Genomic DNA, 57,671 nt, shown 5'->3' with positions numbered 1-57,671 from the left:
TCTCCACCGTCTCGATGACCAGCCCGAGCTCGCGCAGATCGTCCTTGTCCCGCTCGAACATCCGGTTGAAGGAGTCGTCGCTGCCCGCTTCGAGATAGGCCTCGATGGACTCCCGAAGCTCGCGCTTGCTGAGCGGCCGCCGCGTCCCGAGCAGACACAGCGCCAGGTTCATCAGCCGCTCGGCCTTGGCAATGGCCATCGACACCCTTCCCTATGGTGCTTCTGCCGGATGACCGTACCGCTCCGGAGTGTCACGGCAAAAGCCGAGGGTCCATGCCCGAACAGGCATGGACCCCAGCTGATCACGTCCGATCAGACGGCGACCAGGTCGCAGACGAAGATCAGGGTCTCACCGGGGGCGATACGGCCGCCACCGGCACCGCGGTCACCGTACGCGAGGTGCGCCGGGATGGTCAGCTGGCGGCGGCCACCGACCTTCATGCCCTGCACGCCCTGGTCCCAGCCGGCGATGACCTGGCCGACGCCGAGCTGGAACTGCAGCGGCGTGCCACGGTTCCAGGACGCGTCGAACTCCTCGCCGGTGGAGAAGGCCACGCCCACGTAGTGGACGGAGACGGTGTCGCCCGCCTTGGCCTGAGGCCCGTCGCCCTCCCAGATGTCCTTGATCTCGAGGTCCGCCGGGGGCTCGCCGCCCGGGAAGTCGATCTCGGGCTTCTCGATGCTCACGTCTCTCGCTCCTGCTGGTGTACGACAAGGCAACTCGGACAGTCTTGCATCCCACCGGCGAACACGCCTCGTCGGCCGCCGGTCAAGACCGGTCACGGCGGCCCCGACCCGGCTCACATCTTGGCCAGGATGTCCACCGAGAAGACCAGCGTGGAGTCCTTCTTGATGCCGCTGCCGCTCGGCGGGTTGTCCCCGTACCCCAGGTCCGGCGGGATGACGATGAGGACGCGGCTGCCGACCTTCTTGCCGGTCAGGCCCTGCGCCCAGCCCTTGACGACCTGCTGGAGCGAGAACGAGGTCAGCGCCTTCCGGCCGTACGTCGAGTCGAACTCCTTGCCGCCGTCCCAGAACACGCCCCGGTACTGCACGAGCACACTGTCCTCGGCGCCGACCTCCGCACCGTCGCCCTCGAGAACGTAGTTCGCCACGAGCTTCGTCGGCGGGTCGGCCTTGGGGATCTCGATGGAGGGCGCCTTGCCGTCCGTGTTCGTACCGACCTTCGGCACGTCCACGTTGTCCTGCGCGACCTGGGTGCCCTTGGCGGAGCTCTTCGCGTTGAACGTGGCCTGGATGTCGACGACGAAGACCAGCGTGTCGGTGCCCTTGATGCCCGCCTGCGAGTTGCCCTGCTCGCCGTAGCCCCAGGTGGGCGGCACGGACATCTGGACACGGCTGCCGGCCTTCTTGCCGGTCAGCCCATAGCGCCAGCCGTCGATGATGCCGCCCGGCGCGAGCTGGATGACCAGCGGCGTCTTGCGGTCGTAGGAGTTGTCGAACACCTTTGCGGTGTTCCAGATCTGGCCGAGGTAGTTGGCCTGGATGTAGTCGTTCTCCGCGACGGTCTGGCCACCGCCCGCGATGACCGTCTTCACCGCAAGGTTCTTGGACGGCTCACCGCTGCCCTTGGCCACCGTCGGCTTCTCGTCGAACTTCGTCCCCGCGGTGATGGCCGGCAGCGGACCGTCCACGATCTTCGGCGGCGGCGCAGCGGACGTCGCGGGAGCCGACGGCGACGCGGTGTCGGTGGCCTCGGCCGAGTCGGCCCCGCCGTCGTCGTCGCCGCATCCGGCGAGCGTGACCAGTCCAGCGGGGACCGCGATGAGAAGTGAGCGTCGGCGCACGGTGGGGGCCTCGTAATCGGTCGATCTTGTTGATGGCGTGCGCGCAACTCTACGGCGTGAGAAGGGCGCCGTACGGAAAACGTACGGCGCCCGTGTTGCGTTCCGGCGATCAGGCCGAAACCCAATGGCTCACATACCGGCGATGAGCTTCTCCACCCGGTCGTCCACCGAGCGGAACGGATCCTTGCACAACACCGTGCGCTGAGCCTGGTCGTTGAGCTTGAGATGGACCCAGTCGACGGTGAAGTCCCGGCGCTGCTCCTGCGCCCGCCGGATGAAGTCGCCGCGCAGCCGGGCCCGAGTGGTCTGCGGCGGAACCGACTTACCCTCGAAGATCTTCAAGTCGTTGCAGATCCGCGCCGCTTGGCCCTTCTTCTCCAGCAGGTAGTACAGACCACGACGCCGGTGGATGTCGTGGTAGGCGAGGTCTATCTGCGCGACCCGCGGGTGCGACATGGTCATGTTGTGCTTGGCCCGGTACCGCTCCAGAAGCTTGTACTTCATGACCCAGTCGATCTCGGTGTCGATCCGGTCCAGATCCTCGGCCTCGATCGCGTCCAGCGTACGGCCCCACAGCTCCAGCACCCGCTCCACGGTGCCGGTACGGATGCCGCGCCGCTCGCAGAAGTCCACGGCCTTCTCGTAGTACTCGCGCTGCACCTCCAGCGCAGAGGCCTCCCGACCGCTGGCCAGACGCACCTTGCGCCGTCCGGTGATGTCATGACTGACCTCGCGGATCGCCCGGATCGGGTTCTCCAGAGTCAGGTCGCGCATCACCGTGCCCGCCTCGATCATGCGCAGCACCAGGTCGGTGGCGCCGACCTTGAGCAGCATGGTCGTCTCGGACATGTTCGAGTCACCGACGATGACATGCAGCCGCCGGTAGCGCTCCGCGTCCGCGTGCGGCTCGTCACGCGTGTTGATGATGGGCCGGGAACGGGTCGTCGCCGACGAGACGCCCTCCCAGATGTGCTCGGCACGCTGACTGACGCAGTACACGGCACCCCGCGGAGTCTGCAGCACCTTGCCCGCGCCGCACAGCAACTGCCTCGTGACCAGGAACGGAATCAGGATGTCCGCGAGCCGCGAGAACTCCCCGTGCCGGGCCACCAGATAGTTCTCATGGCATCCGTAGGAGTTGCCGGCCGAGTCCGTGTTGTTCTTGAACAGGTAGACGTCGCCCGCGATTCCCTCCTCGTGCAGGCGTCGTTCGGCGTCCACCAGGAGTCCTTCGAGAATGCGTTCGCCGGCCTTGTCGTGGGTGACCAGTTCGATCACGTTGTCACATTCGGGTGTCGCGTATTCCGGATGCGAGCCCACGTCGAGATAGAGGCGGGCACCGTTCCGCAGAAAGACATTGCTGCTGCGGCCCCATGACACGACACGGCGGAAGAGGTACCGCGCCACCTCGTCAGGAGACAGACGGCGCTGTCCCCTGAACGTGCACGTGACGCCGTACTCGTTCTCCAGCCCGAAAATGCGGCGGTCCATGACTGAACATTACGCCCGATCCCCTGAACTGAAACGGGGTTCGGCAGCACGATTTGGATCATTTTCCGACGCGGCCGCAACGACCGCCGCCCTGGCAGGAGCTGCGAGTACCCGCCCCGTGGCCAGCAGAACCAGCAAAGACACGGCCCCCGCGGCACCCGGCACGGCAAAGCCCCACAGCGCCCCGCCCCACTCGACCACCGGCCCCGCCAGCCCGGTTCCCACCGACGCACCCACCGTGAACGTCGTCACAAGCCAGGAAAACGCCTCCGTGACGGTGCCGCTCGGCGCATGCCGGTCGACGATGACGAACGCGCAGGCGATGGCAGGCGCGAGGAACACACCGGCGAGCGCCGTCAGCGCCGTCATGGCGACCGGACCCGGCATCAGCATCAGCGGCAGATAACACATCGCCAGAAGGCCGACCAGCAGCCTCAGTCGCCGCTCCGGAGCACCCACCCACCGGCGCGCCCCGTACACGGCACCGCCGACCAGCGCACCGAGCCCCAGGGCCGCCATCAGCCAGCCGTACACCGCATCCCCGCCATGGTCGTCCGCATACGACACGGCGGCAACCGTGATGGAACCGAGCGCCACGCCGACGAAAAGGAACGCAGCCAGCAGCACCAGCAGCCCCGGTGAACGCAGCGCACCGAGCCAGTGCGCCTCCCGCGGCGCCGAGCGCCACGCGCGCGAGGGCGGCGACACGACCACGGAGAGTGCACCGAGCACCCCGACGACGTTCAGCACAAGCAGCGCGGCCTGCGCCGACCACAGCGCCGTGCACAGAGTCACCAGCAGCGGGCCGACCGTGAACATCACTTCCTGCGCCACCGCGTCCATGGCGTACGCGGTGTGCACCTGGTCCTCCCTGCGCAGCACAGAGGACCACAGCGCGCGCAGACCGCCCTCCAGGGGCGGGGTGAACAGCCCGGCGCCCGCAACGGCGACGTAGGAGAGCGGCAGCACCTCGGTGCCGCTGAAGGCGAACACGGCCATCGCGAGGGCGGACGCGAGCGCCGCGGGCAGCTGGACGCGCGGCTGCCCGTACAGGTCCACCAGCCGGCCGAGCAGAGGCTGACCCACCGCGTTGGCGACGCCGTAGACCGCCGCCAGCGCCCCGGCAAGGCTGTACGAGCCGCCCTCGGCACGGATGAACAGCACGATCGCGATCGCGGCGGTGGCATTGGGCAGCCGCCCCACCAGCGTGCCGACCAGCAGCCGGGCGGCATGCCTCGCCCTGAGGATCTCCAGGTATCCCGTGGCCATGTCCCCGCCCTTCCGACCCAGGTTTTACGTATAACTTCGTCCGTCATACGTACCATGAGCGCTGTCCACACGTCCAGGCCGAACCCGGACCAAGCCCCGACGAAGGAGCACCCACAGGTGGCACGAGCCGGCACCCGCCCCACCAGCCGGGACGTCGCCCAAGCCGCCGGCGTCTCCCAAGCCGCCGTCTCCCTCGTCCTCGGCGACAAATGGCGCGGCCGCGTCTCGGAAGCAACCGCACAACGCGTACGCGAAGCCGCACGCGAACTCGGCTACCGGCCCAACCTCGCCGCCCGCAACCTACGCCTCGGCCACACCCGCACCGTCCTGCTCGTCGTCCCCGCCCTCACCACCGAATTCTTCGCCGGCGTCTACACCGGCGCCGCCCGCGTCGCCGCCGAACACGGCTTCGGCGTCGTCCTCTACCCCTCCCCCGAAGGCATCGGCCCCGCCAGAGACCCCTTCGCATCCGCACAGGCCGCCCTCGACGGCGTCATCGCCTCCTCCATGGCCGCAGACGCCCTCACCGCCATCCGCGGCGACCAGCTACCCCTCGTCATGCTCGACAGCGACCCCGAAGGCAGCCTCGGCGCGGCAACCGTCAACCTCGACATCACCGACGGCATCCGCCAGGTCACCGAGCACCTGCTCGGCCTCGGCCACCGCACCTTCCTGCACCTCGCGGCCGACGTCCCCTCCTGGACCTTCGAGGTGCGCGCCCGGGAACTAGCCGCCCGCATCGCCGCCGTTCCGGGCACGACCGTGCACACGGCCCGCGCCCCCATCTCCATCCAGGGCGCCCTGACCGCCGCCGAGACCGCCCTCAGGCGCCACCCCGCCACCGCGGTCATCTGCGACGACGACAAACTGGCCGCCGGCGCCTACAAAGCGATCCGACGCCTCGGCCTGCGCATCCCCGACGACATCTCCGTCACCGGCCTCGACGACCTCGCCCTGGCCACCGCCATCGACCCCGAACTGACGACCGTACGCCTGGACGCCGAACTGTTCGGCGAGCGAGGCATGCAGGCCCTGCTGGCGGTCCTGGAGGGCCGCGAGCCCACCGAGGGAGACATTCCCGTCCAGTTGGTCGTACGGGGCTCCACGGCGCCACCACCGGCCCACTGAGACGCATATGGGCCCCGGCCGACACCGGCCGGGGCCCACACAAGTGGACTGCGCGTCACTCGTCCTCGGACTCCTCGGCATCCGCCGCCGACGCCGCGCCGTCCGCCTCCAGCAACCGGGCGAGCTGCCGACCGGTGATCCGCCGGAACTTCCGCTTCTGCGGACGCGTACGGTCCAGCACCGCCACCTCCAGACGCTCGGCGGGAATCTCCCGCTGGGTGCCGTTGGTGTCACGGGACAGGGCCTGCACGGCCAGCTTGAGCGCCTCGGCCAACGTCATGCCGTCCTGATGACGCTGATCCAGATAGCTGCTGATCTGCTCGGCATTGCCGCCGACCGCAACCGAACCGTGCTCGTCCACGATCGAACCGTCGTGCGGCAGCCGGTAGATCTGGTCACCCTCGGGCGTCTCACCGACCTCCGCGACAACCAGCTCCACCTCATACGGCTTCTCGGCCGCACTGGAGAAGATCGTGCCCAGCGTCTGCGCATACACGTTGGCCAGACCCCGAGCCGTCACATCGTCACGGTCGTAGGTGTAACCCCGCAGGTCGGCGTAGCGCACACCGCCGATCCGCAGGTTCTCGTACTCGTTGTACTTGCCGGCCGCGGCAAAGCCGATCCGGTCGTAGATCTCGCTGAACTTGTGCAACGCGCGGGACGGATTCTCGCCGACGAACACAATGCCGTCGGAGTACTGCAGCACGACCAGGCTGCGGCCCCGGGCGATGCCCTTACGGGCGTACTCCGCCCGGTCGGCCATGGCCTGCTGAGGTGACACATAGAACGGCGTCGACACCGGTTATCCGTCCCTTTCTGTGGAAGTCACTGACATCACCCTGGACAAGATCCGCCTACGGCTACAGCAGCGCGGCCCGCGGGCCGTCGGGCAGCTCCAGCCGCCGCTCCAGCACCGAACGGGCGATCTGAGAAGCCTCGTCCTCGGTGAGCCGACGGAAACCGTCCTCGGTGATCACGGTGACAATCGGGTAGATCCGGCGGGCGACATCGGGACCACCGGTCGCCGAGTCGTCGTCTGCCGCGTCGTACAGGGCCTGCACCACCAGGGTCGTGGCCTCGTCCTCGGTCAGATCGTCACGGAAGAGCTTCTTCATGGCACCGCGCGCAAAGATCGAGCCGGAGCCGGTGGCCGCGAAGCCCGTCTCCTCGGAGCGGCCGCCCGTCACGTCGTAGGAGAAGATCCGCCCCTTCTCCCGGTCGAGGTCATAACCGGCGAAGAGCGGCACCACGGCCAGTCCCTGCATGGCCATGCCCAGGTTGGACCGAATCATCGTCGACAGCCGGTTCGCCTTACCCTCCAGCGACAGCTGAGCGCCCTCGACCTTCTCGAAGTGCTCCAGCTCCAACTGGAACAGCTTGACCATCTCGACGGCGATACCGGCGGTGCCGGCGATACCGACCGCCGAGTACTCGTCCGCCGGGAACACCTTCTCGATGTCCCGCTGCGCGATCACGTTGCCCATGGTGGCCCGACGGTCACCGGCGAGGACCACGCCACCGGGGAACGCCACGGCCACGATCGTGGTGCCGTGCGGCGCCTCGATCACACCCTTGGTGGGCGGCAGTTGCCGGTTGCCGGGCAGCAGCTCCGGCTGGTGCTCGGACAGGAAGTCCATGAACGAGGAGGACCCAGGCGTCAGGAAGGCAGCTGGTAGACGCCCGGTGCTACGAGTGTTGGCTTCCACGCGATTCCTTCCACGTATGCGGCAGCCCGCCTTATGGCGTCGGGCCGATCCTTGAACTGCCCCAGTGCAGCGTTGCAGCTGAAGCACAGTACGCCACGGACCCTACCCGTCTCATGGCAGTGATCCACATGCTCGGGTACGGCCGCCAAACATATGCAGCAGACGCCCCCTTGGGAGGCGACCAACTCGTCGCGCTCGGCCTCAGTGATTCCGTACTGCCGCTTCAGATGGTCCTGCCGCCCCCGGATGGCCCGGCACGCTTTGCACCGTGTCGACAGACCATCGGATGCGGTGGCGTTGCGATGCCACTCGCTGTGCGGCTTGACCTCACCGCACGTCCGGCAGAGCTTGTGCCCGGCCGGAACGTCCACCTTCACCCATACCGGCTTACCCATGGCTTCCCGGCGGCGCCGGGAGCGCGCGGCGCTGTACTCCGCCACGCACTCCCGGCACCGCACCTGAAGGCCATCGCGCCGGTTCTTGTCCCGTGCAAATGCCTCAGGAGGCAAGTCCCGCTTGCAGCCCGTGCATTGCTTCGCGTTCGGATCCCCAGCCACCCTCATCCCCCGCAACCTTCGATTCGAAGGTAAAAGCGGCCCGAATCCCTTTACTGACCACCTTTTTGCACGAATGAGCGCACGAAATCCTCGGCGTTCTCCTCGAGTACGTCATCGATCTCGTCGAGGACGGAGTCCACGTCGTCGCTCAGCTTCTCCTGCCGCTCCTTGAGGTCCTCAGAAGCCTGCGCCTCCGCAGCCTGCTCCTCGACCTCCTCGGTAGAGCGCGTGGCCTTCTGCTGTCCGCCGCCGGTGTCCTTGGTTGCCATATCCCTCACCCCGCTCGGTTCGCCCGACATGGTCGGCAGGTCGGCTTTCCTGCCGATCGGTCATGATCAGACCCTACAAGCCGGGTCTGACAATGTCCCCGCAGTTCCTACAACGTACGGGGACCACCTCGATGATTCCCTGGGGCCGGGATTTCCACCCTGTGTGCCCGGCCCCGTCCGAGAACCTGCTCACCCGCCGGACAGGACCCTGACCAGGTCTTCCGCGGTGCGGCAGCGGTCCAGGAGCTCCTTGACGTGATTACGCGTTCCGCGAAGCGGTTCCAGGGTTGGGACGCGCTGGAGCGAGTCCCTTCCCGGCAGGTCGAAGATCACCGAGTCCCAGGAGGCCGCGGCGACGTCGTCGGCGTACTGCTCCAGGCAGCGGCCGCGGAAGTATGCGCGGGTGTCCTCCGGGGGTTTGACCATCGCCCGCTCGACGCCTGCGTCGTCCAGGAGGCGCTTCATGCGGCCGCGGGCGACGAGGCGGTTGTAGAGGCCCTTCTCGGGGCGTACGTCGGCGTACTGGAGGTCGACGAGGTGCAGCCGGGCGGCGTCCCAGTCGAGGTTGTCGCGGCGTCGGTAGCCCTCCATGAGTTCTCGCTTGGCGACCCAGTCGAGTTCGCCGGCGAGGCTCATGGGGTCGCGTTCCAGGCGGTTGAGGGTGTCTTCCCAGCGGGTCAGGATGTCCTTGGTCTGGTCGTCGGCGTCGGCTCCGAAGCGCTCTTCCACGTATTTGCGGGACAGCTCGTAGTACTCCATCTGCAGTTGGACCGCGGTGAGTGTGCGACCGCTGCGGAGCGTGACCAGGCGCTTCAGTGACGGGTCGTGCGAGACCTGGTGGAGGGTGCGGACCGGCTGGTCCACCGCCAGGTCCACGGCGATGAAGCCGTCCTCGATCATGGACAGGACCAGCGACGTCGTGCCGAGCTTGAGGTAGGTGGAGATCTCGGAGAGGTTCGCATCGCCGATGATCACGTGCAGGCGGCGGTATTTCTCCGCGTCGGCGTGGGGCTCGTCACGTGTGTTGATGATGGGACGTTTGAGGGTGGTTTCCAGGCCCACCTCGACTTCGAAGTAGTCCGCGCGCTGGCTGAGCTGGAAGCCGTGTTCGTGGCCGTCCTGGCCGATGCCGACGCGGCCTGCTCCGGCGAAGACCTGGCGGGAGACGAAGAAGGGCGTGAGGTGGCGCACGATGTCCGAGAAGGGGGTTTCCCGCTTCATCAGGTAGTTCTCGTGTGTGCCGTAGGAGGCGCCCTTGTTGTCGGTGTTGTTCTTGTAGAGGTGGATGGGCTGGGCGCCGGGCAGCTGTGCTGCGCGTTCGGCGGCTTCGGCCATGATTCGTTCGCCGGCCTTGTCCCAGAGGACGGCGTCGCGGGGGTTGGTGACCTCGGGGGCGCTGTATTCGGGGTGGGCATGGTCGACGTAGAGCCGGGCGCCGTTGGTGAGGATGACGTTGGCCAGGCCGATGTCCTCGTCGGTGAGCTGGCTGGCGTCGGCGGCCTCGCGGGCGAGGTCGAAGCCTCGGGCGTCCCGCAGGGGGTTCTCCTCCTCGAAGTCCCAGCGGGCCCGGCGGGCCCGGTGCATCGCCGCCGCGTAGGCGTTGACGATCTGGGATGAGGTGAGCATGGCATTGGCGTTGGGGTGGCCGGGGACGGAGATCCCGTACTCCGTCTCGATGCCCATTACTCGCCGTACGGTCATGCGGCCCTCCTTGCCCGGCGGCTCCCTCGGTCGTGGGCGCCGCTCAGATACCGCTGGCGCTGGGTTGCGTGTGCGGTGCCCGTCCCCGCACTGCGCGACTCGGCGGTACCGACGAGCCTAGAACGCCTCCGCGCTGGTGGGGAGATCATTTGCGTCATTAGCCTTGCTCCAGCCGTGGCCCGGAAAGCAGTCGGCTGCGGATACCCGGAGAGGGCACCCGCAGCCGCCCTGTCTTTTACAGGTACTGTCCGGTGTTTGCCACCGTGTCGATGGAGCGTCCGGTGTCTGCGCCCTGCTTTCCGGTGATGAGGGTACGGATGTAGACGATCCGTTCGCCCTTCTTCCCGGAGATGCGGGCCCAGTCGTCCGGGTTGGTGGTGTTGGGCAGGTCCTCGTTCTCCTTGAACTCGTCCACGCAGGCCTGGAGGAGGTGGGAGACGCGGAGGCCCTTCTGGTTGTGTTCGAGGAAGTCCTTGATCGCCATTTTCTTGGCGCGGCCCACGATGTTTTCGATCATGGCGCCGGAATTGAAGTCCTTGAAGTAGAGGACTTCCTTGTCGCCGTTGGCGTAGGTGACTTCCAGGAAGCGGTTTTCCTCGGTTTCGGCGTACATGTGTTCCACGGCCGTCTGGATCATGGCCTGGACGCATGCGTCCTTGTCGCCACCGTGTTCCCCGAGATCCTCGGAGTGAAGCGGGAGGCGCTCGGTGAGGTACTTGCCGAAGATGTCCTTGGCCGCTTCGGCGTCCGGGCGCTCGATCTTGATCTTCACGTCGAGTCGGCCGGGGCGCAGGATGGCCGGGTCGATCATGTCCTCGCGGTTGGAGGCGCCGATCACGACCACGTTCTGCAGGCCTTCGACGCCGTCGATCTCGGCGAGCAGCTGCGGGACGATGGTGTTCTCCACGTCGGAGCTGACGCCGGAGCCGCGGGTGCGGAAGAGGGATTCCATCTCGTCGAAGAAGACGATCACGGGGGTGCCTTCGCTGGCCTTTTCACGGGCGCGCTGGAAGACGAGGCGGATCTGCCGTTCGGTCTCTCCGACGTACTTGTTCAGGAGCTCGGGGCCCTTGATGTTGAGGAAGAAGCTCTTGCCGGCGGCCTGGCCGGTGACTTCGGCGACCTTTTTGGCCAGTGAGTTGGCGACGGCCTTGGCGATGAGTGTCTTGCCGCATCCGGGGGGTCCGTAGAGCAGGACGCCCTTGGGTGGGCGCAGTTCGTGCTCCTTGAACAGGTCGGGGTAGAGGTACGGGAGCTCGACCGCGTCGCGGATGGCTTCGATCTGGTTGCCGAGGCCACCGATCTGGTCGTAGCCGATGTCGGGGACTTCTTCGAGGACGAGTTCTTCGACCTCGCTCTTGGGGACGACCTCGTAGACGTAGCCGGAGCGGGGTTCGAGCAGCAGGGCGTCGCCGGCGCGGATGGTGACGTCCAGCAGCGGCTCGGCGAGCCGTACCACCCGTTCCTCGTCGGTGTGCCCGAGCACCAGGGCGCGTTCGCCGTCCTCGAGGATCTCCTTGAGGGTGACGATGTCCCCGACGCGCTCGAACTCCATGGCGTCGACCACGTTGAGCGCTTCGTTGAGCATTACTTCCTGGCCGCGCCGCAGGTCGTCGAGTTCGACGCTGGGGCTGACGTTCACGCGGAGTTTGCGGCCGCCGGTGAAGATGTCGGCGGTGCCGTCCTCGTTCGCCTGCAGGAAGACTCCGAAGCCGGCCGGTGGCTGTGCGAGCCGGTCGACTTCTTCCTTGAGGGCCACGATCTGGTCGCGGGCCTCACGGAGCGTGTTGGCGAGTCGCTCGTTCTGTGCGGACACGCCAGCCAGGTTGGTCTGCAGCTCGACGATCCGCTCTTCGAGAATTCTCGTGTGTCGCGGAGAGTCGGCGAGCTTGCGTCGCAGGACGGCGATCTCCTGCTCAAGGTAGGCAATCTGCCCGGCCGGGTCTTCGGACCCGCGTCCCGGGCGGATGCCGCGGTTCATGTCGTCGTCGTGGGCTGCCACGGTCCTCACCTCCTCCAAGGGGAGCTGGACGCTTCCAGACCCTACCTGGGTGGGTGTCGATTGAAACCCCTAGATCACAAAGACGGTCGGGGTGTGTCCGATCTTCACCCTTGCGCTCTCCCTCACGCCAGGGGAATACCCAGGGAACGCGAGGAGAAAGCGGGCGCAGGTAGTGTCGAACCGTTCAACACCCGTCAGAGCTGGCCGGATTCCCGTACGGCTCGACACAGAAACGGCAGGAGAGGTGACCGTGCAGCAGGAGGCCGGAGTCGACGGCGAGGCGCTGGAGGTCTGGATCGACCAGGATCTGTGCACCGGTGACGGCATCTGCGCCCAGTACGCGCCCGAGGTGTTCGAGCTGGACATCGATGGTCTGGCCTATGTGAAGGGCGCGGATGACCAGTTGTTGCAGGCGGTGGGGGCCACAACGCCCGTACCGCTGCCGCTTCTCACGGATGTGATCGACTCGGTGAAGGAGTGTCCGGGTGAGTGCATCCATGTACGTCGAGTTTCGGACAGCGCGGAGGTGTACGGGCCGGACGCAGAGTGACCAAATCCGTACGGTGGGTTACGACTGTAGGATTTCTCACACGCGTCGGTTGCGGGCGTCAGACGCTTCGGGCGTCGGCGGGTGACGAGCGGACGAACGCACCGTTCTTCCACTGCCACTTAGCGTTCTCCTTCGTGTCCGGACAACATGTCGGTACGTCGGAGGAGGAGTAGCCGAGCAGGGTCGCCAGCACCGCTCCGTCGCGAACGGCGAAGTCACTGACGGTGAACCGGTCCTTGGGGTCGACGAGGGTCGCCACGATGCGGGGCTGTGACGCACCGTCGCCCTGGGTGAGCACGTACACGCCGTCGGGCGGTGTGCTGATGCCGGCGTCGCAGTGCACCACGGCGACCGTCTCGGGCCGGCCGTCGCCGTCGAGGTCACCGGAGGCCTTCTGTTCCACCACGGCCTGTACGGGGCCGCATTCGAGGGGGAAGTCGACGCCCTCGGGGGCGGGTGGTGCGGCGACGGGTGCGGACCGGGTTCCCTGGGACGGCGTCTGGGCGGCGGTCGCGGAGTCCGGCTGCAGGAGCGAGGAGAGGGCCACGACACCGGCGACAGCGGTGGCGGTGGCAAGCCAGTGGATCGGGCGGGTGTGGGTGTGTGCCAGTTCCGGGACGGCGGATTGCTGCACTAGGAGTGTCTCCTGTGAGGGCTGTGCCGGTGGGGGTGGCCAGCATGGTGCCACACGTCACAGTGCGGGGGAACGGCGGGGGTCGGCCCTTGTGCCGGTGGTGTCTTGGCGAGGCAGCCCTTCGGTGCGGGGTCAACGGGAAAGCGCCGTGGCCGAGTTCCCGGCGGGTTGCGGGAACTCGGCCACGGCGCGGTGACGTTGTGTGCGGCAGGGGGCTGCCTCAGCGGCCGATGCCTCCGTCGGCGTTGGGGCCGGAGTAGTCCTCGCCGTAGGCGCCCTTGGCGGGCCGGCGGCGGCGCATGGGCGGTTCGACGCCGTCGGCGAGGCGGCGGGCGGTGAGCAGGAAGCCGGTGTGGCCGATCATCCGGTGGTCGGGGCGGACGGCCAGGCCCTCGATGTGCCAGTTGCGGATCATCGTCTCCCAGGAGGTCGGCTCGTTGAAGCAGCCGATTTCGCGGATGGACTCGACGGTCCGGGCGAGCTGGGTGGTGGTGGCGACGTAGCAGCACAGGATGCCGCCCGGGACGAGCGCCTTGGAGACGGCTTCGAGGCACTCCCAGGGGGCGAGCATGTCGAGGATGACGCGGTCGACGTCGGTGTCGCTGAGGTTGTCCTGGAGGTCGCCGACGGTGAGCTGCCAGGCGGGGTGCGGGCCGCCGAAGTAGCGTTCCACGTTCGCCTGCGCGATCTCGGCGAAGTCGGCGCGGCGCTCGTAGCTGTGCAGCATGCCCTGGTCGCCGATGGCGCGCAGCAGGAAGCTGCTGAGCGAGCCGGAGCCGACGCCGGCCTCGACGACGCGTGCGCCGGGGAAGATGTCGGCGAAGGCGAGGATCTGACCTGCGTCCTTGGGGTAGACGACGGCTGCCCCGCGGGGCATGGACAGGACGTAGTCGGGGAGCAGGGGGCGCAGCGCGAGGTAGGCGACGTTCCCGGTGGTGCGGACAACGCTGCCCTCGGGGGCGCCGATCAGTTCGTCGTGCGGGAAGGAACCCTTGTGGGTGTGGAAGTTCTTCCCGGCTTCGAGCGTGAACGTGTAGTGGCGGCCCTTGGGGTCGGTCAGCTGTACCTGGTCCCCGACCTTGAAGGGCCCGCGCCTGCGGGCGGCACCGGTCGGTTCGGACATGTGACCAGCCTACCGGCGTTTCTGGTGGGCGCCGACCACGGGCCGCCGGGTGCTACGAGGGCCTGGCCATGGCTTTGACGAAGGCGCGCTCGACGTCGGCGGCGGACAGGACGCCGTAGATTTCGCCGGTCTCCTCGACGACCAGGTACTCGGTGGCGGGGGTGGCGCGCAGTACCTCCAGGAGGTCTTCGCCGGCCAACTCGGCGGAGACGCGCATGCCGTCGGTGAGCTCCTGGGCGAGGCCGCTGACGGCGACCCAGGGGCGGCGGTGTTCGGGTACGCCGACGATGGCGGCTTCGCGGACGAGTGAGACGGGGTTGCCGTCGGCGTCGACGACGACGAGTGCGCGGGCGCCGGCGGCGTTGGCGCGGCGCAGGGCCTCCGAGAGGGGTGTGTCGGATTCCACGGGCACGGCGCGGCGGGTGAGGGTGCGGGCGCGTAGTTCGGGGAGGTGTTCGCGCAGGCGGGCGACGCGCAGGCTGTTTCCGGCGCCGGTCCAGATGATGGCGGCGAGGATCGCGGCGAGCAGGGCGTCCATGACGGTGTCCATGCCGACGTTGTCGACGGCTTCGGTGCCGAGGGCGCCGGACTGGGTGAGCAGCGGGAGGCCGATCAGGACGGCGACGGCGAGGGCGCGGCCGACCCAAGCGGCGGCGATGGTGCCGCTCATGGGCTTGCCGGTGATTTTCCAGACGACGGCGCGGAGCATGCGGCCGCCGTCGAGGGGCAGGCCGGGCAGGAGGTTGAAGGCGGCGACGATCAGGTTGGAGATCATCAGGCCGGCCAGCAGGACGCCGGGGACCGTGCCGGGCTCGACGGGCTGCAGGGCGAGGTAGAAGAGGCCGGCGAGGACGAGGGAGAGCAGGGGGCCGACGAAGGCGAGCACGAATTCCCGGCCGGGGGTCTCGGCTTCCTTCTCGATCTCGGAGACGCCGCCGAAGAACTGGAGCTGGATGCGGCGGACCGGGAGCTTGAAGCGGAGGGCGGCGACGGTGTGGGCGAGTTCGTGTACGAGCACGGAGGCGTAGAAGGCGACCGCGAAGAAGAGGGAGACCAGATAGCGGGCCGCGCCGAGCTCGGGCAGTACACGCTCCAGTTGCCCGCCGAACACCCAGGTGATCAGGGCGGCGACCAGGAACCAGCTCGGGGCGACGTACACGGGCACACCGAACGGCCGCCCCATCAGCAGCCCGCCTCTGGGCTCCGGACGCTGCGGGGCGGGGCCCTTCTCGGGGCCGGTGCCGGTGTGGGCGAGGTGGCGGTGGGCTGGGGCGGGGTGAGAGGTGGGTGCCGGGTGGTCGTCGGCGGGGCGGGCCGAGTCGGGTTCGGCGTCGGCCGGGTCGGTTTCCGCGCGCTCCGCCGGGGGCGTCTGGGCCTCGGGCGGTTCGGTGGGCGCGTCGGTTGTCCGCCGGGTCGCGTCGGGGCGTGTGGGGTCGGTGGTCGGGGCCGTACGGTCCGTTTGCTGTTCGGCCGTTTCGTCGGTGCCCGACCGCGGCTGCCCGCTCCCGCCGCTCTCGTCCACGGTGTCCCCTCGTTTTGAAGCGTCTCCCGCGCCTGCCGGGCGGAAGGGTCTCGGGTCGATGGTATGCGGCCGTCGGGATGCGTTCCGCCCCGGCACCCCCTCTGTTTCCCTTGCCGTGGCAGGGGTTGCGGCCGCGGGGTGCGTCACTGTCAGTGGTGGGCCGTATGGTCTGTGGGTATGGACACCAGCACCGAGGGCGCGGCGCAGGCCCACAGCGGCGGTACGGCCGGGACCCGGACGGATCCGTCGGTCGTGGCCGAGCCTACGACGGCGACGGCAGTGACGGCAGCGACGGCCACGGCTGTCGCCGCCGAGCCCGTCGTCATACCGCCGACCTCGCTCTCGCCCTCGCGTGCCGGCGACTTCATGCAGTGTCCCCTGCTGTATCGGTTCCGGGTGATCGACCGGCTGCCGGAGAAGCCCAGCGAGGCGGCGACCAGAGGCACCTTGGTGCATGCGGTCCTGGAGCGGCTCTTCGACGCCCCGGCACAGGAGCGCACCGCGCCCCGGGCCAAGTCGCTGATCTCCGGCCAGTGGCAGCGGTTGCGCCAGACCAGGCCGGAGGTCGAGGAGCTGTTCGCCGACGACCCGGACGGGGAGCGGCTGGCGCGCTGGCTGGGTGAGGCGGAGCAGCTGGTGGAGCGCTGGTTCACGCTGGAGGATCCGAGCAGGCTGGAGCCGGCCGAGCGTGAGCTGTTCGTGGAGGCGGAGCTGGAGTCGGGGCTGCGGCTGCGCGGGATCATCGACCGGGTGGATGTGGCGCCGACCGGTGAGGTGCGGATCGTCGACTACAAGACGGGCAAGGCGCCCCGGCCCGAGTACGCCGAGGGTGCGCTGTTCCAGATGAAGTTCTACGCCCTGGTGGTCTGGCGGCTGAAGAAGGTTGTCCCGCGGCGGCTGCAGCTCGTCTATCTCGGCAGCGGTGACGTTCTGACGTACGATCCGGTCCTCGCCGACCTGGAGCGGGTGGAGCGCAAGCTGCTGGCGCTGTGGGAGGCGATCCGGCGGGCCACCGAGACGGGCGACTGGCGGCCGCGGCCGACGAAGCTGTGCGGCTGGTGCGATCACCAGGCGGTGTGCCCGGAGTTCGGCGGCACTCCCCCGCCGTATCCGCTGCCTGTGAGGGGGGTCGGGTCGGGGGATTCGGAGCAGGGCAGAATGGGGCCGGACTAGCGAAGGAGACTTACGTGGCCATCCGTGTCCTACTGGTCGACGACCAGCCGCTGCTGCGTACGGGCTTCCGGATGATTCTGGAGGCCGAGCAGGACATCGCGGTCGTCGGCGAGGCCGGAGACGGCCTCCAGGCACTCGACCAGGTGCGGGCTCTGCAGCCCGATGTGGTTCTGATGGACATCCGCATGCCGCGGATGGACGGCGTGGAGGCGACCCGGCAGATCACCGGCCCGGGGCGGGACGGCCCGGCGAAGGTGCTGGTGCTGACCACGTTCGACCTCGACGAGTATGTGGTGGAGGCCCTCAAGGCGGGCGCCAGCGGTTTCCTGTTGAAGGACGCTCCCGCCAACGAACTGGTGCAGGCGATCCGGGTCGTGGCGGCGGGCGAGGCGATGCTCGCGCCGAGCATCACACGGCGGCTCCTCGACAAGTACGCCACGCATCTGCCGTCCGGCGACGAGCCCGTCCCCGACACGCTGAACACCCTCACCGAGCGCGAGGTGGAGGTTCTGAAGCTGGTGGCGCGCGGCCTGTCGAACGCGGAGATCGCCGCCGACCTGTTCGTCAGTGAGACCACGGTCAAGACGCATGTGGGCCATGTGCTGACCAAGCTGGGGCTGCGGGACCGGGTGCAGGCCGCGGTGTACGCGTACGAGAGCGGTCTGGTGCGCCCCGGCGCGCAGTGACCCCACCTGCGGCCGTACGACGCCGAGGGCGCCCCCTTCCGAGGAAGCGGGCGCCCTGTCGCGTGTCGGCTGCTCAGCCCTTGCTGATCTCCCAGAACCGGAACACGGTCGAGGCGTCGAGGCAGTACTCCAGGCCGTAGACGGTCTCGCGGACCACCGCGTACTGCTTGGCCTGCCAGACCGGCAGGACGGGGAGTTCCTCGGCGACGATGTCCTGCAGCTCCCCGAACTCCTCGTCGGTTCCCGCGCGGTCGCTCTCGGCGGCGGTGCTGGGGATGAGGGTGCCGGTGATCTCGCTGTTGGTGTAGTTGTTGCCCAGGACGTTGCCCTCGCCGAAGAACGGGGCGGTGAAGTTGTCGGCGTCCGGGTAGTCGGGCACCCAGCCCTTGACGTACACGCCGTACTTGCCGTCGGCGATGTCCTTCTCGTACCGGTCGAAGGCGACGGACTGCACGTCGGCGGCGAACAGGCCGCTGGCGTTGAGCTGTGCCGCGATCGCCGCCAACTCCTGGTCGGTGGCGGGGCCGTAGCGGGAGGGGGTCGACCAGAGGGTGAGCTTGACCTTGCCGGTGATGCCTTCGGCGCGCAGCGCGGCCGCGGCCTTCGCCTTGGAGGGGCGGGCGCCGTAGGTGTCGAAGAAGGCCGTGTTGTGGCCCGCGATACCGGCCGGGACGATCGAGTACAGCGGGGTCGCGGTGCCCTGGTAGACGTCCTCGATGAGGGCCTCGCGGTCGATCAGGTGGGCGATGGCCTTGCGGACCCCGGGCTGTCCGGCTACGGGGTCGTCCATGTTGAAGACCAGGTGCTGGACCTCGGCGCTGCTGCCCTCGACGACCTTGACCCCGGCGTCGTCGTCGGCGTTCTCGATGTCGGCGATGTCGCCGGCGCTCAGGCCTCGGTAGGCGATGTCGATCTCGTTGTCGAGGAGCGCCTCCTTCAGGGCGCTCTGGTCGCCGTGGAAGAACTTCAGGGTGACGCCGTTGTTCTGGACCTCGGCGGTGCCCTTGTAGTTCTCGTTGACCGAGAACACGGCCTCGTCGTCGCTGAACGAGTCGAGCTCGTACGGGCCGGAGCCGACCGCCTCGCCGTCCTTGCGCAGCCCGTTCGCGTCGTACTGCCGGTGGTTGACGATGGAGCCGGCACCGGAGGCGATCTTGCTGGGGAAGGTGGCGTCGGCGACCTTCAGGTTGAACACGACGGTCTTCTCGTCCGGCGTCTGGACCGAGTCGAGCATGGGGAACATGACGGCCGGACCGGCCTCGTCGTTGATCTTCAGCATGCGGTCGAAGGAGAACTTGACGTCCTTCGAGGTGAGGGGGTCACCGTTGCTGAACTTCAGACCGTCCTTCAGCGTGCACTTGTAGACCTTGGTCGAGGTGTCCGTGAAGGTGCACCCGCGGGCCGCCTCCGGCTGCGGTTCGGTGCCGCCCTTGGGGAAGCTCAGCAGGGACTGGAAGACATTGTTGAACAACAGCCACGAGCCGGGGTCGTAGCCGGACGCGGGGTCCGTGGAGAGGACGTCGTCGGACATCCCCATGACCACGTTGGAGCCGCTCTCCCCGGAGTCGCCGGTCTCGGATCCGCATCCGGTCAGCAGACCGGAGGCCAGCCCGGCCACGATCGGCAGAACCGGCCACTGGTTGCGCATGTTCACTGCGTGTGCCTTACGTCGTTCTCGAAGGTCCCGGGCCGCCGTCCAGGACCCGGGCACGGAAAGGGGGTGGGTCAGCCGCTCACACCGCGGCCGAGCTCCCACAGCTGGAGGGTCGAGGAGGAGTTGAGAGCGTACGCGACGCCCGTGATGTCGTCGCGCGCGGCCACGTACTGCTTGCCCTGCCACAGCGGCAGCATGGGTACGTCCTCGGCCACGATGTCCTGGATCCGGTTGAGGCTGTCGGCGGCACCCAGCCGGTCGGCCGCACGACGGGACTCCGGGATCAGGGAGTTGCGGATCTCGCTGTTGGCGTACGGCGACTTGAGGAAGTTGTCCTTGTCGAGGAACGGGGCGACGAAGCTGTCGGCGTCGGGGAAGTCGGGGAACCAGCCCATGCCGAACACGTCGTACTCGCCGTTGCGTTCGGCGGGTACGAAGGTGTCCCAGGGGGCGCCCTCGATGCTGACGTCGAACAGGCCGCTGTCGTTGAGCTGCTGCTGCAGCTGCTCGAACTCCTTCTTCGTGGCGGCGCCGTAGTGGTCGGTCGTGTAGTGCAGCGTCAGCTCGACCGGGGTGGTGATGTCGGCGGCGGTCAGCAGGGCCTTGGCCTTGGTGACGCTCGGGTCGCCGTACTTGTTGAAGAAGGCGTTGGAATGGCCGGTGATGGACGCCGGGACCAGTGAGTACAGCGGCTCGGCCTGGGAGCCGTAGACCTTGGAGATCAGTTCGCTGCGGTTCACGATCTGGGCCATGGCCTGCCGTACGGCCTTGTCCTTCACCGTCGGGGCGTCGGTGTTGAAGGCCAGGTAGCGGATCTCCAGGCCGGGCATCTCCACGAGGTCGACGTCGCCGTCGGAGGCGGCGGAGAGCTTGTCGATCTGCTCGGGCGTCATGGTGCGCGTCATCATGTCGATGTCGCCCTTGTCGAGGGCGTCGCCCATGGCGTCGGCGTCCTTGTAGGAGACCATGTCGACCTCCTCGTTGTTCACCTTCAACGCCCCCTTGTAGTGGGGGTTCTTGATGAACACGGCCCGGACGAGCTCGTCGTTCTTCTCCTCGGCCTCAAGGGTGTACGGGCCGGAGCCGTCGATCTGGAAGCCCTCGCGCAGCTTGTTCTTCTCGTAGTTGTCGGGGTTCACGATGCCCGCGACCGGAGTCGACAGCTTGTACGGGAAGGTGGCGTCCGCGGTCTTGAGGTGGAAGATGACTTCGTTGTCGCCCTGCGTCTCGACGGTGTCGACGGTGGACAGCAGCGCGAAGACGCCACTGTCGGCCTTGATGGCGCGGGCCCGGTCGATGGAGAACTTCACGTCGGCCGCGGTGATGGGGTCGCCGTTGGAGAACTTCAGGTCGGCACGCAGCTTGCAGGCGTAGCGCTCGTTGCCGGTGTCGGTGAAGCCGCAGCTCTGGGCGGCCTCGGGGACGGGTTCGCCGTCGCCGCGCGGCTGAACCATCAGCGTCTGCACGGTCTGCCGCAGCACGTTCCAGGTGCCGACGTCGTAGGCGTACGCCGGGTCGAGGGGCGCGGGGGCGTCCTTGGTGGCGATGAACCGGTCCGTGGTGCCGACGACGATCGCGTCGCCGCCGTCGCTCCCGCTGTCCGACCCGCCACAGGCGGCGAGCGCGGGCGCAAGCAGGCCGACCACAGCCGGCAGCACCAAAGTCTTGCGGTTCATGCTCGAGTTTCTCCAGAGCTGTCAAGTCCGTGTATCCGGCATGCAGGGGTGGCGCAGCGGATCACGGGAGCGGGGGCGAGGTTCTCGCGACGAGATTAATGCGCACCCGCTCCGGGGTTCGCAGCGACGGGAGTTGAGCGCCCATCACGCTGCGAAACCGGGCGCGGACACACTGAAAACCCGACAGCGGAAGGATTAGTGCAGCGTTCCATGAATCGGGACACAAAGGCGGGGTGACCGCCCTGTATTGGGGCCGTGAGGCACACGGGCAGGCCCCTGTCGACCCCTCAAGAAGTGACGAACATCACACTTTCGCACAAGGTTCAACAGGACCGGAATTCAGCCATCCGGGAGTTCGAATTCTTTCGCAAGTGCACCCGGTGAATTGCCGTTCTGTCGAAGCGGTACGGTGGGTGAACGCCTAGCGCATTTCCGTCATCAGGCCACGCAGAAATGCCAGGTCCACCTGTTCGAGAGAGTCCACCACGGTACGCCGGGCAGCCGGGGCGATCGGAGCCACCGACGGTACGGCCACCACCGGGCAACCCGCGGCCTCGGCGGCCGCCACACCGGTCGCGGTGTCCTCGACGACCGCGCATCGGGCCGGTTCCGCGCCGAGTCCCGCGGCGGCGAGCAGATACGGGTCGGGGTGCGGCTTGGTTCGCGCCACCTCGTCCCCGGCCACGGTCAGGGCGAAGTACTGAGGACCGATCGAGCCCAGCACCCGGTCGATGATGCGCCGGTGCGAGGCCGAGACCAGCGCCGTCGGGATCTCGTGCGCGGCCAGTTCGGCCAGCAGCCGGGCGGCACCCGGCATCATCGGCAGTGCACGGTCGATACGGTCCTCGAACCCCTGGTTGAGCAGGACGGTGAGCTCGGCGAGGGTGATGTCGGCGCCGGTGGCCTCGATCAGGAACCCCGCGCTGCGGGTCATGGGACCACCGACCACGACATGGCGCCAGGAATCGTCGAGGGCGTGACCGAGGCCTGCGAAGACCTCGACCTCGACGTCCCACCAGAAGCCCTCGGTGTCCACCAGAGTGCCGTCCATGTCGAGGAGCACGGCCTGCAGGGCAGAGCCCTCCGCCGTACGGGTGCCGAGTGCGGGGACCGTCGTCGTCATCCGGTGGTACCTCCTGAGGGACTAGCAGGCCGGTTCCCTGATGGGAACCGGCCTGCTGTGGACCGACCAGTGTACGACGTATCCGATCAGCGTGCGTTGAAGTACTTCGCCTCGGGGTGGTGGATCACGATGGCGTCCGTGGACTGCTCGGGGTGCAGTTGGAACTCCTCGGACAGCCGGACCCCGATCCGCTCCGGCTCGAGCAGGTCGGCGATCTTCGCCCGGTCCTCCAAATCCGGGCAGGCACCGTAGCCGAGGGAGAAACGCGCTCCCCGGTACTTCAGCGCGAACATGTCCTCCATGTCGGCCGGGTCCTCCCCGGCGAAGCCCAGCTCGGCCCGCACGCGCGCGTGCCAGTACTCGGCGAGGGCCTCGGCCAACTGCACGGACAGACCGTGGAGTTCGAGGTAGTCGCGGTAGGAGTCGGACTCGAACAGCCGGGCCGTCTCCTCCCCGATCCGCGAGCCCACCGTGACGACCTGGAGCCCGACCACATCCGTCTCGCCGGCCTCTTCCGGGCGGAAGAAGTCGGCCAGGCACAGCCGGCGGCCGCGGCGCTGGCGCGGGAAGGTGAACCGGGTGCGCTCGTTGCCCGCATCGTCCAGGATGATCAGGTCGTCGTCCTTGGACACGCACGGGAAGTAGCCGTACACCACGGCCGCCTCGAGCAGGTTCTCGGTCTGGAGCCGGTCCAGCAGACCGCGCAGCCGGGGCCGGCCCTCGCTCTCGACGAGTTCCTCGTAGGAGGGGCCCTCGCCGGTGCGGGCCTGCTTCAGCCCCCACTGGCCCTTGAACAGGGCACCCTCGTCCAGCCAGGACGCGTACTCCTTGAGCTGGATGCCCTTGACGACGCGGGTGCCCCAGAACGGCGGCGTCGGGACGGGGTTGTCGGTGGCGACGTCGGAGCGGACGTGCCCCTCCTCCGGACGCTCCTCGACGACAGCGGTGGCGGTGGCCCGCACGCGGCGCTGCCTGAGCTCCGGCAGCTTCGCGCCGGGCACGCCCCGCTTGACGCCGATCAGGGCGTCCATCAGGCGCAGGCCCTCGAAGGCGTCCCGGGCGTAGCGGACCTCGCCCTCGTAGATCTCGTGCAGGTCCTGCTCGACGTAGGCGCGGGTGAGGGCGGCGCCGCCGAGGATGACCGGGTAGTCGGCGGCCAGGCCCCGGGCGTTGAGCTCCTCCAGGTTCTCCTTCATGATCACCGTGGACTTCACCAGCAGCCCGGACATGCCGATGACATCGGCCCTGTGTTCCTGGGCGGCGTCCAGGATCGCCGAGACCGGCTGCTTGATGCCCAGGTTGACCACGTTGTAGCCGTTGTTGGACAGGATGATGTCAACCAGGTTCTTGCCGATGTCGTGCACGTCGCCGCGCACGGTGGCCAGCACGATGGTGCCCTTGCCGTCCGCGTCGGTCTTCTCCATGTGCGGCTCGAGATGGGCGACGGCGGCCTTCATCACCTCGGCGGACTGCAGCACGAACGGCAGCTGCATCTGCCCGGACCCGAACAGCTCACCGACCACCTTCATGCCGTCCAGCAGGGTGTCGTTGACGATGTCCAGGGCGGGCCGGTCCTGCAGGGCCTCGGCGAGGTCTGCCTCCAGGCCGTTGCGCTCGCCGTCGATGATGCGCCGCTTGAGGCGCTCCTCCAGCGGCAGCGCGGCCAGTTCCTCCGCCTTGCCCGCCTTCAGCGACTTGGCGGTGGCGCCCTCGAACAGCGCCATCAGCTTCTGCAGCGGGTCGTAGCCGTCACGGCGGCGGTCGTAGATCAGGTCGAGGGCGGTGGTGACCTGCTCGTCGTCGAAGCGGGCGATCGGCAGGATCTTCGACGCGTGCACGATCGCCGAGTCCAGGCCCGCCTTGACGCACTCGTCGAGGAAGACGGAGTTGAGCAGGATCCGGGCGGCCGGGTTCAGGCCGAAGGAGATGTTCGACAGGCCGAGCGTGGTCTGCACGTCGGGGTGACGGCGCTTCAGCTCGCGGATCGCCTCGATGGTGGCGATGCCGTCGCCCCGGGACTCCTCCTGCCCGGTGCAGATCGTGAAGGTCAGACAGTCGATGAGGATGTCCGACTCGTGGATGCCCCAGTTGCCGGTCAGATCGGCGATCAGACGCTCGGCGATCTCGACCTTCTTCTCCGCCGTACGGGCCTGGCCCTCCTCGTCGATGGTCAGGGCGATCAGCGCGGCGCCGTGCTCCTGGGCCAGCTCCGTGACCTTCGCGAACCGCGACTCGGGCCCGTCACCGTCCTCGTAGTTGACCGAGTTGATGACCGCCCGGCCGCCCAGCTTCTCCAGGCCCGCCCGGATCACGTCGACCTCGGTGGAGTCCAGCACGATCGGCAGCGTCGAGGCGGTCGCGAACCGGCCGGCCAGTTCCTCCATGTCGGCGACGCCGTCCCGGCCGACGTAGTCCACGCACAGGTCGAGCATGTGCGCGCCCTCGCGGATCTGCTCCCGGGCCATCTCCACACAGTCGTCCCAGCGGCCCTCCAGCATCGCCTCACGGAACTTCTTGGACCCGTTGGCGTTCGTCCGCTCACCGATCGCCAGATACGAGGTGTCCTGACGGAACGGCACCGACTGGTACAGGGACGCGGCGCCCGGCTCCGGACGCGGACTGCGCTCGCTCGGCGTGGTGTCCCGGACCCGCTCCACGACCTGCCGCAGATGCTCCGGCGTCGTACCGCAGCAGCCGCCCACCAACGACAGCCCGTAGTCCCGGACGAAGTTCTCCTGCGCATCGGCAAGTTCCGGCGCGGTGAGCGGGTAGTGGGCGCCCTCGGCCGTCAGCACGGGCAGGCCGGCGTTCGGCATGCAGGACAGCGGGATGCGGGAGTGGCGGGCCAGGAAGCGCAGGTGCTCGCTCATCTCGGCCGGGCCGGTCGCGCAGTTCAGGCCGATCATGTCGATGCCGAGCGGCTCCAGGGCGGTGAGCGCCGCGCCGATCTCGGAGCCGAGCAGCATGGTGCCGGTGGTCTCGACGGTGACCGAGACGATCAGCGGTACGTCGTAGCCGGCCGTCCGCATCGCCCGGCGGGCGGCGACGACCGAGGCCTTGGTCTGGAGCAGGTCCTGCGTGGTCTCCACGAGCAGCGCGTCCGCGCCGCCCGCGAGGAGGCCCTCGGCGTTCTGCTGGTAGGCGTCGCGGATCGCGGCGAAGGTGGTGTGGCCGAGGGTGGGCAGCTTGGTGCCGGGGCCCATCGAGCCGAGCACCCAGCGCTGCTGCCCGGTGCGCTGCGCGAACTCGTCGGCGGTCTCACGGGCGATCCGGGCACCTGCCTCGGACAGCTCGTGGATGCGGTCGGCGATGTCGTACTCGCCGAGAGCGCTGAGGTTCGCGCCGAAGGTGTTGGTCTCCACACAGTCCACGCCCGCGTCGAAGTACTCGGCATGCACCGAGCGCACGATGTCCGGGCGGGTGACGTTCAGGACCTCGTTGCAGCCCTCGAGGTGCTGGAAGTCCTCGAGGGTGGGTTCCTGGGCCTGGAGCATGGTGCCCATCGCCCCGTCGGCCACCACCACTCGGGTGGCGAGCGCCTCGCGCAGGGCGGACACGCGGGTCCGGCTGTCGGTGGAAGGGGTCTGCGGCAACGAGGCCATGTATGGGCTCCCTGGAATGCGACGGCTGTCGGCTTTGCGCTTCCTGTCCGGAAGCCCGCGCGGGCTTCCGGACGAGGGCGCACGCCGCCAGGGTAGCCGGGACCCGGGGCCTATGGTCAGGGGCGTCCACGAGACGGACCACGATGGCGGCCGGGTCACCGCCGGTGGACGTGTGACGCAACAACTGCCGACCGACCGTTGGCGGCAGATCGGCATCGACAGGTAGTGTTCGGCATTGCCGAACACTGGACATAGTCGAACATCGGCGAACAGCGAGGCGGACGTCGTGGCTCGACGGTCGCACAGGGGACGGAGGCAGAACGGCGATGGCACGGAACATCCAGTCGCTCGAACGGGCGGCCGCGATGCTGCGCCTGCTCGCGGGCGGCGAGCGGCGGCTGGGTCTGTCCGACATCGCCTCGGCCCTCGGCCTCGCCAAGGGCACGGCCCACGGCATCCTGCGCACCCTCCAGCAGGAGGGCTTCGTCGAGCAGGACGACGCCTCCGGGCGCTACCAGCTGGGCGCCGAGCTGCTGCGCCTGGGCACCACGTACCTGGACGTGCACGAGCTGCGCGCGCGGGCCCTGGTGTGGACGGACGACCTGGCCCGCTCCAGCGGGGAGAGCGTCTATCTGGGGGTGCTGCACCAGCAGGGCGTGCTGATCGTGCACCACGTCTTCCGGCCCGACGACAGCCGGCAGGTGCTGGAGATCGGGGCCATGCAGCCGCTGCACTCCACTGCCCTGGGCAAGGTCCTGTCGGCGTACGACCCGGTCGCGCACAGCGAGGCACTGGAGAGCGACCGCAAGGCGTTCACCGACCGCACCGTGTGCGAGCTGGAGGGATTCGAGCACGTTCTCGACATCACGCGCGCGCGTGGCTATGCGGCGGATGTCGAGGAGACCTGGGAGGGCGTCGCCTCCGTCGCCGCACCCATCCACGACCGGCGGCGCATGCCGGTCGGCGCGGTCGGCATCACGGGCGCCGTGGAGCGGCTGCGCCCGGACGGTGAGCTGCGCCCCGAGCTGATCGCGGCGGTCCGGGACTGTGCCCGCGCGGTGTCGCGGGACCTGGGCGCCGGGCGGTTCTGACACATATCCGAGCAAACCGGGGCGCCAGTACGGCGTTCCGGCTTTCGACCTACCCTAAAAACGGACACATGGGGCTGATTCCAACATATCCGCCCCAGAGATCGACCAGCGCACAGCGATCAATAACGATCGCATTTTCGACAACAGAACTCTTGACGTGCGCGTAACGCCGAAGCAAGACTCCCGTCCATCGGTCGGCATTGTCGAACACCTACCGGCAATACGCGCTAGAGTGTGACAACGCCAAGGGCCGGTATCGCCCTCACTTCGAGGGCTCGCGGACCCCGGAAGGGACTCGGGGTTCGGCTTCCCCTGGACGAAGGACAAAGGAGTCGCGGGTGTCCAGCTCCGACATCTTCATCGGCGAGACCATCGGTACCGCCATACTCATCCTGCTCGGCGGTGGCGTCGTTGCCGCCGTCGTTCTCAAGGCCTCCAAGGCCCGCAACGCCGGCTGGCTCGCGATCACCTTCGGGTGGGGTTTCGCCGTGCTGACGGCCGTCTACGTCTCGGCGCCGCTGTCCGGCGCCCACCTCAACCCGGCGGTCACGCTCGGTATCGCGATCAAGGACAACGACTGGAGCAATCTCCCCGTCTACTGGGGCGGACAGCTGCTCGGCGCCATGATCGGCGCGACTCTGGTCTGGCTCGCCTACTACGGCCAGTTCCACGCGCACCTCACCGACAAGGAGATCGTCGGTGGTCCGGGCACGGAGACCACGGACGTCAAGGCCGTCGAGGCGCGGGAGAAGGGCGCAGGACCGGTCCTGGGCGTCTTCTCCACCGGCCCCGAGATCCGGAACGCGGTGATGAACCTCACGACGGAGATCATCGGCACGTTCGTGCTGGTCATCGCCGTCCTCACGCAAGGTCTCAACGACAACGGCAACGGCCTCGGCACCGTCGGCGGTCTGATGGTCGCCCTCGTCGTGGTCGGCATCGGCCTCTCCCTCGGCGGCCCGACCGGCTACGCCATCAACCCGGCCCGTGACCTCGGTCCGCGTATCGTGCACGCCCTTCTGCCCCTGCCCAACAAGGGCGGTTCCGACTGGTCCTACGCATGGGTCCCGGTGGTCGGTCCGCTGATCGGCGCCGCCATCGCGGCGGGCATCTACAACGTCGCTTTTGCTTAGAACCGGGTCCGTCCGCTCTCGCAGCCGCAAGCATGACGCCGTAAACCCGAGCCCAGCCCAAAGGACTTCCAGGAGCACACAGTGACCGACGCACACACCGCCGGCCCGTTCATCGCCGCCATCGACCAGGGGACCACCTCGTCCCGCTGCATCATCTTCGACCGTGACGGCCGGATCGTCTCCGTCGACCAGAAGGAGCACGAGCAGATCTTCCCGAAGCCGGGCTGGGTCGAGCACAACGCAACCGAGATCTGGACCAACGTCCAGGAGGTCGTCGTCGGCGCCGTCGAGAAGGCCGGCATCACCCGCGACGACATCAAGGCCATCGGCATCACCAACCAGCGCGAGACCACCGTGCTGTGGGACAAGAACACCGGTGAGCCCGTCCACAACGCCATCGTCTGGCAGGACACCCGCACCGACGCCCTGTGCCGGGAACTCGGCCGCAACGTCGGCCAGGACCGCTTCCGCCGCGAGACCGGCCTGCCGCTGGCCTCCTACTTCTCCGGCCCGAAGGCCCGCTGGCTGCTCGACAACGTCGAGGGCCTGCGCGAGCGCGCCGAAGCCGGGGACATCCTCTTCGGCACCATGGACACCTGGGTCATCTGGAACCTGACCGGCGGTGTCAACGGCGGCCATCACGTCACCGACGTCACCAACGCCTCCCGCACCCTTCTCATGAACCTGCACACCATGCAGTGGGACGAGAAGATCTGCGAGTCGATCGGCGTACCGCTGCAGATCCTCCCCGAGATCCGCTCCTCCGCCGAGGTCTACGGCGAGATCACCGGCGGCAAGCTGGGCGACCTGCTCGGCGGCATCCCGGTCGCCTCCGCGCTCGGCGACCAGCAGGCGGCCCTGTTCGGCCAGACCTGCTTCGCCGAGGGCGAGACCAAGTCGACGTACGGCACCGGCACCTTCATGGTGATGAACACCGGCGACAAGATCATCAACTCCTACAGCGGGCTGCTGACCACCGTCGGCTACCAGATCGGCGGCGAGCAGCCGGTCTACGCCCTGGAGGGCTCGATCGCCGTCACCGGTGCGCTGGTGCAGTGGATGCGCGACCAGATGGGCCTGATCTCCACCGCCGCCGAGATCGAGACGCTCGCGCTGTCGGTCGAGGACAACGGCGGCGCCTACTTCGTGCCGGCCTTCTCCGGTCTGTTCGCCCCGTACTGGCGCTCCGACGCCCGCGGTGTGATCGCCGGTCTGACCCGGTACGTCACCAAGGCGCACCTCGCGCGCGCCGTCCTGGAGGCCACCGCCTGGCAGACGCGGGAGATCGCCGACGCCATGACCAAGGACTCCGGCGTCGAGCTGACGGCCCTCAAGGTCGACGGCGGCATGACCTCCAACAACCTGCTGATGCAGACGCTCGCCGACTTCGTGGACGCCCCCGTGGTGCGCCCGATGGTCGCCGAGACCACCTGCCTCGGCGCCGCCTATGCCGCCGGTCTCGCCGTCGGCTTCTGGAACAGCACCGACGACCTGCGTGCCAACTGGCGCCGGGCCGCCGAGTGGACCCCCCGCATGGACGCGGAGATCCGCGACCGTGAGTACAAGAGCTGGCTCAAGGCCGTCGAACGGACCATGGGCTGGCTCGACGAGGACGAGAGCTGACGAGAGCTCGGAAGAGCTCCACCTAGCTGACGAGGAGCAACAACCCACCATGACCAGCCAGTCCACCCTGCAGTCCGTGCCTGCCCTGGGGACACGCCCGGCCTCCGGCTCCAACCCGAGCCGTGCCGAGACCCGGGAGCAGCTCTCCAAGGCGTCGTACGACCTTCTCGTGATCGGCGGCGGCATCCTGGGCATCTCCACCGCCTGGCATGCCGCGCAGTCCGGGCTCAGGGTGGCCCTGGTCGACGCCGGCGACTTCGCCGGTGCCACCTCCTCCGCCTCCTCCAAGCTGCTCCACGGCGGTCTGCGCTACCTGCAGACCGGCGCGGTGAAGCTGGTGGCGGAGAACCACTTCGAGCGCCGTGCGGTCTCCCGCCAGGTGGCCCCCCACCTGGCGAACCCGCTCACCTTCTACCTCCCCGTGTACAAGGGCGGCCCGCACGGCGCCGCGAAGCTGGGGGCCGGTGTCTTCGCCTACTCGATGCTGTCGGCCTTCGGCGACGGCGTCGGGCACCTGCTCTCCCCCGCCAAGGCCCAGGCCGACGTGCCCGAGTTGCGCACCGAGAACCTCAAGGCCGTGGCCGTGTACGGCGACGACCAGATGAACGACGCGCGGATGGCGCTGATGACGGTCCGCGCGGCCGTCGAGTCGGGCGCGGTCGTCCTCAACCACGCCGAGGTGACCGGACTGCGCTTCACCAACGGCCGGGTGACCGGCGCCGAGCTCAAGGACCGCCTGTCCGGTGACGAGTTCGGGGTGAGCGCCCGCCTTGTACTGAACGCGACCGGCCCGTGGGTCGACCACCTGCGCCGTATGGAGGACCCGAATGCCGCCCCGTCGATCCGCCTGTCGAAGGGCGCACATCTGGTCCTGAAGCGCACCTCCCCCTGGAAGGCCGCGCTCGCCACCCCGATCGACAAGTACCGCATCACCTTCGCCCTCCCCTGGGAGGACATGCTGCTGCTCGGCACGACCGACGAGGTGTACGAGGGCGACCCGGCCGATGTCTCGGTCAACGACAAGGACATAGCCCAGATCCTGGACGAGGCCGCGTTCTCCATCCGCGACCAGCAACTCGACCGTGACCTGATCACCTACGCCTTCGCGGGTCTGCGGGTGCTGCCGGGCGGCCCCGGCGACACCGCGAAGGCCAAGCGCGAGACGGTGGTCACCGAGGGCCGCGGCGGGATGCTGTCCGTGGCGGGCGGCAAGTGGACGACCTTCCGCCACATCGGTCGGACGATCATGAAGAAGCTGGAGGCGCTGCCGGGGCGCCCGCTGGGCGAGGACTTCGAGCCGATCTCCACGCTGCCGAAGAAGCTGCCGCTGCCGGGTGTCGCCAACCCCCGCGCGGTCGCTCACCGCCTGCTGGTCGACCACCCGGCGCCCGGCCCGCGCATGGCGGCCGACACCGCCAGGCATCTGGCCACGCACTACGGTTCACTGGCCTTCGACATCGCCCGGCTCGCCAACGAGAACCCGGAGCTGGCCGAGCGGGTCCACCCCGACGCCCCGGAGATCTGGGCGCAGGTCGTCTGGGCCCGCGACCACGAGTGGGCCGAGACGCAGGACGACGTGCTGCGCCGCCGTACGACGCTGACGATCCGCGGCCTGGCCACGGACGAAGTCCGTACGAAGGTCCAGGACCTGCTCGACAAGAAGTAACGCCCGCACAGCGAAGGGGGCGGCTCCACGCCGACGGAGCCGCCCCCTTTCCCCGTCGGTCGGCGGACGGCACCCCCATAATGTGCTGAGACATCGGAGGTCTGAGCTACAGGGAGGCCGGTCATGGCAGTGACTGACGAGGCGATCGAGAAGATCAAGGACATGATCGTCTCCGGTGCGCTGCGGCCCGGTGACCGGCTGCCCAAGGAGAGCGAACTCGCCGCCGGCCTGGGGCTGTCCCGCAACTCCCTGCGCGAGGCGGTACGCGCGCTGTCGCTGATCCGGATCCTGGACGTGCGGCAGGGCGACGGGACGTATGTGACGAGCCTGGATCCGCAACTGCTCCTGGAGGCCATGAGCTTCGTCGTCGACTTCCACCGCGACGACACGGTGCTGGAGTTCCTGGCCGTGCGCCGCATCCTGGAGCCGGCCGCCACGGCGATGGCGGCCGGCCGTATCGGCGAGCAGGAAGTCGACGCCCTGGCGGCCCAGTTGGACGCCCTGGGCGGCGATCCCTCGGTGGAGGAGCTCGTCGCCTGCGACCTGGAGTTCCACCGGAGCATCGTGCAGGCCTCCGGCAACTCGGTGCTGTGTTCCCTGCTCGAGGGCCTGTCCGGGCCGACCACCCGGGCCCGGATCTGGCGCGGCCTGACCCAGCAGGACGCGGTCAGCCGCACCCTGTACGAGCACCGTGCCATCCTCGCCGCCCTGCGCGACGGTGACGCGGAGGCGGCCCGCTCCTGGGCCACGGTGCACATCGCGAGCGTGGAGCAGTGGCTGCGCAGCACCCTGTGAGCCAGGCCTGTGGGCCGGTGACAGCTCGGATGAATCGTGGGGTGTTCCGGGATGGCGAACGGGGCAGTGATCCGTTCACTCCCCCGTGCAAGGGGGCTGCGGGCGCCCCCGCCGCACGCCGTAAGGTTGGGTCGTTAGGCGAGGGCACGTCGGAAGGAGGCACTGGGTGATCGAGCTCGAGGGGGTTCCCGAGCTGATCGACCCGGTCATGGTGGCCGCGTTCGAGGGCTGGAACGATGCCGGCGACGCCGCCTCCACCGCGGTCGCGCATCTCGAGAGGGAGTGGAAGGGCGAGGTCTTCGCGGCACTGGACGCGGAGGACTACTACGACTTCCAGGTGAACCGGCCCACGGTGTGGATGGACGCCGGCGTCCGCAAGATCACCTGGCCGACGACAAGGTTGTCGGTGGTCCGGGTCGGCGGCGACAAGCCGCGTGACCTGGTGCTGGTGCGCGGTATCGAACCGTCCATGCGCTGGCGCTCGTTCTGCAACGAGCTGCTCGGCTTCGCGCACGAGCTGGGCGTGGAGCTGGTGGTGATCCTGGGCGCCCTGCTCGGTGACACCCCGCACACCCGTCCGGTCCCGATCAGCGGGACCACGTCCGACGCGGACCTGGCCCGCCGGATGGACCTGGAGGAGACCAAGTACGAGGGCCCCACGGGCATCGTCGGCGTTCTCCAGGAGGCCTGCACGCATGCGGGCGTGCCGGCGGTGTCGCTGTGGGCGGCGGTGCCGCACTACGTGTCGCAGCCGCCCAACCCGAAGGCGACGCTGGCCCTCCTCAACCGCCTGGAGGACCTGATCGGCGTGCACATCCCGCTGGGCGAGCTGCCCGAGGACGCGCGGGCCTGGCAGGTGGGGGTGGACCAGCTGGCCGCCGAGGACAGCGAGGTCGCGGAGTACGTCCAGACGCTGGAGGAGGCGCGGGACACCGCCGAGCTGCCGGAGGCGTCGGGCGAGGCGATCGCCCGCGAGTTCGAGCGGTACCTGCGGCGCCGGGACGGCGGCACCCCGCCCGGCGGACACGCCACGGCGGACGGCGGGGACAGCCCGCCGTATCTGCGGGACAACCCGGGCGGCCGGACCCGGCCGCCGAAGCCGGGCAACGACGACGAGGATTCGCCCGAGGAGTGAGCGTCCGCAACGCAAGTGGGCCGCTTCCCCCGTGAGGAGGAAGCGGCCCACTGCGTTGACCGATGGTGCCGGCCGGCGTCTTACAGGGCCACGCCCAGCAACGCGTCCACCGCACGCGTCACCACACCGGGGGCGCCGGTGTCCGTGCCGCCCTGCTCGTGCTGCGCGGCGGCCCAGCGGTCGACCGCGGCGAGCGCGGACGGCGCGTCCAGGTCGTCGGCGAGGGCCTCGCGGATCTCCTCGACCAGCGCGTCGGCGCTCGGCCCGTCGGGGCGGGAGACAGCCGAGCGCCAGTGGTCGAGCCGCGCCTGGGCGTCCCGCAGCACCTGGTCGGTCCACTCCCAGTCGGCCCGGTAGTGGTGGGCGAGCAGCGCGAGCCGGATGGTGGCCGGGTCGACGCCGTCCCGGCGCAGCCGGGAGACGAAGACGAGGTTGCCCTTGGACTTGGACATCTTCTCGCCGTCGAGGGCGACCATGCCGGCGTGCACATACGCCTTGGCCATGGGGAACTCGCCGGTCAGCACCTGGGCGTGCGAGGCGCCCATCTCGTGGTGCGGGAAGGCGAGATCGGAACCGCCGCCCTGCACGTCGAAGCCCATCCCGAGGTGGTCGAGGGCGATCGCGACGCACTCGATGTGCCACCCGGGCCGGCCGCGGCCGAGCGAGCCGCCGTCCCAGCTGGGCTCGCCCTCACGGGCCGCCATCCACAGCATCGGGTCGACGGGGTTCTTCTTGCCCGGACGGTCCGGGTCGCCGCCCCGCTCGGCGGAGAGCAGCCGCATGGCGGCAGCGTCCAGGTTCGAGACCTTGCCGAAGTCGGGGTCGGACTCGACGGAGAAGTAGATGTCCCCCTCGAGTTCGTAGGCGGCGCCCATGTCCCGCAGTCGCTCCACCAGCGGCACGATGCCGGGTATCGCCTCGACCGCGCCTATGTAGTGCTGCGGCGGCAGCATCCGCAGGGCGGTCATGTCCTCGCGGAACAGCGCGGTCTCCCGCTCGGCGAGGGCGGCCCAGTCGAGGCCGTCGCGATCCGCCCGCTGCAGGAGCGGATCGTCGACGTCGGTGACGTTCTGGACGTAGTGCACCTGCCGCTTGGTGTCGAGCCACACGCGCTGAACGAGGTCGAACGCGTTGTAGGTCGCCGCGTGACCCATGTGGGTCGCGTCGTACGGCGTGATGCCGCAGACGTAGATACGGGCGACGGGACCGGGGGCGAGGGTGACGAGGCCACCGGTCGCTGTGTCGTGGATCCGGAGGTCGCGGCCCTTGCCGGGCAGGGCGGGGACCTCAGAAGCGGGCCAGGCATGCATGTCCTGAGCCTAACCGGACTGGAGTTCCGTATACGAACCGGACCAGGCCGGATGGCCGGTAAGGCACTCTTGCGCGGCCCCGGCCCCGTGTGCTGCCGAGCAAGCCCTACACGGGCGGCCACGGGATGGCCGGCCACTCCCCGTTCGGCTCGGGGTGCACTCCCGAAGCGAGGAGTACGTCCACCCGTGCGCGCGTGGCGTCGATTTCGGGGCCGGTGATCAGCGCGGCCAGCCGCTCGGCGAGCGCCCCGCCCGCCTTCAGCTCCCTGCGGAGCCGCTGGAGCACCTCGACGGCCTCCGCGGTGAGCGGCTCCCCCGCCCACCCCCACAGCAGCGTGCGCAGCTTGTTCTCGGCGTTGAAGGTGACCCCGTGGTCGATGCCGTAGAGCCGGCCGTCGCCGGACGGCAGCAGGTGCCCGCCCTTGCGGTCCGCGTTGTTGATCACGGCGTCGAGCACGGCGAGTCGCCGCAGCCGCTCGTCGTCCGCATGCACCAGCAGCGCGGTCTTCCCGTCCCCGACCTCGGCGAAGCCGATCGCCTTCCAGCCGGGCCCGGGCTCCTCGGCGTCGATGAGCGCGAGCAGCTCGCCGTCCGGCTGCGCCTCGATCCACAACTGGCACATGCCCTCGCCGTACGGCCCGTCGCGCAGCACGGTGGGCGGTACGAGCCCCCATCCGGTCGCCTCGGAGACCTCGTACGCGGCCACCTCGCGCTGAGCGAGGGTGCCGTCGGGGAAGTCCCACAGGGGCCGCTCCCCGGCGACGGGCTTGTAGACGCAGGCCGCCTCCCACCCGTCGTGGGTCACCGTGCAGTACAGCGCCGCGTTGGAGGCGTCCCGGATACGTCCGCGCACGGTCAGCTCGCCGGCTGCGAGCAGCGCGGCGTCCGCTGCGCTGCTCGCAGTGGCTGCCGTCATGCTCCGCGGCGGTATCCGTTCTGGCGCGGACATACGTGTCCTTCCGGGTCGAGCGGCAGGCTGCACAGGGGGCACGGCGGCCGGCCGGCGTTGACGACGTCGAGGGCGCGCTTGGCGAAGGCGCGGGCCTGCGCGCCGGTGAGCCGGACCCGCAGCATCGGGGGACCGTTCTCCTCGTCCTGGAGCAGCCTTTCCTCCGCCTCGGCGAGGTCCTCCTCGGAGTCGGCCTCGAGCTCCACGAGGGCCTGCGCCTCGACGATCATGCGCTGCTCCTCGCCGTCCCAGGCGAGGGCCATGGTGCCGACCCGGAACTCCTCCTCGATGGGGGTGTCCAGGGGGCCGGTGTCGGTGATCTCGGTGGGCGCCACGGCCGGCACGGCCGCGCTGCCGCCGCTGCGGCGCACCACCTCGTCCAGCAGTTCGTCCATGCGCTCGGCGAGCGCGGCGACCTGGGTCTTCTCCAGGGCCACGCTGGTCACCCGGGATCCGGCCGTGGCCTGGAGGAAGAACGTACGGCGCCCGGGCAGTCCGACCGTACCGGCCACGAAGCGGTCCGGGGGGTCGTAGAGGAACACCTGACGGGACACGTCCTGTCTCCATTGATTCGTGGGTCGACATCGACATCGGGACCGACCGGCCGCCGTGCGGACGCTCGGCTGCGGACAAGTACGGCGCTACTGCGACCGCTTCACCCTACTGCGGCGGACGATCACGGTGCGCCCGCACCGCCCCCCACCGGTGCGTCCCCGCCCGGAGCTTCCTCGCGCGGCACCAGGGACGCGAAGTCACCGGTGTCCCCGAGGCGCACGAGAAACGGCCTGAGACGGGTGTAGCGAATCGCGGTGACGGAACACGGTTCCACGGAAATCCGCTGGAACAGGTCGAGATGAAGTCCGAGTGCGTCCGCGACGAGGGACTTGATGATGTCGCCGTGCGAGCACATCAGGTACACGGCGTCGGCCCCGTGATCACGCTCCACGCGCGCGTTCCACTCGCGCACCGCCTCGGCGGCCCGGGTCGCCATCGACCGCATCGACTCGCCTGCGGGGAACGCGGCAGCCGACGGATGCGCCTGCACGACCTCCATCAGTGGCTCGTCCTTGAGCTCGGCGAGCTTGCGTCCGGACCAGTCGCCGTACCGGCACTCCCCGATCCGCTCGTCGGTGTGGACGGGCAGCCCGGGACGGGCGTCGAGCAGCGGCCGGATCGTCTCCTGGCAGCGTTGCAGCGGGCTGGTGACCACCTCGGCGATCGGCAGCTCGGCGAGCCGCCCGGGCAGTGCGGCGGCCTGCGCGGCCCCGCGCTCGTCGAGAGCGACACCGGGCGTCCAGCCGGCGAGCACTCCCTCGGTGTTGGCGGTGGAACGTCCGTGCCGGACCAGGATCAACGTGGGCATGCGGCCCAGGGTAGGCGCACGCCGCCCGCCGCAGGGGCCCAAAGTCCCCGCGGGGGCGGCCATGGCCGTGGTCCCCACGGTGATCGTGGGGATCTACGGCAGCGTATCGGCGGTCATCGGACTCATGGCCGCCCTGGAGGTGAGGCCCGGCCCGCTCCGGGGTCAGGCGAATTCGGGTGCCGCGGCCGCGGGGCCACCGAGGGCGTTGCGGCGCTCCGGCATCTTCAGGGACACCATGCGCCGCCAGCCGCCGAGCCGCTCGTACCAGTACACGGCGTGGATGCCGAACGCCAGGACCGCCGCCTTCGGCTTCGACCAGCCGAGGATGCGGCCCATGTGGGCCATGACCGCGAGGCTGACGTCGCGGTAGATCCGGATCTCCGCGAGCGCGCACTCACGCAGGGTCCGCTGGATGGCCCGGCCGTGCCCGGCGTACGCGAAGCGCAGCAGTTCCTCGTGGCAATAGGCGAGGTGGTTGTCCTCGTCGTTGGAGATCATCTTGACCGCGCGGCCGAGGTCGGGGTGGTCGCCGAAGTACTTGCGCAGCATCTCCATCTCCTCGGAGGCGCGCTGTTCGGTGACCCGGCTGTGCGAGAGGTACGTGACGACGTCCTGGACGGTGAGCGGCTCGTCGCGCCCCAGCTTGTCGTGGGCGAGGCCGATGCCGTTCTGCTCCAGAAGCATGGTGTAGTCGGTCTCGGGCGGTACGGGGACGGGTTCGAGGCCGCGCTTCTTCATCAGGGCGTTGAAGATCCGCCCGTGCTTGTCCTCGTCCGCACCGTGGCGGGTGATCTTGGGGGCGAGGTCGCGCTCGCTGGCGGGGACGAGCGCGGCGATGCGGGCGTTCTCCCAGCCGCCCTGTGCCTCACCGCTGGCCGCGATGGAGCAGAACAGCCGGAAGGACTCGTCGTTGTCGAGGATCTCCTGGAACAGACTCTTGGCCGAAAGCATCCGTGGCACCTCTCTGCAGGATTCCGCAAAGAACGAGTCAAAGGGGCGCGCCAGGGTGGTGCAACGGTTCTGTCGGACAACTCAGCCAAAAGGAGGACCCACGGGGTCGCGTCGGGTGCGTAACCGCGCGCGTGCCGGCGCGTTGTTCCTGCTGACGGCCGTGGCGGGGAAGACCCCCGAGCCCCCACCACGGCCGCTGAGACTTGTCCACGCCTGCGACGTGGTGCGGTTACGCGAGCCCGGCCTGCTCCAGGGCCTCCGAACCGGCCCGCAGCGAGGCGAGCCGCTCGTCCAGGGTGAAGCCCGCGGGGGCCAGGCTGAGCGTGGTGACTCCCGCCTCGGCGTAGGCCTTCATACGGTCGGCGATCCGGTCCACGGAGCCGAGCAGCGTGGTCTGGTCGATCAGCTCGTGCGGTACGGCGGCCGCGGCGCCCTGCTTGTCGCCGGACAGGTACTTCTCCTGGATCTCGGCGGCCTCCTTTTCGTAGCCCATGCGCTGGGCGAGCTGGTTGTAGAAGTTCTGCTTGGGGCTGCCCATGCCGCCGACGTACAGCGCGGTGTACGGGCGGAAGGTGTCGGCGAGGGCCGTCACGTCCTTGTCGTCGCCGACGGCGAGGGGCAGGGTGGGGCAGACGTCGAAGCCGTCCATGGTCTTGCCGGCCTTCTCGCGGCCCGCCCGCAGGTGCTTGATCGCGGTGTCCTCGAGGTGGGCCGCGGAGGGGAAGATCAGGAGGGCGCCGTCGGCGATCTCGCCGGTCTGTTCGAGGTTCTTGGGGCCGATCGCGGCGATGTAGAGCGGGATGTGCTCGCGCTGCGGGTGGACCGTGAGCTTGATCGGCTTGCCGGGGCCGCCGGGGAGGGGGAGGGTCCAGTGCGTGCCCTCGTAGGTGAGGCGTTCGCGGGTCATGGCCTTGCGGACGATCTCGACGTACTCGCGGGTGCGGGCGAGGGGCTTGTCGAACTTGACGCCGTACCAGCCCTCGGAGACCTGGGGGCCGGAGACGCCCAGGCCGAGGCGGAAGCGGCCGCCGGACAGGGAGTCGAGGGTGGCGGCGGTCATGGCGGTCATCGCGGGCTGGCGGGCCGGGATCTGGAAGATGGCCGAGCCGACGTCGATGCGCTCCGTCTGGGCGGCGACCCAGGTGAGCACGGTGGCGGCGTCGGAGCCGTAGGCTTCGGCGGCCCAGCAGACGGCGTAGCCGAGGCGGTCGGCCTCCTGGGCGACGGCGAGATTGTCCGCGTCCATTCCGGCGCCCCAGTAGCCGAGGTTGATCCCGAGCTGCATGGCCTTCCCCTTACTGATCAGTAACGTCCCTTGTGACGTCGACATTAGCGTGAGGGGGGTGGATCGCCCAGGTTGTGGGTGGGGTGCGGGCGTGCGGGGCCGGGAAATCGGTTGTCCACAGGCCCCCACGACACCAGTTCTGGCCAGTAATCTCGGCGCTCATGGAGCAGAGGCATCTCGGCCGTACCGGCCTGCGTGTGTCCCGTATCGGACTCGGCACCCTGACCTGGGGGCGGGACACCGACGAGCATGATGCCGCGGACCTGTTGAAGACGTTCTGGGAAGCCGGCGGGACACTCGTGGACACCGCGGACGTCTACGGGGACGGGGAGGCCGAGTATCTGCTCGGGCGTCTCATGGAAGGGCTCGTGCCGCGGCGGGACCTGGTCATCTCGACCAAGGCCGGAAGCGTACCGGATCCGGACCGGCGGTTCGACGGGTCGCGTGGGCATCTGCTGGCCGCGCTGGACGCTTCGCTCGCTCGACTCGGCACGGACCACGTCGATCTGTGGCACGTCCACGCCTTCGACCCGGACACGCCCCTGGAGGAGACGCTCCAGGCGCTGGACATCGCGGTGAGCAGCGGCCGGGCGCGGTATGCGGGCGTGTCCAACTTCTGCGGCTGGCAACTGGCGAAGGCCGCGACCTGGCAGCTCGCAGCGTCCGGTCTGCGGACCCGGCTGGCGAGTACGCAGATGGAGTACTCGCTGCTGCAGCGCGGCGTCGAGCGGGAGGTGCTGCCGGCCGCGGTGGATCTGGGCATCGGGCTGTTGCCGTCGTCGCCGTTGGGGCGCGGTGTGCTGACGGGCAAGTACCGCGGCGACGCCATGCCGCCGGACTCCCGGGGAGCCTCGGAGCATCTGGCGCCCTTCGTCGAGCCGTACCTCGACGACACGGCCGGCCGCATCGTGGACGCCGTGGCGACCGCGGCGGACGGGCTGGCCGTCACCCCGCTCCAGGTGGCCCTGGCCTGGGTCCGGGACCGGCCCGGCGTGGTCGCCCCGATCGTCGGTGCGCGCAACGCGCAGCAGCTCACAGGGGCATTGTCAGTGGAGGCGCTTAGTCTTCCTGACGAGATCTGCCGGGCGCTCGACGACGTGTCGGCGCCCGTGCACCGCTATCCCGATCACGACTGGAGCACGCTGTGAGCACGGAGCCGGAGACCACCGAGGACGCCGCGCCGGATACCCCGGGCGCCCCGGCGGAGGGCGGCGCCCCGGGGACCGAGGCGGCACAGGACGCCCAGGACGTCAAGGGCACGGACGCCGCCGCCGGTGAGTTGTCGGAGGCGGAGGCCGAGCTGGCGGCCCAGCGGGTCGAGCGGGAGCGGATCGAGCGGCGCAAGGCGGAGAAGAAGGCGCCCATCGAGGCCGGGGCCAAGCTCAGCGGGACCGCCGCCGATCTGCTGGCGGCCGTCCGCGCCGTGGAGAGCGGCGAGAAGCCCCCCGCCACCGTCTTCGAGGAACCCCCGCCCCGGCGGCCGGCTCCGGAGCCGGTGCGGCGGCCGCAGCCGGTGCCCCCCACCGCCGCCCCGGCTCCCACGGCGGAGCTCGTGGAGTCCGTACGGCGGGTGCTGAGCGACGGCGGCGCTCCCGAGGCGCTCGGTCCGCAGGTCGCCGCGGTGCTGGGCGAGGGGGCGGACGATCTGCTGCGCGCCGATCCGTGGCAGTTGCTGCGGGTCGGCGGAGTGCGCCCCGAGCAGGCCGACGGGTTCGCGCGGGCCCTGCTGGGCGCGGAGTGCGGGCCCGACGACGAGCGGCGGGGCCGGGCCGTCACCGGCTGGCTGCTGGAACAGGCGGCGCTCGCCGGGCACACCGCCCTGGAGATGCCGGCGCTCATCGCCGCCCTGGGCCAGCGGGGCGTGCCCGACCCGGACGCGGCCGTGCAGAGCGCCCTGGCGGAGGGCGAGGCCCTGGCGTTCCAGGACGGCCTGGAGGAGTCGGGTGAGGGCGAGGACGAGGAGGCGGGCGAGGAGCGCCCCGTGCGGGTGCTCGTCGGGCTGGAGCGGTACGCGCTCGCGGAGGAGAGCCTCGCCGACGGACTGGCCCGGTTGATCAACTCGGTGCCCAAGGAGGACGGTTCGGCCGAGGAGTGGGAGCGGGCCGCGTCGGCCGCCGAGGGCTCGGCCGCCGAGCTGATCCGCGCGGTCGCCCGGCACGGGCTGGTGCTGCACACGGGTGGTGAGGCGTCCCGGGCCGAGGCCGCGGCGCTGGTGGATGCGGCGCGTGGTGTGGGCCTGCGCGTCTGGGCCGCCGCCCACAGTCCCGTCGGCCGGGGGCGGTTCGCGGAGCTGGTGCGGGACGAGGCCGGGGTCGCCACCGTCGCCGGGCTGCTGTCCGGTGCCGAGGGGCCGGGGCGGGACCCGGACGGTGCGCTGGACCTCGATCTCCTTGTCGTGCTCGACGCGCCCCAGCTCGATGTGGAGGCCGCGGCCCTGCTCACCGAGTCGCTGCCGGACGGTGCCCGGCTGGTGCTGTCCGGGGATCCGACGGTGCTGTGGTCCGTGGGGCCCGGGCGGGTTTTCGCGGATCTGCTGGCGGTGCGCAGGTGCCCCCAGGTCGCCTCGCGGCGGCCGGACCCCGGTCCGCTGGGCGAGTTGGTCTCCGGTATCGGCGTGGGCGAGCTGCTCCAGGTCGACGCGCCGGGCAAGGAGGTCGTGATCGTGCCGGTGCGGGACGCGGGTGAGGCCGTGCACCGGACCGTGCAGCTCGTCGCGGACTCGGTGCCGCGGGCGATCGGCGTGCCCGCCGAGCAGACGGTGGTCATCACGCCGGGACATGGCGGCGCGGCCGGGACGCGTGCGCTGAACGCCGCGCTGAAGGAACGGCTCAATCCCGGTCCCGGCCGGTTCGGCGGCTTCGACCCCGGGGACCGGATCGCCTACTCCCCCGCACCGGGACGTACGGTGCCGGGCCAGGTCGTCGGGGCCGACGCCGCGGGGCTGCATCTGTCGTGCTCCGGCGAGAGCGTCGTCGTACCGAAGGAGCGGGTGGAGCAGTCCGTCCGGCACGGGTGGGCACTGACGGCGCACCAGGCGGTGGGCGGCCGGTGGCCCGCCGTGGTGGTGGTGCTGCCCGGGGATGCCGCGCAGGCCCTCAGCCGCCCGTGGGTGTATACGGCGTTCGGGCGGGCGGAGCGCCATCTGTCGGTGGTGCACGGTGTGGAGCAGGCCCTGCCGCGCGCCGTCGCAGAAACCCCGGCGAAGCCCCGCACAACCCGCCTGCCCCTGCTCCTGACCGCACAGGTGCCTACGGCCGGCTGAACCGGCCGCGGGTGCGGCTTCAGAGGACCGGTAGCCGGCGGCCGCGGGAACCCCGGGGCCGCCGCTGTCGCTGTCTTCGGGCGCGCTCAGCGGTCCGCGTCCAGAGGTTCCAGGTCCTCGTCCCCGTCCAGCTCCGGCTCGTCCTCGAGATCGTCGTCGGTCTCTTCCTCGTCCTCGAGGTCCTCGAGATCCTCGATGTCCTCAAGATCGTCGATCTCGTCGTCGAAGACCGCGCTGACGTCGAAGCGGCAGACCACGTGCTGCGGGTCGATGCTCTCGAAGGGTGCCTCCAGCCACTCACCGGGGTCGGCCGGTTCCTCCGCGGCCGTGACCCACAGCGTGGAGTCGCCTTCCTCCAGCCCGAACTCCTTGTGGCGGGAGGCGATCTCGTCCGGTTCGAACTCCCCGAAGAGGATGCCCAACGCCCCGTGGACCGTGCCGGCGGCCTCCGCGCCCGTACTCTCGTCGTCCGCCGCCTCGATCCGCTGGGCCTGCGCCAGCAGTCGCTGTGGTTCCGCCACCGCGTAGTCGCGGCGGATCAGCACACTGAGCGCGTTCGGTTCCTCGGGACCCGTGTACGGCGGCAACGTTTCCTCCGCACCGGGGATCTCGAAGGGTGTGACCTCGTCGTAGCGGTCGTAGAGCAGCTCGTCGTACGCCTCTGCGGCCGCGGCCAGCTGGTTGAACGCCTCGTAGACGGCCGGGTCGTCCTCGCCCGACCTGCGTTCGACCGCGGCCAGATGGCGGTCGAGCGCGGTCTTGATCGCCTCGGCGGCGGCGCGTACCTCAGCAGCGGTGGGCTGCGCAGCATCAGACATAGTGCAGACGCTATCCGTACCCGGCCTGTGCCCGCACAATAGATTCGATGCCGGAATACGAATTTGTCGACGTGTACGTGCCGCGCGGGGTCTCCCGCAAGGACGCCACACGCTTGCTGACGGACCATGCCGAGTACGGACACTGGGAGTTGCATCGCCTGAGCCTGCTGCGCGACGGCAGCCGCAGGGTGCGGTTGCGGCGGCGGATCATCCGCCAGGTGCGCGCCACCTGGTGAGCTGAGGCGCCGAAGTGGAGCGGACCCCCTGTGGCGAGGCCCGCTCCACTTCCGGTTGCGCCCTTACGCCGACGCCCGCGCCCGGCGGTACAGGACCGCCCCGCCCAGCAGCGCGCCCGCGCCCAGTGAGACGGCGGCGCCGATCGGCAGCTCACTGCCCGTTTCGGCGAGCGCACCGGTACCGCGGGGCTGTGCGACGGACTGGCCGTCGGGCCGGTTGACGTCGGTGGAGCCGTCGTCGCCCGGCGTCTCGCCGCCCGGGGTGCTCGGGGTGCCGGGCTCCTCCGGGTCACCGGGGTTGCCCGGGTTGCCCGGGTTGCCCGGGTTTTCCGGCGTCCCGGGCGGCGTCGTACCGTCGCCGCCTCCCGGCGGGGTGGTGTGACCGTCGCCGGAGCCGTCGTTCGCGCAGTCGTTGCCCACGGCGGCGTTGCCGACGCCGATGACATCGATGCTGTTGCCGCAGACGTTGACCGGCACGTGCACCGGCGCCTCGACGTGGTTGCCCGAGCCGACGCCCGGAGAGCCGTCGGCGTGCCCGCCGGCCTGCGCACCGGAGCCGTCCGTGTCGCCGTGGCCGCCGGACGAGCCTCCCCCACTCTCGGCTCCGCTCGAGCGGGGGGACCCCCAGTCGCCGCTGTGATTGGCGCAGGAGTTGCCGGCCGCCGGGTTGAGCACTCCGACGACGTTGACGGTGTTGCCGCAGACGTTGACCGGTACGTGCACCGGCGCCTGCACGGTGTTGCCGGAGAGCACTCCGGGCGAGTTCGAACCGGAGCCGCTCGCACTCGAGTCGGCGTGGGCGTGGCCACCAGCGGCGGCGAACACGCCGGTCGCGGCCGCCACGGTCATCAGGCCCTTGCGGGTAATCTGTCGCATTGCTGAATCTCTGCCTTCCCCCTCATGACCAACGTGAAAAGACCGGTCGGTCCCGGAGCGCATTGGGCGCGCTCCGGGACCGACGGCATGGACGAACCTCAGAAAGGCTGCGTCACTTGTTGATGCAGGTGTTGCCGGAGGCGGGGTTCAGCAGACCGATCACGGAGACCGTGTTGCCGCAGACGTTCACGGGAATGTGCACCGGAGCCTGAACAACGTTGCCGGACCCGATGCCCGGGGAGTGCACGGCAGCACCCTGAGCACCGGAGTCGGCGACGGCCATGCCCGCGCCCGCGAGAACCAGCCCACCGGTGGCAGCCGCAGCAGCGACGACCTTCTTGATCATTATTCCTCCTTGTTGGCAATGCGATCACAAGTAGCTGATCGCATCACCTGTAACGAGGAGGAACTAATAGGGCTACGAGCTGATGAGCGCATTCACTCCTGCCGGTCAGGCCCGGTACACGCGGTCGATTACCGATGTGTCGTTTCAGCGGGGCATTTCAGGACGCATCGATGAACCGGTCGAGCACCCGCACGCCGAACTGCAGCCCTTCGACCGGCACTCGCTCGTCCACCCCGTGGAACATGCCCGCGAAGTCCAGCTCCGGCGGCAGCTTGAGGGGCGCGAAGCCAAAGCAGCGGATGCCGAGATCGTCGAAGGACTTGGCGTCGGTACCGCCGGAGAGCATGTACGGCACGGCCCGCGCGATGGGGTCCTCGGCACTGAGCGCGCTCTGCATGGCGTCGACGAGCTTGCCGTCGAAGTCGGTCTCCAGGGCCTTGTCCGCGTGCACGTCCTCCCGCTTCACGCGCGGTCCGAGCAGCCGGTCGAGGTCGGCGAGGAACTCCTCCTCGTAACCGGGCAGGAACCGTCCGTCGACGTGGGCGGTGGCCTGGCCGGGGATGACGTTGACCTTGTAGCCGGCTCCGAGCATGGTGGGCGCGGCCGAGTTGCGCAGGGTGGCACCGATCATCTTGGCGATGCCGCCGAGCTTGGCGAGCGTCTCGTCCATGTTCTCCGGGTCGAGCTCGGTGCCGAGCGCGTCGGAGAGTTCGTCGAGGAAGGACCGCACGGTCTTGGTGACCCGCACCGGCCACTTGTGCCGGCCGAGCCGTCCGACGGCCTCGCACAGTTCGGTGATCGCGTTGTCGTTGTTGGTCATCGAGCCGTGGCCCGCGGTGCCGTCCACGGTGAGACGCATCCAGTGCATGCCCTTCTGGGCGGTCTCGACGAGGTAGAGCCGCAGTTTCTCGTTGACGGTGAAGGAGAATCCGCCGACCTCACCGATGGCCTCGGTCACGCCCTCGAACAGGTCGGGGTGCTTGTCGACGAGGTGCCGTGCGCCCCAGGTGCCGCCGGCCTCCTCGTCGGCCAGGAACGCCAGCACGATGTCCCGCGGGGGCTTGCGGCCGGTGCGCAGCCGGTCGCGGACGACCGCGAGGGTCATCGCGTCCATGTCCTTCATGTCGACGGCCCCTCGGCCCCACACGCATCCGTCGGCGATCTCGCCGGAGAACGGGTGGTGGGTCCAGTCGGCCGCGTTGGCGGGGACGACATCGAGGTGCCCGTGGATGAGCAGCGCGGGCCGGGACGGGTCCTCGCCCTCGATGCGGGCCACGGTGGAGGCGCGGCCCGGGTGGGATTCCAGGATCCGCGGTTCGAGGCCCACCTCGGCGAGCTTCTCGGCGACGTACTCGGCCGCCTTGCGCTCGCCCGGCCCCGAGTGGTCGCCGTAGTTGCTGGTGTCGATCCGGATCAGCTCGCGGCAGAGGTCGACGACCTCGTCCTGGCCGGTGACGCCTTCGGTCGTGCCCGTCTGGCTCACGCTGTTTCCTCCCGCAGTCGCCGCTGGTGGTCCCCCTCATCCTCCCCCCGAGGCGGGTCGCGCCCCAAGACCGGTCCCGGCCCGTCACACGGCGTTCACGACGTCCCGGGGACGCAGGGGGTGTGATCGGCCACCCTCGAAAGCCTGGTAATGTTTACGTCGTCGCCGCGGGGGAAACCCAGCGCGACAGACACCTTGTCCGGGTGGCGGAATGGCAGACGCGCTAGCTTGAGGTGCTAGTGCCCTTTATCGGGCGTGGGGGTTCAAGTCCCCCCTCGGACACCAGGGAGACCCCTGTTCACCAGGGGTCTTTTGCTTTTCCGGGGTGCTGGCCCCTGTGTGCGCCCGCCCGCTGTGTGGGCCATGTCTCCCTTGACGGGAAGATCCCGAGGTCACCGGGTACGCCTGGCTGCCCGCGAGCACCCCGAACGGCCGCCCCAAGTGGCCGCCGAGCAACGGAAAACCTAGCGTCGTACTAAAATTTCCGGCTTGTTACGGAGCTGGAGCCGGACAACCCCAGGCAGACCTGCGGGCCCGCCAGCGCCCCGGAGGCTTCCGGGATCGAGACGCGAGGACCCGATGGCAGCCATACACGAGAGCAGTGCTCTCGGCCTGCTCGACGAAGAGATCCGCGAGCGGTTCGGTGACACGGCACGCTTCTCCGGGGGTCCGGCGGCCTCCCCGCGCACCCTCGTCGACGTCTTCGACGCGTCCGTGCGGGCCTACCCGGACGAACTCGCCCTGGACGACGGCACCACGCGTCTCACCTACCGTGCGCTGGCCGTGGAGGTGGAGCGGCTGCGGGGCCGGCTCGCGGCGGCCGGGGTGGGGCTCGGGGACCGGGTGGGGGTGCGGGTTCCGTCCGGCACGAACGATCTCTACGTGGCGATCCTCGCCGTGCTCGCGGCCGGTGCCGCCTATGTCCCGGTGGACGCCGAGGATCCGGACGAGCGGGCCGAGTTGGTGTTCGGGGAGGCGGACGTACGGGGGGTCATCGGGGCCGGGCACGAGGTGACCGTGAGCGGGCGGTCCGGGACTCCCGCAGGCCGGCCCGGCGTCGAGCACGACGCGTGGATCATCTTCACCTCCGGGTCGACCGGGAAGCCCAAGGGCGTCGCCGTGAGCCACCGCAGTGCCGCCGCCTTCGTGGACGCCGAGGCCGCGCTGTTCCTCGCGGAGGATCCCATCGGGCCCGGAGACCGGGTCATGGCGGGGCTGTCGGTGGCGTTCGACGCGTCCTGCGAGGAGATGTGGCTGGCGTGGCGGTACGGGGCCTGTCTGGTGCCCGTGCCCCGGTCGCAGGTGCGCAGTGGTGCCGATCTCGGGCCGTGGCTGGTCGAGCAGGAGATCACCGTCGTGTCGACCGTGCCCACGCTGGCCGCGCTGTGGGAGCCGGAGGCCCTCAACGACGTACGGCTGCTGATCTTCGGCGGTGAGGCCTGTCCGCCCGAGCTGGTGCAGCGGCTGGTGACGGAGGGGCGCGAGGTCTGGAACACGTACGGGCCGACCGAGGCGACCGTCGTGGCCTGTGCGTCGCTGCTGGGCGGCGAGGAGCCGGTGCGGATCGGGCTGCCGCTCAGGGGGTGGGAGCTGGCCGTCGTCGACGAGGCCGGGGAGCCCGTGCCGATGGGTGGCAGTGGGCAGTTGGTGATCGGCGGGGTCGGGCTCGCCCGGTATCTCGACGCCGAGAAGGACGCGGAGAAGTACGCGCCGCTTCAGTCGCTGGGGTGGGAACGGGCGTACCGGAGCGGCGATCTGGTGCGGGCCGAGCCGGAGGGGCTGGTCTTCCTCGGGCGGGCCGACGAGCAGATCAAGCTCGGCGGGCGGCGGATCGAGCTCGGTGAGGTGGACGCCGCCCTGCAGGCACTGCCCGGGGTCGCGGGTGCCGCGGCCGCCGTGCGGACCGCGCGGAGCGGAAACCAGCTCCTCGTCGGCTATGTCGTCACCCAGGACGGCTGGGACGCGGGGGCGGCGGTGGAGCGACTGCGGGCCGAGCTGCCCGCGGCGCTGGTGCCGCTGCTCGCGCCGGTCGACGACCTGCCGACCCGCACGTCCGGCAAGGTCGACCGGAACGCGCTGCCGTGGCCCCTGGAGGGGCTGGAGACCGGTGGCAGGGCCGAGCAGCTGTACGGCACCGAGGCCTGGCTGGCCGAGCAGTGGACGGAGGTCCTGGGCATCCCCGTCTCCGCGGCCACCGACGACTTCTTCGCGATCGGCGGCAGCAGCCTGGCCGCCGCTCAGCTCACGACGCGGCTGCGCACCCGCTATCCGAGCGCGGCGGTGCTCGACATCTATCAGCAGCCCACGCTGCGCAAACTGGCCCGCAGGCTCGAGGAGTCCGCGCAGGACGACGGGGCCGCGCGGGTCGTGGCGCCGGTTCCGCGGCGGGCGCAGATCGTCCAGCTGCTGCTGCTCGTGCCGCTGTTCACGCTGCTCGGGCTGCGCTGGACCGTCGTACTCGCCGCCCTCGGGAACGTCCTGACCGCCTACTCCTGGCTGCCGACGGCTCCTTGGTGGCTCGTCGGGGCCGGTGCCGTGCTGTTCTTCAGTCCGCCGGGGCGGCTCGGGATCGCCGCGGGCGGGGCGCGGCTGCTGCTGCGGGGTGTGCAGCCGGGGCGGTATCGGCGCGGTGGGAGCGTTCATCTGCGGCTGTGGGCCGCGGAGCGGCTGGCGGAGGTCAGCGGGGCGACCTCGCTGACCGGGTCGTGGCTCGAGCGGTACGCGCGGGCGCTGGGCGCCAGGGTCGGACCGGACGTGGACCTGCACTCGCTGCCGCCGGTCACCGGCATGCTCAAACTGGGCCGGGGCGCGGCCGTGGAGTCCGAGGTCGATCTGTCAGGGTACTGGCTGGACGGCGACCGGCTGGAGATCGGGCCGGTCAAGGTCGGTGCGCATGCCGTCGTCGGCACGCGCAGCATGCTCTTTCCGGGCGCCCGCGTGGGCAAGCGGGCCGAGGTGGCGCCCGGTTCGGCCGTCGCCGGGCAGGTTCCGACCGGGCAGCGGTGGGCGGGTGCGCCCGCGGTCAAGCTCGGCAAGGCCAAGCGCAACTGGCCGAAGGAGCGGCCGGGGCGGGGTGCGTACTGGCGGGTGATGTACGGGGTGACCGGCGTCGCGCTGAGTGCGCTGCCGGTGGTCTCGGCCGCTGTCGCGCTGCTGGTGGCGGGCCTGTTCGTCGGCCCGGACGCCGGGCTTGCCGAGGCCGTGCGCGGGGCCGCGCTCGCGCTGGTGCCGGCGACGCTCGCCTTCGGGCTGGCGTACGCGCTGCTGATCCTGGTCGCCGTACGGCTGCTGAGCCTGGGGCTGGGCGAGGGGACGTATCCCACGCACAGCCGGACCGGCTGGCAGGCATGGACCGTCACGCAGCTGATGGACCGCTCCCGGGACACGCTGTTCCCGCTGTACGCCGGGCTGGTCACGCCGGTGTGGCTGCGGCTGCTCGGGATGCGGATCGGGCGGGGTGCGGAGGTGTCGACGGTGCTCGCGCTGCCCAGCCTGACCACGGTGGGTGAGGGCGCGTTCCTCGCGGACGACACGCTGACCGCGCCGTACGAGCTCGGCGGTGGCTGGATGCGGATCGGGCGCGCGGAGATCGGGCGGCGGGCGTTCCTCGGCAACTCGGGGATGACCGCGCCGGGGCGCAGCGTGCCGGACGGCGGTCTGGTGGGTGTGCTGTCCGCGACGCCGAAGAAGGCCAAGAAGGGCAGCTCGTATCTCGGCCTGCCGCCGGTGAAGCTGCCGCGCAGTGCGGCCGACGGGGACCGGAGCCGGACGTACGATCCGCCGGCGCGGCTGCTGTGGGCGCGTGGGCTGGTGGAGCTGTGCCGGATCGTGCCGGTGTTCTGCTCGGCGGGGCTGGCCGTGCTGACGGTGGCGGCGCTGTGTGCGCTGGGCGGCTGGGCGTGGCTGCTGGGCGGGCTGGTGCTGCTCGCGGCGGGCGTCGTGGCGGGTGTGGTCTCCGTGGTGGCGAAGTGGGTGCTCGTGGGGCGGCACCGCAGCGGGGAGCATCCGCTGTGGAGCGGGTTCGTGTGGCGCAACGAGCTGGCGGACACGTTCGTGGAGGTACTGGCCGTGCCGTGGCTGGCGGGGTCGGTGCCGGGTACGCCGGTGATGACGGCCTGGCTGCGCGGGCTCGGAGCCCGGATCGGCAGGGGTGCCTGGGTGGAGAGCTACTGGCTGCCCGAGGCGGATCTGGTGACGCTGGAGGACGCGGCCACCGTGAACCGGGGCTGTGTGCTGCAGACACACCTCTTCCACGACCGGATCTTGCGGACGGATACTGTGGTTCTCCGTGAGGGCTCGACGCTGGGTCCTGGCGGAATCGTCCTGCCCGGCAGCACGGTCGGGGCCCGTACGACGCTGGGTCCCGCGTCGTTGGTGATGGCTGCGGAGTCCGTTCCCGACGACACCCGCTGGCTGGGCAACCCGATCGAGGCATGGCGCCGCTGAGTGCTCTTACGGCGACGGGGGACGAGGAACGTCGTACGAGCACAGCGCAGGGAGCAGACGCAGCAGTGGCAGTTCAGCAGTCCGTGGGAGCGGACCCGTACTTCCCCGGCAACGGTGATCCCCGTTACCGGGTGCACCGCTATGAACTCGCGCTGGACTACCGCCCGGGACCCAACCGGCTGGCCGGCACGGCACGGATCAACGCGATAGCGGGGCGGGCGGCGCTCGCCGAGTTCCAGCTCAACCTGGCCGACTTCAGGATCGGCCGGGTGCGGGTGGACGGGCGGCAGGCGCACTACACCCACCGGGGCGGCCGGCTGCGGGTCCGGCCGGCCAAGCCGCTGCGGGCCGGGGCCGCGTTCACCGTGGAGGTGCACTGGTCGGGCAATCCCAAGCCGGTGAACAGCCCCTGGGGCGGGCTCGGCTGGGAGGAGCTGGCGGACGGGGCGCTGGTGGCGAGCCAGCCGGTCGGGGCGCCGTCCTGGTACCCGTGCAACGACCGGCCGGCCGACAAGGCGTCGTACCAGATCTCGGTCACCACGCCGTCCGCGTACGCGGTGGTGGCGGGCGGGCGGCTGCTGACCCGGACGACGAAGGCCTCGACGACCACCTGGGTGTACGAGCAGTCGGCGCCGACGTCCAGCTATCTGGTGGGGCTGTCCATCGGGAAGTACCAGACGGTGCTGCTGGGCGATCCGGGGCCGGGCGGTGTGCCGCAGCATGGGCACATTCCGGCGCATCTGCTGCCGGAGTTCTCGCGGGACTTCGCGCGCCAGCCGGCGATGATGGAGCTGTTCCAGGAGCTGTTCGGGCCGTATCCCTTCGACGAGTACGCGGTCGTCGTGACCGAGGAGGAGCTCGACGTCCCCGTCGAGGCGCAGGGGTTGTCGCTGTTCGGTGCCAACCATGTGGACGGGGCTCGGGGTTGGGAGCGGCTGGTGGCGCACGAGCTGGCGCATCAGTGGTTCGGGAACAGTGTGTCCATCGCGGACTGGCGGCACATCTGGCTGAACGAGGGGTTCGCGAAGTACGCCGAGTGGCTGTGGTCGGAGCGGTCGGGCGGGCGGACGGCCCAGCAGCACGCCGCGGCCGCGCACCGGTTGCTCGCCGGGAAGCCGCAGGATCTGAAGCTGGCCGATCCGGGGCGCAAGCTGATGTTCGACGACCGGCTGTATCAGCGGGGCGGGCTCGTCGTGCATGCGGTGCGCTGTGCGCTGGGCGACGAGGACTTCTTCCGGATGCTGCGCGGGTGGACGGGCCTGCACAGGGGTGGTGCCGTGACGACGGCGACCTTCACCGCGCATGTGGCCCGCTTCGCGTCCGAGCCGCTGGACGAGCTGTTCAGGGCGTGGCTGGAGGAGCCGGCGCTGCCGCCCCTGCCGGAACAGGAGCTGCGGATTCCGGTGCGGCCGGCTCATCCACCGAGCGCTTCCTAGGAGTTGGGCACCTTCAGCTTGTCCCAGCTCACCTTCCCCGGGATGCCGTCCGCGTCCTTGCCCTTGAAGCCGAGTTTCTGTTGCCAGGCCTGGTAGGAGCGGCGGTCGGCCTCCGTCCACTCGGGGCCCGGGCCCTCCTCGTAGCGGCTGCAGCCCTCGGCGACGAGACGGCGGCCCATGGCGGTGATGACCGGGGAGTTCTGGCCGACATGGAAGAAGCCGCTGCCGGGGAAGGGCTCGTACGTCGGCCTGGGCTGCGGTTGCGGCTTCGGGTCGGGCGCCTGGGGCTTGCCGCCGAGCCGCTGGGCGATGCGCCTGCGCATGCTGTCCATCGTGAAGCCGCGCGGGTCCACCTTGCCCGGCTGCCACTCCTTGTGGCCGATGACGGAACGTTCGGACCAGCCGTGGTGGCGGCAGATCGCGGCGGCCACCTTCTCGATGGCCTCCTTCTGCGCCTCCGGCCACGGGTCCTTGCCGTTGCCGAGGTTGATGCACTCGAAGCCGTAGAAGTGCCGGTTGCCGTCGGTGTCGGCCTCGTTGTCGGGCGGCAGTTTCGTCTCGTTGATCACCGCGCGCAGGACGTCGCTGTCGCCGAGCCCGGCGTGGTTGGCGCGGCCGTTGCCGACGAGGTGGATGTGGCCCTTCTTGTCGATGACGCCGTGGCAGAGGGGGCCGGGGAGGCTGGAGTAGCCGTCGTAGCAGATGTCGACGGACGCGGCGGTACCGGAGGTGACGGTGTGGTGGATCATCACGCCGTTGACCGGGCCCCAGGGGCCCTTGCTGTTGCGGTTGTGGTTGCGCCAGTTGCGGACCTCGTGGACCGTCAGGCCCTCCGCGCGCAGGATCTCCACCATCTTGGACGCGCTCAGTGGCTTGGCCATCACTCGTCTCCTTCCACGGCGGCCTCCGCCTGTGCTGTGGTCTGCGACCGTCCGCCGGAGGGGTCGGACTCGGCCGCCAGTTCCTCGCGGCGGGCCTGGTCCTCGGCCGCGAGCGTCGCCTCGTCCGCCGCCGGCATGCTGCTGGCCAGCGGGCCGAAGGCGAGGCGCAGGTCGACCGCGCTGCCCTCGCCCTTGATCAGGGCCAGCGGGGCGTGGTGGCGGGCGATGCCGGCCGGGGCCTGGAGCAGCGGGCGGCGGGCCGGGTCGGCGGGCCACTCGACGCTGCCGGTGGCGGTGCGGGCGGGGATGATCCAGTGGTCGCCGGTGCGGTAGCTGCCGCCCTTGGCGAAGTAGACCTCGACACCGTCCTCCAGGGGCAGCCACTCCCCCTCGGTGACCGGGACGGCTCCGCCGCGCAGGGCGGTCGTACGGCCCTTGCGCTTCGGGCCCTCGTGGTGGTCCCAGCGGCGCAGGAAGGGGTGCAGGTGGGGCAGGCGGCCGACGCCCGGTGCCGGTTCGGCGGAGAGGCGGACGCGGCGGCCGGGGAGGTCGAGTTCCTCGACACGGAGCAGAGGCAGGGGTTCGAGGCGGGAGGCGTGGGCCGTGTCGGTGAACTCGACATGGTCGCCGACGTCGAGGTCCAGTTTCTCGTCGTGGCCGAGGGTCGCCAACTGCACCCAGGTGCCGTCGAGTTCGTCGACCGGGAAGACCACGGAGCCGTTCTCGCGGGACCACTTGAAGGTGGCGTCCTTCGCCTCGCCGCCGGCGTGCACCTCGACGCGGTACAGCTGGTTCTCGGGGCCGCGGTAGCGGGCGTCGGGCTTGACCAGGCAGGGGTCCTCGTCGGCGTGGGCGGGGCGTTCGCTGCGGGCGGCGAGGCGGGCCGAGGGGGCGGACCGGCGCTGCGCCCAGCGGGCGAAGGCGGCGCGGACGACCTCCTTGGACGGGTCGGGCTCCTCGATCTCGAGGGCGGCCAGGGACAGCGGCAGGACCTGCCAGACGACCTTGACGCGGGCGGCGGTGTCGGGCATCGCCGCGCCGAGCGCGACCTCGCGCAGCGCCGGGTCCTCGGCCGCGGTCACCGAGCGCTCCCAGACGTGCAGGTAGACCACGAACGGGGACTGCGCGGGCGAGGGCAGCCGGTCGCCGGGCTTCTCCGGGTCCCGGAAGCCGTCGGGCTGGTCCCAGTACGTCCAGTGCCCAAGGGGTTCCGGGGTCTCCTGATCGTCCTCGTCCAGGACCGGGACGCCGGGCGCCGGGCGGCTCGCGTCGCACAGGATGCCGTCGACGTAGTAACGGCCGCCGTGGATGTGCAGGGTGTCCAGGTCGTGCTTGCCGCCCACGTACTCGATACGGAATCCGGCGGCGTCGCGCGGTCCGCCGTGCGGTCCGATCAGGTCGGCGGCGAGGGTGCGGGCCTGGTGGAGCTGGATCGCGGTCTGCTCGTTGGTGTCGGCGTCGAGCTGGACGCGGCCCTGCTGGGCGACGACCGCGGAGTAGTGCCGTTCCGGGCGGAACGTGAGGCGGGAGAGGTCAGCGTGCATGAAGGGGGTCCCCCTGGTTCAGGAAGGTGCGTGTCACGTCGGTGGCGGTGCGGCTCACGTCACGAAGAAGATCCCGGCGTCCGTGCCGGCGGGCGTGTACTCCGCGAGGCGGGCGCGCAGGCCGTCCTCGCGCTGTGGCCGGTACAGGTCGTGGAAGGCGCCCATCTCGGCGCCGTCGTCGGCGCCGCGCCGGATCTCCTCGGCGCAGCCGTCGGCCAACTGCCCGTACCAGGGCGTCCCGTAGCGCTGGGAGACGAACAACGGCCGTACCTGACCGGCCAGGTCCGGTTGGCAGCGGTACCTGCGCGGCGTACGCGACCCGCTGGGGACGTACGAGAAACGCAGACAGCCGATTCCGCGGCGGGCCACGTGCAGGCGTCCGGTGAAGAGCGAGTTCTCGGCGATGCGGACGGCGTGCGTGTGGATCTCGCCGATGACGGTCGTGCGGTGCAGATGGAGCACCGCGTGGGCGTGCCGGCAGTCCGGCGCGGACAGGGCCTCGCGGTCGTCGGCGGTGGCGTCGAGGATGCTGTCGCGCAGATGGATGTCGAGGGGCTCCTCGGTGATCTCGTCGCCGATGACCTCGATGGTGCCGAGGATGCTGTGTTCGACCTGGAGGCAGGCGGTGGTGCGCTCCAGGACGATGCTGGGCTCCTCGGGCGAGTGCGGGTCGCACTCGGGTTCCAGGGACCAGCCGGGGACCAGGGTGGTGTGCCGGACCACGACGGCGCCCATGGGGCCGGTGACGTTGATGCCGCGGCCGGCGACGAGGAGTCCGTCGAGGGTGACGCGGGGGCGTTCGTGCGGGGCGCAGTCGTCGGACACCGCGCGGATGTTGAGGGCGTCGGGGCGGTTGCTGTACCAGTCGAGCAGGCGGATGACCGGGCGGGTGCCCTCGGCGGCGCGCAGCTGAAGCCGGTCGCCGGGGTCGAGGTCGAAGTCCAGCTGTTCCTGGTAGGCGCCGCTGTGTGTGATCTCGATGATGCCCTCGGGGCCGGTGCGGTCCGCCCGGCGGTCGTGCTGCCAGGCCCGGTAGGCGTCCATGATCTGCCGGTACGGCTGCCCGGGCCCGACCCGGTAGAAGGTCGCGTCGGGGCGGGGCACGCGGTCGTCCCGGGTGTACTCGCCGCCGCCCAGGTCGGCGCCGGACGCGTAGTGGTAGTCCACCCAGACGCCCTGGCGGGGCGCCGAACGGGAGCCGAAGGCGATGCGGCCCAGCTCCGGGTCGACGGCCACCTGGCCGCGCCTCGGCCGGTAGCGCCAGTCGGACAGGTCGGCGACGACGATGTCCGAGGGCGGCACCGGCTTGTCCTCGCCGTCGCGCCGGATGACGAAGCTCTTGCCGGGGCCGTAGTGGTCCAGCAGCCGGTCGTGGAGCTGTCGGCGGCGGATGAACGCCGGGACGTTGTCGATCGTGGCGATGTGCGTGGGCGACGGCTCCGGGAAGGGCTTGGTGACCAGCGGGGTGTCGTTGCCGAGGATCGAGAAGGTGTAGAGGTTGCGGGCGCGGTCGATGCAGTACGCCGGGGCGGACGTGAGCGAGTACGCCTTGAGACGCCAGACGAAGAGGGCGACTCCCGCCGGGGTCCAACCACCCTGCCGGTGAACGGAGTTCGCCCGTCGTACGTCTGCCGTACGGGCCGTCGGGGAGAACGGTGCCGGAAGGTCGAGCGCGGCGCCGTCGCGGAGGTCGGCGAGACGGCCGCGCTCGATGCGGTGACCCGCGCCGAGCTTCACGGGCTGGTGGTGGGCCACGAGCCGGGACAGCTCCACTGCCCGCGCGGGCCAGCCGGCGACCTGCTCGGACAGCTCCTCCAGCAGGTGCAGCGTGCCCTTGCGGCGGCGGCTCGCGACGGTCGCCGCCACGTCGCGGCGCGGGGCGACGGCCTCGGCGAGCGCGGGGCGGCCCCCGTCGTGCAGGCCGGTGGTGAGGACACGTTCGTAGCCGGGCAGGGTGCGATAGCCGACGAGGTCGCCGAGATACGGCAGCACCCAGGGCGCCGCGGTCTCCACGAACAGGTCCTCGTAGCCCTGCTCGACGCCGTCGCGGACGCGGTCCAGCTGCTCGGCCATGACGGCGAGCAGGGCGCGCAGGGGTCCGCCCTCCTCGGCGTCGCGCAGCAGATGCCAGCGGGGCAGCAGCGCGGCGAGCGCGTCGGGATCCCTGGATGCCGCCGCTCCCGTGCTCTCGAACTCGACGTCCGGGGACATCACTTGACCTCCGTCAGTATCAGGGTGTCCGCGGCGCGCGGTGACAGCAGGGCGAGCTGGGCCGGGCGGATGCCGCGGAAGACGTACACCGACCGGCCCCTGGGCAGGCGCCGGGTGTCGGTGATGTCGGGGTTGAGGCGCAGGAGTTCGGCGAGCGGGATGCCGTGCCGGGCACAGATCGCGGAGAGAGTCTCGCCGTCCGCGGCGCTCACGGTGTGGCTCCGCTCGTCGTAGGCCGCCGGGTGGGCCGGCACATGGGGTTTGGGTGTGCCGGGGTGGGCGAGCAGCTCGGTGAGCTGTTCGGGGGTGGCGGACGCGGGGACGCCGGTGAAGACGTCGACGTCCACGTAGTCGACCCCGGGCACGGAGTGTGCGGCGGCGAGGACCTCCGACAGCCGCGCCGGCTGTCCCAGTTCCCGGCCCTCGAAGCCGAGCCGTCGCAGCAGGGCCTGGCGCAGGCGCGGTTCGACGGTCTGCCAGGTGTGGTCGGGGGCGACCTTGACGCGGGCGGCGAGGAGCAGCAGCACCAGTTCGCGGACGTCCACTCGGACGGGAAGGTTCGGGTCGCCGTACTCGGTGAGGGCGCCCCGCAGGGCGCGGAGCGTGTCGGAGTCGTCGGCGATCGGCACATCGTCCGTGCCGGCGACCGTGACGTGCAGGACGCGCCGCCGGCCGTCGAAGAGTTCGCGTGCGGCGGCCCGACCGATGCCGGCCCGGGAGCGGGCGAAGTCCTCGTAGTCGCCGGCCGAGACGAGCCGGTCCAGGGCGGAGACGGCAAGGGGGATGGTACGGCGGGTCAGGCCCGGTCCGTCCGCGTCCGAACCGCCGGTCGCCGGGCGCGGGTTGGTGACCGCGGTGACGCCCAGCGGGCGGGTGAGGGGCTGGGTGATGCGGTCGGCGGCGACGTTGGCCGCGCGGCCGGTGCCGAAGCGGTAGCGGGCGCGGACGTTCTCGTGACCGGTGGGCAGCCGGGCGCCGTTGACCCCGTCGCCGAAGGTCACCGTCGTACGGCCGTCGGCGGTGCTGCCGGTGATGTAGACGCGTTCGCGCGGGCCGCGTCCGGCGAGGCTGTCGACCTCGTGCCAGAGCACGCCGTCGATGCGGATCTCCAGGACCGGTGTGGCGCCGAGGGGGTTGTCGTCGGCGAGCCAGGTGAG

The 57,671-nt window shown here is 70.2% G+C and carries 47 protein-coding genes and 1 tRNA gene (2 of these 48 cut by a window edge); 16 read left to right on the top strand and 32 right to left on the bottom strand.

Annotated elements, in window-relative coordinates; genetic code table 11:
• The 5 genes from ACFVJQ_RS06040 to ACFVJQ_RS06020 form a co-directional block, all read right to left on the bottom strand.
• Positions 1-199, bottom strand: the 5' end (the start) of a protein-coding gene (locus ACFVJQ_RS06040; protein WP_224736494.1) for a YafY family protein. The gene continues 755 nt to the left of window position 1, outside the view; only the first 199 of its 954 coding nucleotides appear in the window; it begins with the start codon at positions 197-199; the stop codon falls past the left edge of the window.
• Positions 200-312: 113 nt separating this feature from the next.
• Positions 313-687, bottom strand: a complete 375-nt coding sequence (locus ACFVJQ_RS06035; protein ID WP_129796958.1) for an FKBP-type peptidyl-prolyl cis-trans isomerase — start codon at positions 685-687, stop codon at positions 313-315.
• A 113-nt stretch (positions 688-800) separates the two neighbouring features.
• The gene (locus ACFVJQ_RS06030) at positions 801-1,808 is read right to left on the bottom strand and encodes an FKBP-type peptidyl-prolyl cis-trans isomerase (protein WP_385781294.1); all 1,008 of its coding nucleotides are present in this window, start codon (positions 1,806-1,808) and stop codon (positions 801-803) included.
• Between the two features lie 129 nt (positions 1,809-1,937).
• Positions 1,938-3,299 carry a Pup--protein ligase gene (pafA, locus tag ACFVJQ_RS06025; RefSeq protein WP_224736496.1) on the bottom strand — a complete coding sequence of 454 codons (1,362 nt, stop codon included), beginning with the start codon at positions 3,297-3,299 and terminating at the stop codon, positions 1,938-1,940.
• 9 nt (positions 3,300-3,308) lie between these two features.
• Positions 3,309-4,568, bottom strand: a complete 1,260-nt coding sequence (locus ACFVJQ_RS06020; RefSeq protein ID WP_385514510.1) for an MFS transporter — start codon at positions 4,566-4,568, stop codon at positions 3,309-3,311.
• A gap of 117 nt (positions 4,569-4,685) precedes the next feature.
• Between ACFVJQ_RS06020 and ACFVJQ_RS06015 the strand changes: the two genes are divergently transcribed.
• A complete protein-coding gene (locus ACFVJQ_RS06015) occupies positions 4,686-5,696 on the top strand; it encodes a LacI family DNA-binding transcriptional regulator (RefSeq protein WP_385781290.1) in 1,011 nt (336 codons plus the stop codon).
• A 55-nt stretch (positions 5,697-5,751) separates the two neighbouring features.
• Here ACFVJQ_RS06015 and prcA read toward each other — a convergent pair whose 3' ends face one another.
• The 6 genes from prcA to arc all read right to left on the bottom strand — a co-directional run bounded on the left by prcA (position 5,752) and on the right by arc (position 11,931).
• Positions 5,752-6,495, bottom strand: a complete 744-nt coding sequence (prcA, locus tag ACFVJQ_RS06010) for a proteasome subunit alpha (RefSeq protein ID WP_129796963.1) — start codon at positions 6,493-6,495, stop codon at positions 5,752-5,754.
• Between the two features lie 61 nt (positions 6,496-6,556).
• Complete coding sequence (gene prcB, locus ACFVJQ_RS06005) at positions 6,557-7,402, bottom strand: proteasome subunit beta (protein WP_385514512.1); 846 nt, start codon at positions 7,400-7,402, stop codon at positions 6,557-6,559.
• A complete protein-coding gene (locus tag ACFVJQ_RS06000) occupies positions 7,354-7,965 on the bottom strand; it encodes an endonuclease VII domain-containing protein (RefSeq protein ID WP_385781286.1) in 612 nt (203 codons plus the stop codon). The genes prcB and ACFVJQ_RS06000 overlap by 49 nt, the downstream gene beginning before the upstream one ends.
• 44 nt (positions 7,966-8,009) lie before the next feature.
• Positions 8,010-8,228, bottom strand: coding sequence for a ubiquitin-like protein Pup (locus ACFVJQ_RS05995; RefSeq protein WP_030244016.1), 219 nt, complete (start codon positions 8,226-8,228; stop codon positions 8,010-8,012).
• A 189-nt stretch (positions 8,229-8,417) separates the two neighbouring features.
• Complete coding sequence (gene dop, locus ACFVJQ_RS05990; protein ID WP_385514514.1) at positions 8,418-9,929, bottom strand: depupylase/deamidase Dop; 1,512 nt, start codon at positions 9,927-9,929, stop codon at positions 8,418-8,420.
• A 235-nt stretch (positions 9,930-10,164) separates the two neighbouring features.
• Positions 10,165-11,931, bottom strand: a complete 1,767-nt coding sequence (gene arc / locus ACFVJQ_RS05985; protein WP_385514515.1) for a proteasome ATPase — start codon at positions 11,929-11,931, stop codon at positions 10,165-10,167.
• Positions 11,932-12,175: 244 nt separating this feature from the next.
• Here arc and ACFVJQ_RS05980 point away from each other — a divergent pair, with 244 nt between their 5' ends.
• Complete coding sequence (locus ACFVJQ_RS05980; RefSeq protein ID WP_385514516.1) at positions 12,176-12,481, top strand: ferredoxin; 306 nt, start codon at positions 12,176-12,178, stop codon at positions 12,479-12,481.
• A 58-nt stretch (positions 12,482-12,539) separates the two neighbouring features.
• Here ACFVJQ_RS05980 and ACFVJQ_RS05975 read toward each other — a convergent pair whose 3' ends face one another.
• From ACFVJQ_RS05975 to ACFVJQ_RS05965, 3 genes are all read right to left on the bottom strand, one after another.
• Positions 12,540-13,115, bottom strand: a complete 576-nt coding sequence (locus ACFVJQ_RS05975; protein WP_385514517.1) for a hypothetical protein — start codon at positions 13,113-13,115, stop codon at positions 12,540-12,542.
• 220 nt (positions 13,116-13,335) lie between these two features.
• Complete coding sequence (locus ACFVJQ_RS05970) at positions 13,336-14,238, bottom strand: tRNA (adenine-N1)-methyltransferase (RefSeq protein WP_129796971.1); 903 nt, start codon at positions 14,236-14,238, stop codon at positions 13,336-13,338.
• 52 nt (positions 14,239-14,290) lie between these two features.
• Positions 14,291-15,760 carry a site-2 protease family protein gene (locus ACFVJQ_RS05965; protein WP_385781279.1) on the bottom strand — a complete coding sequence of 490 codons (1,470 nt, stop codon included), beginning with the start codon at positions 15,758-15,760 and terminating at the stop codon, positions 14,291-14,293.
• Between the two features lie 177 nt (positions 15,761-15,937).
• Here ACFVJQ_RS05965 and ACFVJQ_RS05960 point away from each other — a divergent pair, with 177 nt between their 5' ends.
• Positions 15,938-16,933 carry a RecB family exonuclease gene (locus ACFVJQ_RS05960; RefSeq protein ID WP_385781277.1) on the top strand — a complete coding sequence of 332 codons (996 nt, stop codon included), beginning with the start codon at positions 15,938-15,940 and terminating at the stop codon, positions 16,931-16,933.
• A gap of 14 nt (positions 16,934-16,947) precedes the next feature.
• A complete protein-coding gene (locus ACFVJQ_RS05955) occupies positions 16,948-17,619 on the top strand; it encodes a response regulator transcription factor (protein ID WP_129796974.1) in 672 nt (223 codons plus the stop codon).
• 73 nt (positions 17,620-17,692) lie between these two features.
• Here the strand turns inward: ACFVJQ_RS05955 and ACFVJQ_RS05950 are convergent, their stop codons facing one another.
• From ACFVJQ_RS05950 to metH, 4 genes are all read right to left on the bottom strand, one after another.
• Positions 17,693-19,273 (bottom strand): ABC transporter substrate-binding protein, encoded by a 1,581-nt coding sequence (locus ACFVJQ_RS05950; RefSeq protein ID WP_385513054.1) that lies wholly within the window; start codon positions 19,271-19,273, stop codon positions 17,693-17,695.
• Between the two features lie 71 nt (positions 19,274-19,344).
• Complete coding sequence (locus tag ACFVJQ_RS05945) at positions 19,345-20,949, bottom strand: ABC transporter substrate-binding protein (RefSeq protein ID WP_385513053.1); 1,605 nt, start codon at positions 20,947-20,949, stop codon at positions 19,345-19,347.
• A gap of 421 nt (positions 20,950-21,370) precedes the next feature.
• Complete coding sequence (locus ACFVJQ_RS05940; RefSeq protein ID WP_385513052.1) at positions 21,371-22,072, bottom strand: HAD family hydrolase; 702 nt, start codon at positions 22,070-22,072, stop codon at positions 21,371-21,373.
• Between the two features lie 86 nt (positions 22,073-22,158).
• The gene (metH, locus tag ACFVJQ_RS05935) at positions 22,159-25,674 is read right to left on the bottom strand and encodes a methionine synthase (protein WP_385781272.1); all 3,516 of its coding nucleotides are present in this window, start codon (positions 25,672-25,674) and stop codon (positions 22,159-22,161) included.
• Between the two features lie 326 nt (positions 25,675-26,000).
• On the opposite strand from metH, the gene ACFVJQ_RS05930 reads away from it, so the two are divergent.
• The 6 genes from ACFVJQ_RS05930 to ACFVJQ_RS05905 all read left to right on the top strand — a co-directional run bounded on the left by ACFVJQ_RS05930 (position 26,001) and on the right by ACFVJQ_RS05905 (position 33,117).
• Positions 26,001-26,765, top strand: coding sequence for an IclR family transcriptional regulator (locus ACFVJQ_RS05930; RefSeq protein ID WP_385513050.1), 765 nt, complete (start codon positions 26,001-26,003; stop codon positions 26,763-26,765).
• Between the two features lie 338 nt (positions 26,766-27,103).
• On the top strand, positions 27,104-27,898 hold the full coding sequence (locus ACFVJQ_RS05925; protein WP_385513049.1) for an MIP/aquaporin family protein: 795 nt from the start codon (positions 27,104-27,106) through the stop codon (positions 27,896-27,898).
• An 81-nt stretch (positions 27,899-27,979) separates the two neighbouring features.
• Complete coding sequence (gene glpK / locus ACFVJQ_RS05920; protein WP_385513048.1) at positions 27,980-29,521, top strand: glycerol kinase GlpK; 1,542 nt, start codon at positions 27,980-27,982, stop codon at positions 29,519-29,521.
• A gap of 49 nt (positions 29,522-29,570) precedes the next feature.
• Positions 29,571-31,187 (top strand): FAD-dependent oxidoreductase, encoded by a 1,617-nt coding sequence (locus tag ACFVJQ_RS05915; RefSeq protein WP_385513047.1) that lies wholly within the window; start codon positions 29,571-29,573, stop codon positions 31,185-31,187.
• Between the two features lie 123 nt (positions 31,188-31,310).
• Positions 31,311-31,982 carry a FadR/GntR family transcriptional regulator gene (locus ACFVJQ_RS05910; RefSeq protein WP_385513046.1) on the top strand — a complete coding sequence of 224 codons (672 nt, stop codon included), beginning with the start codon at positions 31,311-31,313 and terminating at the stop codon, positions 31,980-31,982.
• A 166-nt stretch (positions 31,983-32,148) separates the two neighbouring features.
• The gene (locus ACFVJQ_RS05905) at positions 32,149-33,117 is read left to right on the top strand and encodes a PAC2 family protein (protein WP_224734419.1); all 969 of its coding nucleotides are present in this window, start codon (positions 32,149-32,151) and stop codon (positions 33,115-33,117) included.
• Positions 33,118-33,197: 80 nt separating this feature from the next.
• Here the strand turns inward: ACFVJQ_RS05905 and mshC are convergent, their stop codons facing one another.
• The 6 genes from mshC to ACFVJQ_RS05875 all read right to left on the bottom strand — a co-directional run bounded on the left by mshC (position 33,198) and on the right by ACFVJQ_RS05875 (position 38,975).
• The gene (gene mshC / locus ACFVJQ_RS05900; protein ID WP_385513045.1) at positions 33,198-34,427 is read right to left on the bottom strand and encodes a cysteine--1-D-myo-inosityl 2-amino-2-deoxy-alpha-D-glucopyranoside ligase; all 1,230 of its coding nucleotides are present in this window, start codon (positions 34,425-34,427) and stop codon (positions 33,198-33,200) included.
• A gap of 106 nt (positions 34,428-34,533) precedes the next feature.
• Positions 34,534-35,376 carry an SCO1664 family protein gene (locus ACFVJQ_RS05895; protein ID WP_385781267.1) on the bottom strand — a complete coding sequence of 281 codons (843 nt, stop codon included), beginning with the start codon at positions 35,374-35,376 and terminating at the stop codon, positions 34,534-34,536.
• Positions 35,340-35,930, bottom strand: a complete 591-nt coding sequence (locus ACFVJQ_RS05890; RefSeq protein ID WP_385513043.1) for a DUF3090 domain-containing protein — start codon at positions 35,928-35,930, stop codon at positions 35,340-35,342. Before ACFVJQ_RS05890 ends, ACFVJQ_RS05895 begins: the two co-directional genes overlap by 37 nt.
• Positions 35,931-36,052: 122 nt before the next feature.
• On the bottom strand, positions 36,053-36,739 hold the full coding sequence (locus ACFVJQ_RS05885; RefSeq protein ID WP_224734423.1) for a histidine phosphatase family protein: 687 nt from the start codon (positions 36,737-36,739) through the stop codon (positions 36,053-36,055).
• A 162-nt stretch (positions 36,740-36,901) separates the two neighbouring features.
• Positions 36,902-37,690 (bottom strand): ferritin-like domain-containing protein, encoded by a 789-nt coding sequence (locus tag ACFVJQ_RS05880; RefSeq protein WP_385513042.1) that lies wholly within the window; start codon positions 37,688-37,690, stop codon positions 36,902-36,904.
• Between the two features lie 229 nt (positions 37,691-37,919).
• Positions 37,920-38,975, bottom strand: coding sequence for an LLM class F420-dependent oxidoreductase (locus ACFVJQ_RS05875; RefSeq protein WP_385781263.1), 1,056 nt, complete (start codon positions 38,973-38,975; stop codon positions 37,920-37,922).
• A gap of 161 nt (positions 38,976-39,136) precedes the next feature.
• Between ACFVJQ_RS05875 and ACFVJQ_RS05870 the strand changes: the two genes are divergently transcribed.
• Both ACFVJQ_RS05870 and ACFVJQ_RS05865 read left to right on the top strand, forming a co-directional pair.
• Complete coding sequence (locus ACFVJQ_RS05870) at positions 39,137-40,123, top strand: aldo/keto reductase (protein ID WP_385781260.1); 987 nt, start codon at positions 39,137-39,139, stop codon at positions 40,121-40,123.
• Entirely contained in the window at positions 40,120-42,237 is a 2,118-nt protein-coding gene (locus ACFVJQ_RS05865) for an ATP-binding domain-containing protein (RefSeq protein ID WP_385781257.1), read from the top strand. The genes ACFVJQ_RS05870 and ACFVJQ_RS05865 overlap by 4 nt, the downstream gene beginning before the upstream one ends.
• Before the next feature lie 86 nt (positions 42,238-42,323).
• On the opposite strand, the gene ACFVJQ_RS05860 is transcribed toward ACFVJQ_RS05865, so the two are convergent.
• The gene (locus ACFVJQ_RS05860; RefSeq protein WP_385781254.1) at positions 42,324-43,055 is read right to left on the bottom strand and encodes a hypothetical protein; all 732 of its coding nucleotides are present in this window, start codon (positions 43,053-43,055) and stop codon (positions 42,324-42,326) included.
• 47 nt (positions 43,056-43,102) lie between these two features.
• On the opposite strand from ACFVJQ_RS05860, the gene ACFVJQ_RS05855 reads away from it, so the two are divergent.
• Positions 43,103-43,291: a DUF5703 family protein gene (locus ACFVJQ_RS05855; RefSeq protein ID WP_043499282.1), complete on the top strand. Its 189-nt coding sequence runs from the start codon at positions 43,103-43,105 to the stop codon at positions 43,289-43,291.
• A 63-nt stretch (positions 43,292-43,354) separates the two neighbouring features.
• Here ACFVJQ_RS05855 and ACFVJQ_RS05850 read toward each other — a convergent pair whose 3' ends face one another.
• From ACFVJQ_RS05850 to ACFVJQ_RS05840, 3 genes are all read right to left on the bottom strand, one after another.
• Positions 43,355-44,167: a chaplin gene (locus ACFVJQ_RS05850; RefSeq protein ID WP_385781251.1), complete on the bottom strand. Its 813-nt coding sequence runs from the start codon at positions 44,165-44,167 to the stop codon at positions 43,355-43,357.
• 112 nt (positions 44,168-44,279) lie between these two features.
• A complete protein-coding gene (chpH, locus tag ACFVJQ_RS05845; RefSeq protein WP_385513037.1) occupies positions 44,280-44,513 on the bottom strand; it encodes a chaplin ChpH in 234 nt (77 codons plus the stop codon).
• 157 nt (positions 44,514-44,670) lie between these two features.
• On the bottom strand, positions 44,671-45,996 hold the full coding sequence (locus ACFVJQ_RS05840) for a M20/M25/M40 family metallo-hydrolase (RefSeq protein ID WP_385781248.1): 1,326 nt from the start codon (positions 45,994-45,996) through the stop codon (positions 44,671-44,673).
• 197 nt (positions 45,997-46,193) lie between these two features.
• On the opposite strand from ACFVJQ_RS05840, the gene ACFVJQ_RS05835 reads away from it, so the two are divergent.
• The 3 genes from ACFVJQ_RS05835 to ACFVJQ_RS05825 all read left to right on the top strand — a co-directional run bounded on the left by ACFVJQ_RS05835 (position 46,194) and on the right by ACFVJQ_RS05825 (position 51,878).
• Positions 46,194-46,281, top strand: a tRNA-Leu gene (locus tag ACFVJQ_RS05835).
• A 294-nt stretch (positions 46,282-46,575) separates the two neighbouring features.
• Positions 46,576-50,442 carry a Pls/PosA family non-ribosomal peptide synthetase gene (locus ACFVJQ_RS05830; RefSeq protein WP_385781245.1) on the top strand — a complete coding sequence of 1,289 codons (3,867 nt, stop codon included), beginning with the start codon at positions 46,576-46,578 and terminating at the stop codon, positions 50,440-50,442.
• A gap of 65 nt (positions 50,443-50,507) precedes the next feature.
• Positions 50,508-51,878 carry a M1 family metallopeptidase gene (locus tag ACFVJQ_RS05825; RefSeq protein ID WP_385781242.1) on the top strand — a complete coding sequence of 457 codons (1,371 nt, stop codon included), beginning with the start codon at positions 50,508-50,510 and terminating at the stop codon, positions 51,876-51,878.
• Here ACFVJQ_RS05825 and ACFVJQ_RS05820 read toward each other — a convergent pair.
• The 4 genes in view from ACFVJQ_RS05820 to ACFVJQ_RS05805 are tightly spaced (at most 54 nt apart) and all read right to left on the bottom strand, a layout consistent with a single transcriptional unit that may run on beyond the window.
• The gene (locus tag ACFVJQ_RS05820) at positions 51,875-52,759 is read right to left on the bottom strand and encodes a peptidoglycan-binding protein (protein ID WP_385513034.1); all 885 of its coding nucleotides are present in this window, start codon (positions 52,757-52,759) and stop codon (positions 51,875-51,877) included. The two genes, ACFVJQ_RS05825 and ACFVJQ_RS05820, sit on opposite strands and share 4 nt — an antisense overlap.
• On the bottom strand, positions 52,759-54,303 hold the full coding sequence (locus ACFVJQ_RS05815; RefSeq protein WP_385781238.1) for a DUF6519 domain-containing protein: 1,545 nt from the start codon (positions 54,301-54,303) through the stop codon (positions 52,759-52,761). The genes ACFVJQ_RS05820 and ACFVJQ_RS05815 overlap by 1 nt, the downstream gene beginning before the upstream one ends.
• A gap of 54 nt (positions 54,304-54,357) precedes the next feature.
• Positions 54,358-56,514, bottom strand: coding sequence for a hypothetical protein (locus ACFVJQ_RS05810; protein ID WP_385513032.1), 2,157 nt, complete (start codon positions 56,512-56,514; stop codon positions 54,358-54,360).
• Positions 56,514-57,671: the 3' portion of a putative baseplate assembly protein gene (locus ACFVJQ_RS05805; RefSeq protein ID WP_385781235.1), read on the bottom strand. It continues 2,604 nt past the right edge of the window; only the last 1,158 of its 3,762 coding nucleotides appear in the window; the start codon falls outside the window, past its right edge; it ends in the stop codon at positions 56,514-56,516. The genes ACFVJQ_RS05810 and ACFVJQ_RS05805 overlap by 1 nt, the downstream gene beginning before the upstream one ends.

This window comes from Streptomyces sp. NPDC127197, assembly GCF_042672405.1.
Lineage (GTDB): Bacteria > Actinomycetota > Actinomycetes > Streptomycetales > Streptomycetaceae > Streptomyces > Streptomyces flavusporus.
Note: the sequence above shows the minus strand (reverse complement) of the source record. Positions and strands in the feature narration are given on the sequence as shown.

Coding starts and splice junctions, on each gene's coding strand:
- pafA (WP_224736496.1), bottom strand. CDS start 3,299: ATGGACCGCCGCATTTTCGGGCTGGAGAACGAGTACGGCGTCACGTGC.
- ACFVJQ_RS06020 (WP_385514510.1), bottom strand. CDS start 4,568: ATGGCCACGGGATACCTGGAGATCCTCAGGGCGAGGCATGCCGCCCGG.
- ACFVJQ_RS06000 (WP_385781286.1), bottom strand. CDS start 7,965: ATGAGGGTGGCTGGGGATCCGAACGCGAAGCAATGCACGGGCTGCAAG.
- ACFVJQ_RS05995 (WP_030244016.1), bottom strand. CDS start 8,228: ATGGCAACCAAGGACACCGGCGGCGGACAGCAGAAGGCCACGCGCTCT.
- dop (WP_385514514.1), bottom strand. CDS start 9,929: ATGACCGTACGGCGAGTAATGGGCATCGAGACGGAGTACGGGATCTCC.
- ACFVJQ_RS05970 (WP_129796971.1), bottom strand. CDS start 14,238: ATGTCCGAACCGACCGGTGCCGCCCGCAGGCGCGGGCCCTTCAAGGTC.
- ACFVJQ_RS05960 (WP_385781277.1), top strand. CDS start 15,938: ATGGACACCAGCACCGAGGGCGCGGCGCAGGCCCACAGCGGCGGTACG.
- ACFVJQ_RS05945 (WP_385513053.1), bottom strand. CDS start 20,949: ATGAACCGCAAGACTTTGGTGCTGCCGGCTGTGGTCGGCCTGCTTGCG.
- ACFVJQ_RS05940 (WP_385513052.1), bottom strand. CDS start 22,072: ATGACGACGACGGTCCCCGCACTCGGCACCCGTACGGCGGAGGGCTCT.
- metH (WP_385781272.1), bottom strand. CDS start 25,674: ATGGCCTCGTTGCCGCAGACCCCTTCCACCGACAGCCGGACCCGCGTG.
- ACFVJQ_RS05930 (WP_385513050.1), top strand. CDS start 26,001: ATGGCACGGAACATCCAGTCGCTCGAACGGGCGGCCGCGATGCTGCGC.
- ACFVJQ_RS05915 (WP_385513047.1), top strand. CDS start 29,571: ATGACCAGCCAGTCCACCCTGCAGTCCGTGCCTGCCCTGGGGACACGC.
- ACFVJQ_RS05910 (WP_385513046.1), top strand. CDS start 31,311: ATGGCAGTGACTGACGAGGCGATCGAGAAGATCAAGGACATGATCGTC.
- mshC (WP_385513045.1), bottom strand. CDS start 34,427: ATGCATGCCTGGCCCGCTTCTGAGGTCCCCGCCCTGCCCGGCAAGGGC.
- ACFVJQ_RS05895 (WP_385781267.1), bottom strand. CDS start 35,376: ATGTCCGCGCCAGAACGGATACCGCCGCGGAGCATGACGGCAGCCACT.
- ACFVJQ_RS05885 (WP_224734423.1), bottom strand. CDS start 36,739: ATGCCCACGTTGATCCTGGTCCGGCACGGACGTTCCACCGCCAACACC.
- ACFVJQ_RS05880 (WP_385513042.1), bottom strand. CDS start 37,690: ATGCTTTCGGCCAAGAGTCTGTTCCAGGAGATCCTCGACAACGACGAG.
- ACFVJQ_RS05875 (WP_385781263.1), bottom strand. CDS start 38,975: ATGCAGCTCGGGATCAACCTCGGCTACTGGGGCGCCGGAATGGACGCG.
- ACFVJQ_RS05870 (WP_385781260.1), top strand. CDS start 39,137: ATGGAGCAGAGGCATCTCGGCCGTACCGGCCTGCGTGTGTCCCGTATC.
- ACFVJQ_RS05860 (WP_385781254.1), bottom strand. CDS start 43,055: ATGTCTGATGCTGCGCAGCCCACCGCTGCTGAGGTACGCGCCGCCGCC.
- ACFVJQ_RS05855 (WP_043499282.1), top strand. CDS start 43,103: ATGCCGGAATACGAATTTGTCGACGTGTACGTGCCGCGCGGGGTCTCC.
- ACFVJQ_RS05850 (WP_385781251.1), bottom strand. CDS start 44,167: ATGCGACAGATTACCCGCAAGGGCCTGATGACCGTGGCGGCCGCGACC.
- chpH (WP_385513037.1), bottom strand. CDS start 44,513: ATGATCAAGAAGGTCGTCGCTGCTGCGGCTGCCACCGGTGGGCTGGTT.
- ACFVJQ_RS05830 (WP_385781245.1), top strand. CDS start 46,576: ATGGCAGCCATACACGAGAGCAGTGCTCTCGGCCTGCTCGACGAAGAG.
- ACFVJQ_RS05820 (WP_385513034.1), bottom strand. CDS start 52,759: ATGGCCAAGCCACTGAGCGCGTCCAAGATGGTGGAGATCCTGCGCGCG.
- ACFVJQ_RS05815 (WP_385781238.1), bottom strand. CDS start 54,303: ATGCACGCTGACCTCTCCCGCCTCACGTTCCGCCCGGAACGGCACTAC.
- ACFVJQ_RS05810 (WP_385513032.1), bottom strand. CDS start 56,514: ATGTCCCCGGACGTCGAGTTCGAGAGCACGGGAGCGGCGGCATCCAGG.